Below are 57671 nucleotides of genomic sequence, written 5' to 3'. Positions count from 1 at the left end.
GCCTTTTTTAGATCCATCATATAATCCAAACAATCTACTAGTACCTTTTAGCTGGTATTCCAGTCCAGATCGGAGTGGTGGCCCGCTTCCGGTTAACGGCACTGCTACCATAGACGGCTCAAATGTTAATGTGCAAATTACAGCAGATGGAACTATTACCATTGAGGGTCTTGAAGCTGATGGATTGAATTCAAAAGATTATACTCTTTACGTAGAGACTACATTCAGTGACAATTCAGGCGAGCCAGGGGATTCAGGGAATTTTTGTCCATTTATAGGTGATGTGATTACAGAGGCAACTATAACCGTATACCCCGCACTTGATATCTCACCGCAAATTACACCGGACTGGTGTAGAGATGCAGTCGGCCAGATCCAGATCGAAGCTTTAGGTGGTAACGGGGACAAGACCTTTATGCTTTTTGACGATCAAAATAATGAGCTCGAAACGCAAATAAATCCAACTATAGCTACTTTCACTGGACTTTTGCCTGGAGATTATTTTATTGAAATTGAGAGCAATAACCCAAACTGTATTGAGTCAGTACCAGCTGCTGTAGATGGTCCTGATGAGGAGTTGACTATTGCAGCTATAGGCCAAACACCGACTTCATGTGATTTAGACAACGGAACCTTTACCTTAGAAATAGCAGGTGGAAATGGTACGCTTAGTGTCACAAATCTCAGTATAGCTGGAGGTACAGCTGGAGGAGTTGTATATAATAGCACTGATGATACTTTTACGTATAGCGGTTTGGCTCCTGGTATAAACTATACCGTTACGGTCACAGATGATCATAACTGTACCGCAACTGTGCCGTTTGTTCTAGATGAAATCCAAACCCCAGTTTTTACCATAGTTGAGCCTGCAGATGTCTGCTTGGATGTAAGCTCCTTAGACTTTTCAGTAAACTATGACTTTTTTGAAATACAGGCCACTGCCGTTCCCGTATTTAACTGGTATGAATCTGAAACTGGCGGGTCAGCCATCACTGATGGATCAGGGCCATTGGGAATGAGTTATTCTGTGGATAATAGCACAGGAGCTCTTTCAATTACTGATTTGGAGGCAGGTATTTATACACTCTGGCTGGAGATGTCTGGCCCAGACGCATGTAACCTCCCTAGGATTTCTGTTGATTTCGAGATTTTCCCACTTCCGGATCCAATAGCTCCAGACATAGCCAATATTAGCTGTTTCGGAGAAACTGACGGGTCTATCCAAGTAAATCTAGCATCGGGGAACGCCTCAGATTTTCTATTTGAACTGATAGGTGATAATGGAGTCAATATCTCTTTCGCGGATAATCACGGATTATTTCAGAACCTTCCAGCAGGAAACTATCAGATTTTCATTCAAAATAAAAATACACGGTGCCAGATTGAAGCAGATCCGGTGACTTTGATTGAACCTGTTGAATTATTGGTTAACCTAGGGACAATCACTGATCCAAACTGTGATGTGGACAATGGTACCATTGAATTTACCGTTGATGGGGGCACTCCAGCAGTGGATGGAACTTACCAAGTGGAAATCAATGGGCAGCCTTTGGGTAGCTATTCCTCAAGTACCAATGTGGAACCAACAGGAGAAACACTGATAGGAGTTACTGGCTTGGCAGCAGGAAGCTATACCGTGCGCGTAATAGATGCAAGTGGATGTGAATCAACTGAAGATTTCACACTCACTGCTCAGATTCTCCCAGAATATGGCTTAACCGATGCCGCCGTATGTTTGAATGAAACAGCTGTTATCCTACCAGAGGTATTAAACCCTGGTGCGCCGGATGCCGCTCCGGTCTATCGCTGGTACAAGGATTCAACTGCTACTGACGAAATAGTAGATGGCAATGATGCAGCACTTGAATTAGACTTTACGGTGAATAGTAGTAATGGAGAACTTACGGTGTCAAACTTCACCAATGCTGGGACATACACCTTTTACCTGAAACCTGAAATATTAAATGCTTGTGACTTTACACCTGTACCTGTAGAGGTAGTAGTGAACCCATTGCCTGGGCCAGTATTTGAACCTGTACCTACATCATGTTTTATGGGTTCGGATGGAGCAATAGAATTGGTGTCTGGTGGAAACGGTGACTTCAGCTATACTCTCCAAAGTGGAGCCACTTCATTTAATACAAGCAGCAACCGTTTTGAGGGATTGCCTGCGGGTAATTATGTAGTACAGGTGGTGAATGATGTCACTGGTTGTAGGAATGAATTTACAATAGAGGTATCTGAACCTGTTGAATTATTGGTTAACCTAGGGACAATCACTGATCCAAACTGTGATGTGGACAATGGTACCATTGAATTTACCGTTGATGGGGGCACTCCAGCAGTGGATGGAACTTACCAAGTGGAAATCAATGGGCAGCCTTTGGGTAGCTATTCCTCAAGTACCAATGTGGAACCAACAGGAGAAACACTGATAGGAGTTACTGGCTTGGCAGCAGGAAGCTATACCGTGCGCGTAATAGATGCAAGTGGATGTGAATCAACTGAAGATTTCACACTCACTGCTCAGATTCTCCCAGAATATGGCTTAACCGATGCCGCCGTATGTTTGAATGAAACAGCTGTTATCCTACCAGAGGTATTAAACCCTGGTGCGCCGGATGCCGCTCCGGTCTATCGCTGGTACAAGGATTCAACTGCTACTGACGAAATAGTAGATGGCAATGATGCAGCACTTGAATTAGACTTTACGGTGAATAGTAGTAATGGAGAACTTACGGTGTCAAACTTCACCAATGCTGGGACATACACCTTTTACCTGAAACCTGAAATATTAAATGCTTGTGATCTTACACCGGTACCTGTAGAGGTAGTGGTCAACCCTTTACCTGAAGTGGTTTTCGAAGCAATTCCAGCGACCTGCTTTGGTAACAACGATGGGGTGATTAAGTTGGTGTCGGGTGGAGATCCTACATATACCTATACTTTGAATACTGGTGAACAAAACACCAATGGAAGTTTCAACGGACTGACAGCAGGGTTATATCCAATTGAAATCCAGGATGCCATAGGTTGTGTGACCATTGTGGAAGTGGAAGTGTTGGAGCCCGACCCACTTCAGATCATTGCTGTCGAATTTACTGACCCTACCTGTGGTGATTTCAATGGGGAGGTAGTTTTTGAAATAACTGGAGGTACTCCAGGTTATTTGCTGAATGTAAATTCATCCCCGCTAAATGATTTTAATTATCAGGTAAATGGCAATCGATATACCATACAGGGATTGGAACCTGGATCTTATAGTGTTGATGTAGTGGATGTTAACTCCTGCAATGTATCTGCACCAAATCTCTTTGACCTCACTAACAATGAAGGGCTTGATGTAGTCTCTGATCCTATGCAGGATGAAATCTGCCAAGGAGGTATTGCAACTTTGATACCTCAATTAACTGTGCCATTAGGAGCTAGCCCTATATTGAGATGGTATTTTGATGCTAATGCTACGCAGGAAATTATTTCTAGTAATTCTCCAGATTCTGAAGGGATAATTTACCAGATTGGAACAAACTCTACGCTGACTATCGAAGGTTTGGAGCCTGGTTCCTTTACTTATTATCTGAGGATTTCTGGCCCGGGGATATGTACTAAAGTCACCGAGGCGAATGTTACTGTTAATGCTCCTGTAGAAGCTGATGTCATCGCGACTGCTATTACCTGCTACGGTGAGGCAGATGGTAGGATTGAAGTAAGTAATCCTTCTGGAGGTAATGGAACCTGGGAATATCGCCTAGATGGGGGGACTTGGCAACCAGATCCAATTTTTGAGAACTTAGCGGCAAAGTCGTACCAGTTGCAAGTTCGTGACACTAGCGGTCTTGATGGTTGTATGTTCCATACTGAAATAGCTGTAGAAGGACCAGACACACCAATAGCGATCAATACTCAAGATATAATCAGGACAAGTTGTGACCTTGCAAATGGGGCTATCCGAAATGTCGAAGTGACAGGAGGCTGGGAAAATTATACTTTCGAATGGAGAAAAGATGATCCAGTTTCGGGAACTATCATGCCTCAAGGTACTATTTCGGGAATTGAGGATTTGGAGCCTGGCAAGTATTATTTAGTAATAAGGGATAGCGGAGGTTGTGAAGAAGTTTTTAGTTTTTCTATTGGGGTAGCATCCGATCCTGTCTATCAAGTAGTTCCACCTATTGACGCATGTTTTGGTTCCCCTATCAGTATTCAACCTATTCATTTGGCACCAGACCCTGCTCTGCCACCTGCTGCTGCTACAGAAGTTCGTTGGTATAAGGAACCAGGTCAGGTTGGGCGGATTAGTACAGGGCCTGACCCTCAAGATCCATCGATAACATATAATGTGGATGACTCAGACTGGCTAAACCCTGTACTAGAGATAGAAAATCTGCCTGTGGGAGATCATGATTTTTATTTCTATGTAGTCTGCACCGGGCAGGAAATCCGAGTAGAGGTTACCGTATTTGATACGCCAGCTATGGTTTTTGAAGCTAGTCCAGTACAGTGTTTTGGGGATACAAATGGGAAGATTTTTGCCGTTTCAGGAGAAAGTTCAGAATATACTTACAGCTTGAATTCCGGACCTAATATGACTTTAGCTGAACTAGAAGCGATGAATCTTCCGGCTGGAATTTATACAATAGAAGTGATCACACCTGCTGGCTGTCCGCAGCGTTTGGATCTTGAAGTACAAGGTCCGCCAGCGTCGTTGAGTTATTCAAACTATTCGCAGGTTGATCCAGGTTGCGGAGCTGCCAACGGAAAAATCGAATTGGATGTAACTGGTGGCTGGTTGCCGTATACAATTGATATTTATAAAAATGGTTCTCTTGTGAGTACCGAGAATTTTTCTCAAAATGAGGTAATAATAAATGACCTAACTACCGGGGATTATTACCTTGAAATAACTGATGCTGAAGGATGTACACTTTCAACTCCTAACCTGAATTTGATTGATGGGCCAACTCAGATTTTGGTGAATGATCAATCCGTATGTGAAGGTGAATTAGTTACGCTTACACCAGTCCTTGACCCGGCGGTTTCAAACGCTGATTTTGTTTGGTCGTTTGATGCCGCAGGAAGTAACGTTATCAATTCAAGTCCAAATCCTGATGCGAGCGGGGTGACTTATCAGATTGATAATGCAGGTACTTTGACTATCGCAGGACTGAGCTCCGCAGCACAACCTTATAAGTATTATGTAACTGCTTCAGGGAATGGAGTTTGTCTTGGGTATTTAGCAGATCCAGCTGTAAGTGTGTCGGATGCACCTTCAGCTACTGTTAATCTCACTCCGGAGCAGTGCTTTGGAGATGGCGGGCGTATAACTGTGAATGCTACTGGGGGAGATGGTACCTATGAGTATAGCCTTGATGGGGGGGCGTTCCAGTCCACCAATATATTCGATGTTCCAGCAGGTGTATATTCACTAAAGGTTAGGTCTGGTACAGGCTGTGAATTTAGTCTAAGTGATGTAGAAGTATTAGGCCCAAGGGCACCTATTTCCGTATCGGATGTCAAAGGACTGAATGCTTCATGTAATCTTGATAATGGTGAAATTAGCTTTTCCATTTCTGGAGGATATGGCGGGTATTCAGTGGAAACATTTAAAGATGGTGGCAGCATTGGCAGCTCTTCTGCCGATGCTAATGACGATTTTGTAATCTCAGGATTAAGCATAGGAACCTATTCTTTTGTTATCAAAGATAGTTCAGGATGTCCGTACGAATTTGATAGTCCTCTTGAACTTACCGAGGAGCCTACTCGAATTGAAGTTGATAATGAACAGATATGTGAAGGGGAAACAGCTGTACTTGAGCCAGAGGTGACCACCAGTAGTCCAGATGCGACTTTTGCTTGGTATTTCGACGCAGCTGGAAACTCCCCTGTCACATCAGGATCTACTGGGGGGGTAACTTACACATTAAGTCCCACTGGAGAATTGACAGTGGTAGGCCTGCCCAGTAAAAGTGATCCCTATGTGTATTATGTTTCAGCAGTAGGAACGGGAATATGTGGACTAGAACCCACTCCGGCATCTATTAGAGTGTCACAAATCCCAGATTTAAGAGTTTCAAATCCTTCTATAGTATGTGACCCGACACAGTCGGTGGATCTGACACAATATATAGAAGGGTATAATCCTAGCGTGTACGACTATAACGTGTTGAGCCCAACCGGTTCTAGTATGCAGCTTGGGGAGTTGAGCAGTGTTTCCGTTTCCGGAGACTATCGGGTTTCAAGCAGTACGAAAGGTACTTCCTGTTGGAATGACCATCAAAGGATCAGGGTGATTATCGCCGAGGAATTATTGGAAGCAGACTTTGAGTACTCAGTAGATTTAGGAGGTGGAAATATAATTGTACTTGGAGAAATCCAAATTTTGGATGATGTTAACTTCACTGATTTGTCTGTAGGGAATGCCATTGCCTGGAACTGGGACTTTGGAGACGGAGGCTCCAGTACAGAACAAAACCCTACTTATCAATATCAATCAAAAGGTCAATATACCATAACCCTTACCACCACCGACCAAATTGGCTGTCAATCCCAATATCAGATGGTAGTCAATGTGTTTGATGATTATTTGATAATGGTCCCGAATGCCTTTACCCCTGATGGACAGAAGAATAGTTATTTCAAGCCGGTCTTTAGAGGAGTCAGCGATATGGACTTCTATATATTTAACACTTGGGGCGAATTGATCTTTGAAGCCAATTCTCTTGAAACCTTAGGATGGGATGGTACTTTGAATGGGAAAGATGTTCCAAACGGTAATTATGTCTATAAGGCTATATTTACAACTCGATCAGGAGAAACAGTCGAAAAAGCAGGAGTTTTTATATTAATACGATAAATGATAATTGCAGAAGTCGGACAGGCTCATGATGGAAGCCTTGGTAATGCCCACGCCTATATAGATGCCCTAGCAGATACTGGAGTGGATGCGATCAAATTCCAAACCCATATTGCAGAAGCAGAAAGCTCAGAATTTGAACCTTTTCGTATCAAATTCTCTAAGCAAGACAAATCCAGGTTTGACTATTGGAAGAGAATGGAATTTACACCATCCCAATGGCAAGAACTCAGAGATCACTGCAAAGAGAAGAAATTGAAATTTATCTCATCACCTTTTAGTATAGCAGCAGTAGAGTTACTTGCTAAGATAGATGTGGATCTTTTTAAAATAGGCTCAGGAGAAGTGAAAAACCACCTCCTCTTAGAAATAATCGGCCAAACCCAAAAACCAATCATACTCAGTTCTGGGATGAGCTCTATGCATGAACTGGCAGATACAATTAGTTTTCTGAAGAAATTTACAAACAAGCTAAGCGTTCTCCAATGTACTACTGCATACCCTACTATTCCGAACCAATGGGGACTCAATGTCATCAAAGAGTTGAAAGAAAGATTTAATCTCCCCACTGGGTTTTCTGATCACAGCGGCGATATATTTGCCTGTCTTGCCGCCGCCGCTCATGGTGCAGAGATCTTCGAGTTCCATGTGGTTTTTGATAAAAGACAGTTTGGGCCGGATTCATCGGCCAGTATTACGATTGACCAGACCAAACAACTCTGCCTTGGTATCAGGCAAATACAAGAGTCCTTATTTAGCCCTGTGCAAAAAGATGATACAGAGAAATATGAAGGTCTGAAATCCATGTTTGGAAAAAGTTTAGCGGTAAATAAAGACCTGCCCAAAGGGCATGAAATTGTATTAAGTGATTTGGAAACCAAAAAGCCGGGAAATCGAGGGATTCCAGCATATGATTATCACTCCGTCCTTGGCAAGACAATTACAGTGGATTTAAAAAAATGGGACTTTTTGACGTCCAAGCATATTAGGTAAGTATCATGAGAAGAAAAATCTGTGTAGTAATCACTGCAAGGCCATCATATTCCAGAATTAAGACAGCTCTATCTGCAATAAAAGCACATCCTAAACTTGAACTACAATTGGTAGTTGCCGCATCAGCATTGTTGGACAGATATGGTATGGCAACCAAATATATAGAGAAAGACGGATTTGAAATCGCAGCAAAGGTTTACAGTGTTTTGGAAGGCGAAAACCTAACCGCTGCAGCCAAAACTACAGGGATAGGCATTCTTGAGCTTTCCACTGTGTTTGATAATTTGAATCCTGATATAGTAGTCACTGTGGCAGATAGGTTTGAAACCATGGCTACTGCTATATCAGCTAGCTATATGAACATTCCGTTGGCTCATATTCAAGGCGGGGAAGTGACAGGGAATATCGATGAAAAGGTGAGGCATGCGATTACCAAGCTATCTGATTATCATTTTGTAGCGTCTAAAGGTGCTTATGATAGGGTTATTAAGTTGGGGGAAATGAAGGATTTTGTTTTCAACACAGGATGCCCCAGTATTGACTTGGCTCATGAGGTAAAAGATTGTGAAACTCTGGACTTTGATCCTGTACAAAAATATGGTGGGGTAGGAGGTAACCCTGATATCTCAAATGGATATTGGGTCGTTATGCAGCATCCTGTAACTACCGAGGTAGAGAGTTCTAGAATACATATTGAAGAATCTTTAAAAGCTCTTCATAGATTGGATGAACCCGTTTTTTGGTTTTGGCCAAACGTAGATGCAGGAGCTGATGGCACGAGTACAGGGATAAGAGCATTTAGAGAAAAGCACGATCTTAAAAGATTTCACTTCTTCAAAAATATGGAGCCAACTGATTTTTTGAAGCTTCTTTACAATAGCAAGGGGTTAATAGGAAATAGTAGTGTGGGAATTAGGGAATGCGCTTATTTAGGTGTTCCTGTTGTAAATATCGGTACAAGACAAAATCAGAGAGAGCGCGGATTTAATGTTATAGATGTGCCATATTCTTCAGATAGTATTTATCAGGCTCTTGTGACTATTAAAAACACCCAGAAACCTGCGTCATCTGACATCTACGGTAATGGCGATGCAGGTGATAAAATTGCAAAGAATTTAGTGGAGGTTCCTCTTGTTTTTCACAAAACCATCACATTTTGACAGTTAGTGCCTAGAGATCTATACTATAGAGTTAGAGTTGAAGAAATGACAGAGCATGAATACAACTTACACCAAAAATTTGCAATTTCATTGAATCTAGAAGTTTGGATTACAGCTGAACCTACGAAGATAGAAACCACCTGTATTTAGGCTTTAACTGTAATTAAATATTCATGAAATAGTTAATGATTTTATCTCAAATTATAGTTTTTTTACTGCTGCTTCTCCTTGCCCTAGTCTATCACCGACTGGCACTGAGGTTCAATATTGTAGATAAGCCAAACCACCGCAGTTCCCATATCCATACCACTGTGAGGGGAGGAGGGATTCTTTTTCCCTTTGCGATCCTGTTTTGGTGGATGGCTTTCGACTTCCAGCATACCTGGATGGTTTTAGGAGTGGTTTGGGTTGCTGCCATCAGCCTGCTGGATGACATATATAGTATATCCAGCAAGATCAGGTTTGCCGTGCAATTCTTGGCTCTGACTATGGCTTTCTATGATCTGGATGTTTTCGTGCAGATTCATTTGTGGGCCCTGCCTGTCTTGTATTTTATTGCCCTGGCCATCATCAATGGGGTCAACTTCATGGACGGTATCAATGGAGTCACTGGACTGTATGGCTTGGTCTTTCTGGGAAGCATGCTTGCGGTGAACGCATACATGGGGATCTTTGACCAGTTTCTGATCCGATATGAGATCCTAGCTATCTGTGTTTTCCTGATCTTCAATCTTCGCAAAAAAGCCCTGATGTTTGCAGGGGATATAGGCAGTATCTCCCTTGCCTATCTGATGATTTACTTCTTGGTACAATGGTATTTGTATACAGACTCTTGGACCGTCATTCTTTTTCTGCTCATTTATGGGCTGGATACAGCTATCACTATTTTTGGACGGATCCTTAAAGGAGAAAAGATTTCCGAACCACACCGAACACATCTTTACCAGATCCTGGCTAATCAAGGAGGCTTTCCTCATGTTAATATAGCACTCTGTTACGCGCTACTTCAACTAGGCGTCAACTTCATACTTTTTATCTATCCCAAATCAACACCAGACCCTTACTTGGGGTTGGGCGTAATGCTGGCAACAGGACTTTTCTATATTGCCCTGAAATCCTTCCTCCTCAAAAAATACGCTAAAGTCCGCCCTTAACCCCATATAAATTGATTATAAATATAGGTTCCGGATGCTGGAGGTAATAGGTAAGTTCCTGCTCCTTTATAATTTGGAAGCTGGGTTGGATTATGTCCTTCATAGTGAGTGGTTGTCTGTTGGTTTAGCCCCAATATAAAAAAATTATGGAAAGAATAGAATTGATTATCAGCTATATAGCCTGAGCTGATGTTTCTATGATGTTGCTTAGCAGTTAATGGTGTTCCTACCATCCATCCTGTTTTTCTTTCAAGTAGTTAATAGCAGTGGTGGCAGTCAGACCATGGATCAGGATGGAGCATCCAATACAAAATGTAACTATCGCCCAAAGTTCATCCTCTGAATCAAAGGCTATTTCGTTTAGCCCAAATGAAAGGTAAAAGAGGGAGCCCATCCCACGGATTCCAAAAAATGAAGAAACCAGTTTCTGCCGGGGTTTGAGAGTGCTACCAGTCAAGCTGATGTAGGCAAAGACAGGACGGATGAGCAAAATAAAGAGGAGAGCAAAAACTACCATCTTCCAATTGAGTGGCTCCAGAATTCCTAAGGCAACTGCGCCTCCTAGCAGTAATAAAAGTACAGCAATAAACATTTGTTCTATTTGGTCCGTAAATGAATGCAATGAATTGTGATATTCATGTTCTTTTTCACTATGTCTGAAGGTGATGGCACAGACAAACACGGCAATGAATCCATAGGCATGAAGTAGTTCTGTTATCCCATAAATCAATAAAGTCAGGGAAATAGCCAGAAAACCTTCTAGATTTTTAAGTATTTCATTTTTCCCAAAAAAGTTAAAAACCAGATACCCAGCTGCCTTGCCAAAAGCATAGCCGATGGCAATCCCCCCGATGATCTGATAAAGAAAATGATAGAAGAACCATTCTTCAAGAGATGCGTCTCCACCGCTGGCAATTATACCTACGGTGACTGCAAGCCAGGTGAAAGGGAAAGCCATGCCATCGTTTAATCCAGCTTCAGAGGTGAGCACGAATTTAGTTGATGATTTATTTTGCTCATTGGGTGGCCCTACTTGTACATCAGATGCTAATACAGGATCAGTAGGGGCGAGACAAGCACCCAGAAGAATAGCAGTTGCTATATCCAGGTCAAGTACAAAATAGCCAAATGCCGCCGCAAATGCGATACAAAGCAGCATGGCAATGAAAACCAATCTTAGGGGAGAAGCCCACTTTTTAAACGAGAAGGGTTGATCTATCCGAATTCCAACTCCCATCAATGATATAATCACCACCAGTTCCGTCAGATGTACTATTTCCTCACCGTTATCATCAGGAAGTGGGATGGGCAGAATGTCTGGAAATAAGCTATACAGCAGAATCCCGGCCAATAAGTAAAAGACAGCATAGGAAATGCCTGCTTTTTTAGCCAATATGGACACCCATGGCAATGCAAAAGTAGCAAGGCCTATGATCACCATCGAAAACATATATTTTTCCATTCGCTAGGTTAAAAGTAAGTAGTTGAATTGTGCTCAGACTTTTATATTATTTCTGCAGTAGCTGGGCAGGATGGAGGTGAACAGTTATTTCATTTCCCAACTTCAGAAAACCTATAGGGTCTAATAGTAGCACTTAGGATGCCTTTTTTCTGCACTTTCACAACATCGCCCCAATAAACTGATTCTTGCTCTCTGAAGCTTAAAGTAAATTACAGGTGGTTTGTCAGTTGTAGAGCCAAAGCTACCCTACAGGATTTTTCTTTAAGATACTGATTGCACTATTTTTCAAATGATTATAATTGTTTTTCTAAGACCAGATAGCCTGTCCCGTCCGCTGTGGCGGATCGGGAGAATCTTTGACGATTAATCCGTCAGTCGGTGGAGCCCTGTGTGTTTAATGATGATTTTAATCGTGTCGATTCCATATCATTAAATGTCAAAGTGTTGAGAGAATTCAACGGTTTGAGAAGATATCTCTCGCCACTCGTACCGAATGGCTATGCCAACTGTTGATTTAAATAGAAAGTTTCCGGAGCTGATCCCAATGCTGCATCAGTAGTAAAAAGCTGTTAAGCTGATTTTTAGTTGTTGTGTAAATCCCCATCAAGCTAGGAGTAAGACCAATACCTATACCGAATAGCTTACATGGCTGGTTTTTTGGTTATTAATGATCACAAATCCTTATGGCAATGTGTAGCTTAATTCCCATGAAAAGCAATTGTTCTCAAGCTCTTGAGCAATGCATTAATGATATCCATGAACTATTGGTCTTTATAAAAGTCGCCCCCGAATTTGAACAATGTTCCAAACTCGCACATCGTTGCAAAGATGCCTGTGTTGAATGTCTGGATGCATGCGAATCCGCCCGATTGGACAGAGGCAAAATGATGTTGGCCTGCGTGGAAGTGTGCGGTGATTTTGCCGCAGAATGCAGGAAGTATGAGGCAAGGGAATTTAGAAACTGTGCCGCCTCCTGCAGGGCATGCATAGAAGAGTTTGAGAATGTCTTGGCTTGATCCGGTACAGGGAGTAGTTCTTGAGAACTGATTGTTATGGAAAATATTATATTTGAAAGTTGGGAAAGTACCGTACGTACGGTAGTCTTGACAGTGTTTGGATACCTGATTATGGTATTCTTGCTCAGGATCTCTGGCAAGAGGACACTCTCCAAAATGAATGCATTTGACTTTGTGGTGACAATAGCCCTTGGGTCTTGTATGGCTTCTATATCACTCAATAAGAACATTACATTAGTTGACGGGATAGTGGCTTTCTCATTATTTATATTTATGCAGTTCCTCTTTACTTTTCTTTCGGTACGGATAAAAGGATTCCGTTCTTTGATAGCCGATAAGCCTGTAGTGGTTTTTTATAAAGGGGAATTTGTGGATGAGGAGATGAAAAAGCAACGCTTGACAAAGGAAGAAGTGTTTAATGTATGCCGGCTGAACGGCTATTCCTCAGTAGATGAAGTTTACCTCATTGTTTTGGAAAGTACAGGAGACTTGTCAATAGTGGACAATTACCATCAGGGAAGAATGAATGCCGCGGATTCTTTACATCAAAATGAACCTGGGGTTGGATAAGGAATTAGTTGTGATTGATTTTATCCGTATCCGCTTAACTGCACGGAAGCGCTTTGAATATCCCATAACAGGTGTGGATGTTAATAAAGAAAATCTGTCTTTTTCTCTTTTGCTGATTTTTCCAAATAACTGGTAAATCGTTCGATTTTTCCGTTAAGAGATCTTGAAAAAACCTTCTTCCACTTTCCTGATTTTAATTTCAGGTTTACCGAGTATAATTTTCCCCACCAGAGAACCCGGACACGTTGGATGTTCCAGCTCTGCAGGTCTGTTTCCAGATTTATAACGTCTTTTTTCAAGGGATGCCAGATGGTTAATATATTCCCTTTTCTATGGATGTTATTGCTGGTTTTGGAATCTGCAAACAGCACAGAGAGCAGAATTATTATTATTAAAAGGGTCAAGAGAAGTATAAAAAGGTAATTCATAGGCTAAAACTTAGGTTAGTCTTCTCTAAAATTCCAATGATAATGCCATAGGATCTTTTCAGGATTGTTGGAAAAGCAAGTCCACCATAGAGAAATCGTGAGTGAAACTTGTTTAGTAAGGATTCCTTACTATATTTGTTCAGGCAATATCGCATTACAACTCTAACTTTATTAAAACATGGGAAAAACAATTTTCTACCACGCAGGATGTCCCATTTGCACCAGTGCAGAACACGACATTGTAAATCTTATTGGGGCAGACAAGGTGGAAACCGTCCACATTGGCCAAGATCATAATCGATTTGTAGAAGCTGAAAAGGCAGGTATAAAATCCGTTCCTACTTTGCTGACTCCCAATGGGAATGCATTGCACATCAATTTCGGAGCATCTATGGCTGATGTGAAAGGCTAAAAAAATTTAGCGATATAAGTTAGGACTCCTAATTTTAATTGGGGCCTAACTTATTTTTAATCATTTTTACTCCGTAAAGTTAGGATTCCTATCTTCATGGAGTTACGCTTTTTCTGAAGACTGATGTAGGCTTTTAGTTGATTTTCCATTGGGTTTATCAGAGGGAGTATTGCTAATGCCCGCACTGCGTATCCCCAAGTATTTGTTATAAAATGAGGGCAAGAAAGTGATTTTATTGAAAGATGTTGTTTTAAATCGCTGGAGCCAAACTAGCTGACACCGATAAATATGGAATAATCCAGTTCCAAAGAACATATGGGTCTTTCTCATCAGGAAAAAATGCTTGCATATAGGTAGCCAAAGGAAATATGTCATGAACTATTCATCATTCAGTCTGAACGAACAGAATCAAAACATTGATAGCAAAATTGTAGTGGCTTTAGAGCGGATTTCAGAAGCCTTCAGAGTACTGCTATGGAATGAAAGTAAAGAAAACTCATTAAGTCCAATACAGAGTCAGATTTTGATTTTCATCTATTTTCACTCTCAGGAAAAATGTAAAGTAGGGTATTTGGCGGATGAGTTCAATATGACTAAAGCCACAATCAGTGATAGTGTCAGGATTTTGCTTTTGAAAGGGTTGGTTTTAAAGGTGACCGATCCGATTGACACAAGAAGCTATTCTCTTTCCCTTACTCCGGAGGGAGAAAAAGTGGCCCAAAAAGCATCGTCCTTTGCTTCTTCCATGGAACGGCCAATTGAAAAACTCAGCCCGGAACAAAAAGCAATAATGCTGAGCGGACTGTTGAAACTGATTCATGAACTGAATAAATCTGGAATAATTACCATTCAGCGAATGTGTTTTACATGCAGTTTCTACAGATCCGAAGGCGATGTTCATTATTGTAGTTTGATGAAAACCAAGCTTTCCGAAGCCGAACTTCGAGTGGACTGTGCCGAGCACCAATTGATCAAGTGAATATTTATTGGAGGATATTAAAGTAGAGCATTCCATATTCATAGCTTCACCGGAAGCTTGGGGCCAATACGGAGTTCTTCAATTTCTATTGGTGTCCCAAATATTTCTCGCCGTTTGAAAATTTTATTTTAGATAATTCTTTGTTAATAAGGGTTAAATGGATTAAGTTTAAATGTTTAAACATATGAACATTAAACCTAAATCAAACCCCATGAAAAAATCTTTATGTTTTATCGAAAAGCATGAGGCGTGGAGGCAGACCAAAATTCTGCAGCTGACACTCATGCTCTTTTTTTTGGTACAACTAGTAGGTGTTGCCCAGACTCAGAGTAAAATCTACACAGGGATTGTTTATGACAATTCCACCAAAGAAACCCTTCCTGGCGTAAATATCCTCGTAAAGGGTACCTCCCAGGGAGCTGTCACAGATATTGATGGCAAATTTTCGATTGCCGTCAATACGCCAGATCCAATATTGGTGTTTAGTTTCATAGGAATGGAGTCCCTGGAATATCCTTTAGGAATTCAGACGGAGTTGGAGATCAATCTGGATCCTACAGAGGACAGTCTAGATGAAGTCATAGTGGTAGGCTATGGTACCCAAAAGAAATCTGATCTTACCGGATCCGTGGGAGTGGTAGGAGGAGAGGAGTTGTTAAGGGCTCCAATTGCGAATGCACTACAGGGGCTGAAAGGTAAAGTAGCCGGAGTTAATGTCTTCCTGAATTCAGGTTCCCCATCATCCAGCCCTAGGGTGTTGATCAGAGGATTGGGGACTATCAATTCTTCCTCACAGCCCTTATATGTTGTGGATGGAGTGGTGATGGAGAACATCGAATTTCTAAACCCAAACGATATCCTGAGCATGGAAGTATTGAAGGATGCTTCTTCCACAGCTATTTATGGTGCCAGAGGTGCGAATGGTGTTGTCATGGTGAGTACTAAAAGAGGGGCACAAAATACTGGTGTCACCGTTGGTTATGATGGTTTTTTCAGTGTGGGGGTTCTGCCAAAAAAAATAGATGTACTGAATGCAGAAGAATTTATGGAAGTATTGGAGCAGGGTTTTGCCAATCACAGTAAGTATCGTCCTGATTCCCCTATTCCCACATTCACCAAAAACGATCCCAATTTGTTTGATGCCAATGGCAATCCTTTATATGATACTGATTGGCAGGAGGAAGCGACCAGAACAGCATTGTCGCAAAACCACCAGTTGTCATTCCAGTCCAAAGCGGAGAAGTCGTCATTTGGCGCTTTTTTGAATTATTCGGATTTGCAGGGAATCATGCTCAATAATTACCTGAAGCGGGTAAACGGAAAGTTTGCTTTTGATGCGAGTCCTAAAAAATGGCTCTCAATAGGATTGAATCTATTGGCAAACAGTACCAATGAAAACGTATTTGAAGAGAGTGGGGGCCATCAGATGCCCAGAAGATCGATGATTGAAATGCCCGCAATTTTCCCGGTCAAATTCCCAGACGGAACCTGGAGCAATTCGGGGATGGTGTCCGATCCGTATGGGCTTGAAGCAATTCCGAATCCTGTACACGTGTTGACTACCCAGGATAGATTGCGAAAAAGAACGAAGTTGTTCGGTAATATTTATACTACATTTCATATTCTTCCCGGTCTGGATCTCCGTACCCAGTTTGGTTTTGATAAGAATGATTACAATGAGCAGATCTATAGCCCAACAGACCTGATCAATATTTCTTCCCCAAATGGATATGCTTATTTGGGGAATCAGAGAAATTTGTACTGGCAACAAGAGAATTACCTGACCTATAACAAGGAATTTGGTGACCATTCCATCAATGCGATGGCAGGTCTAAGCTGGCAAAAAAGGACATCTGAGTCTTTCAGTGTAAGCGCCACCGGGTTTTCTGATGATACATTTAGATTTAACAGAATGCAGTCTGCAAGTCAGCCGGGTACGCCAAATTCGGGATATGACGAATGGAGCATGAATTCCTATTTCCTTCGTGGAAATTATAATTACAAAAGTAAATACCTTGTCACCTTCACCGGTAGGATAGATGGTTCATCCCGATTTGGGGACAATAACAAATACGGTGTATTCCCTTCGGTAGGAGTTGGCTACGTACTATCCAATGAACCATTTATGCAGGATATGTCCGGCATAAGTGAGCTGAAAATCCGATCAAGCTATGGTATCACTGGGAATACCGAGATTCCTACGTACCAATCCCTGGGAACCATATCTACCGGAACCACACTGATCAACGGAACAAGAGCACCTATAAGCTATGTAAACCGTCTTCCGAACCCCGATTTGGAATGGGAGAAAACTCGTCAGTTTGATGTGGGCTTTGACCTGGCTTTGATGGACAGGGCATTGGTGTTCAGTTTGGACTATTACCACAAACTGACCACAGATTTACTGTTGGATAGACCAGTGCCTTCTTCTACGGGATTCTCGGCAGTAAGAGACAACATAGGCTCAGTGTCCAATCAGGGGGTGGAGTTTTTGGTAACTGCCTTTCCGGTAACGACCGCCGATTTCAGCTGGGAGAGTAATCTGAATTTCTCCTACAACCAAAACAAAATAGAACAGCTCGGTGAGAATGACGAAGACATTTTTCCAGGCCCCAACTGGGTGTCTGGTAGCCAGACTATACTTCGTGTCGGAGAATCTTTGAGTTCCTTCTGGGGATATGAACGACTGGGCACATGGGGCACGGACGAAGTTGCGGCCGCGGCAGAAGTGGGAGCTATACCGGGTGAGGCTAAAAGAAGTGCCGAGCGTAAGATTATAGGAAATGGATTGCCGGAATGGACCGGGAGTTTCATCAATAATTTTTACTATAAAAACTTCGACTTGACGCTGGATATCCAATTTGTTGCAGGAGTTGACATATTGCAACAGTATTTCCACTCTACCCAGGATAGGACCGGGTATGCCAGTGGACTGAAAGATGTATTGTATGAAGCATGGACGGAGACTAATCAGAACACGATGGTGCAGCAGATCAGAAATGGCCCTTATTCCGGACAAAACAGTGAAGTGGACAGTCATTGGGTAGCAGATGGATCCTATATCCGTGGTAATCTGATTTCACTTGGCTACTCATTCAACCCAACCATGCTTGAAAGAGGAGGACTAAATAAATTGAGAGTGTATGCAAGTGTGCAAAATGCATTTCTTATCCACTCAGATGACTTCAAAGGATACGATCCTGAGGCATCATCCTGGGAGGGAAACCAATGGGGGCAGAATATTTTCTTCTTCCAGTATCCTCGGCCTAGAACCTTCACCGTCGGCCTGAGTCTGCAATTTTAATCCTAAAAATCTACTCCACTGAAATCTAGCATGACGCAAACGTCCCAATTAGGATTATTACCAACCATGCGAGATTCCACCTGCCGGCAGGCAGATGTGGCCTTTGAAAATCAAATTATAAACACATGAAAAAGTTATCTATACTATACTTAGGGGTGTTGTTACTGGCTTCAGCCTGCGATGGGTTCTTAGAAGAAAAACCCAAAGATGAAGTTGCCTCTACCCAATATTTTGCCCGCCCTGAGCATGCCCGGGATGCTGTGAATGCATTATATAGAACCGGTGCAATGCAGTTTTATGAAGCAAATGGTTCCTATTCAGGAGCGAGGATTATGTTCGGTCCCTACTTGTCAGGTTTTGTGGACAATGAATATAAAGGCCAGGAAGTGCACGTCCAAAGAGGGCAGAATATGACCCATGACGGGCTTAACCTTTCCAGTTATTTTAATTCGATGTGGTCGGATATTTACGCAGGGATTTCCAGAGCCAACAATGCGATAAAATACATACCGGAAACCCCTGGGCTTAGCGAAGACCAGATAAACCAATACATGGCGGAGGCCAGGTTTTTCAGGGCTTTCAACTATTTTTATCTGGTAAGGATGTTTGGGGCGGTGCCTTTGATCACGGAACCTTATGAGAGTCTGGAAAACCTCTTTCTGGAAAGAACACCAGCCAGGCAGGTGTATGCGCTTATCACGGAAGACCTCGAATCCGCTATTGCCAGTGGAGGACTATCTGATGTGAGCATGATCAATAACAGCAGCAGGATTACCAAATCAGTAGCTCAGACCGTGTTGGCGGAAGCTTACCTGACTATGAGCGGTGCGGCAGTAGGCGAGGATAATTATGCAAAATCGGCCGCAGCGGCAAGAGAAATCGTCAATTCAGGAAACTATTCTCTGGTGCAACACAGCAGGGATGGTTCAGGGGAAATTATTGCAAATGGTTCTGCCTACAACAAAATCAAAGATAGGGAGCAGGTACCAGGTGAATTCATATATTTCTATGAATATGAGATCGGGATTGTAAACAATATTTACCCGAGCTGGAGCTATCCTTCCAACATTTCCCCATTACTTGCCTATGCTATTGCCAATAATGCCTATGGCCCTACCCAGTCGTTGATAGCTTCTTATCACCCAGGGGAAGATCTCCGGGTTCAGGAAAAACAATATTTCCATTCCTTTATTGAACTGGACGGTGAAGTCATTGAATTTCAGCGTGCTCCCTATATGTGGGAGGACCAGGAAGCGGCCTATGAAACGGCTCTGTCAGACAAGGATATGCCCATATACACCTTAGCAAATGTACTGCTGATAGGTGCGGAAGCGATTGCAATGTCAGAGGGAGTTACTACAGAGGCAGTTGATTACCTTGCGCAGATACGTGAAAGGGCACTTTGGAAGAAATCCTCCGCCGAGATCAGAAGTGAACTGTCCGGTCTTTCAGTCGATCAGTTTGTAGAAGAGGTCTGGAAAGAGCGGGTAAGAGAGCTAGTCTTTGAATTTCCTATTTGGTTTGACGTGATGAGGACCAGAAAATTCCCTAAACCAACCAATGATGGTACAGGGGAAATCGAATTCGTAGATGCGGTAGGTGCGACCAATTTCTTCAATGGGGCTATCAAAGAACAAAACATGCTATTTCCCCTTCCTGAACAGGAGCTACAGCGAAATCCATCTTTAACTCAAAACCCAGGCTACGCAAACTAATTTAATATTATCTAAATGGCTGTTTCATAACTCATAATTGTCGCATTGAGTACTCGCCTCCTGGGTGACAGGAAGTCGAAATGGACTTAATTAGCTCATAAAGGGATTTGACTTCAATGTCTTCGGTAGACTGTCTGCTCAGCATGACAAGTAAGCCTACTTATGAGGCAGCCACTTAATTTCCCGCAGTCCCTTAAATAAAAAGAGAAGTGCCAGCTACTGCTTTGCACTTTTATTAAAATAAATCATGAATAGATTAAGCAACCAACCTCAGGTTCCGATACAAAAACAAAAGAAAGATTCTGGCTCTTACGATATATTTCCGGCTTTCGAGCTGCAGCCGGGAAAAATAAAAACCGGTTATGAAGATCTTTTCGATATGCTTGGCACGAGCGATAAAATCATTTTGGATGGGTACGTAGGTGTTGACTGGAGCGAAATCTCAGCAGCAATTTCTGAATATCTAGCACAAAGAGGTATGGAATTTAGATTAATCAATTGTGCGGATTATTATAAGTCAGCTGATGAGATCGAGAAACTTACTGCCCCTTTCTTGGGTGGCGACGATCCGGTTTTCGGTAAGAAGACGGATCTGGTACTACAGGATTATTTTCGGTCATCATTCTTTTCTGAAGTTGATCAGTCTGGGCATTTGACTACCATTGTATATGGTTGCGGCGCATCCTTGTGCGGAATCGAAGGAAGATTGGTCTATTTTGATCTTCCCAAAAATGAGCTGCAGTACAGAATGCGAGCAGGATCAATCACCAATTTGGCAATAGATGAAGCAAAAGAACCGAAACAGGCTTACAAGCATTTTTTCTTTGTGGATTGGTTGATCTGCAACAAAGAGAAGAAAAGATTATTGGCCCAGATAGACATCATTGTTGACCAGCAAAGATCAAATAGCCCATCCTGGATGAGCGGAGAGGTACTCAGGGTAGGGCTAGATGCCATGTCTGAGTCTTATTTCCGGGTGAGACCCTGGTTTGAGCCCGGTGTATGGGGAGGGCAGTGGCTATCAAAAAACATCCCGGATCTGCCACAAAACGAACCCAATTACGCTTGGTCTTTTGAGATGATTGTCCCGGAAAACGGACTGATTTTTTCTTCTTCAGGAATGTTGCTGGAAGCCTCTTTTGATTGGCTGATGTATAGAGCGGGGGATAAAGTATTGGGCAAGGCATATAATCGGTTTGGGGATGATTTCCCGATTAGATTTGACTTCCTTGACACCTTTGGTGGGGATAATCTTTCCGTGCAATGTCATCCGACTACGGTCTATGCAAAAGAACATTTTGGAGAAAATTTCACTCAGGATGAAACCTATTACATCCTGGACACCACCCCTGAATCCCATGTTTACCTCGGGTTTCAGGAAAATATCGATCCAAAAGAATTCCGGCAGGAATTGGAAAATTCGGTTGTCTCCCAGTCAACCATTAACGTGGAGAGGTTTGTACAAAAGCTGCCATCTGAAAAGCATGGTCTATACCTGATCCCAAACGGTACCATCCATTGCTCAGGAACCGACAATTTGGTGCTGGAAATCAGTGCGACACCCTATATCTATACTTTTAAAATATACGATTGGCAGCGACTGGATCTGAACGGGGAGCCCCGGCCGCTGAATGTTGACCGTGCGTTTGAGAATCTTGATTTCTCCAGAAAAGGGCAGGTGGTTCAAGACACCTTGATATCAAAGCCCGAGGTGCTTGAGACAGGCGATGATTGGGAGAAAATCCTCCTTCCTACACACTCTGATCATTTTTATGAGGTGGTTCGATATGAGTTTGATTCTGAAGTCATCATTTCTACAACCGGACAATGTCATTTATTGATGCTGGTGGAAGGGGAAAGCCTGGAACTGCATACTTCCGGTGGCGGGAATGTGAAATTTCATTTTGCGGAAACCTTCGCCGTTCCGGCAGCTACAGGGAGTTATAGGCTGAAAAACCTGGGCTCCATGCGGGCACAAGTTGCCATTGCTTATGTCAAAGATTCAGCCTGCTGACCTCAAGGCCATAAAAGAATTAACCATGAAAAATAAAACCAGTATATTAGTTAGACACCTTACAGTAAAAAACATTCCCGTGTTTTTGTTGTTGTTAAGTGTCGGGATTTCAGCTGCATCAGCACAGGAGAATGAGTTGTTTAGTCTCGGAAACAAAACCGATTCAGGAGAAGGTTTTTCACTGTATCCTGATCAGTATTCAGAGTTTATCGCCCATGATTTTGGATTTGAGGATAGGGTATTTTGGATCGGCAGAGACGATATCAAAACAGATTTACCTTATGTGCTCCCGGGGCCGAAAAATGGCTGGGGAGGTACCGGTCCCACAGCGGGCATACGTTCCCACTTTCTGAATTTGGGTTTTGTGTTGGACAAAGCTACAGGAGCAGAGGGCAAACTGAAGATAGACCTTGCGGATACAGATTCTCTGCACGCACCCCATTTGAAAGTATTGGTAAATGGAAAAGACTTTCAGTTTAAACTGAAAAAGGGTGCAGGACTGGCGTTGGAAAAGGGCAAGGGGATCTCCGGTTCCACTCAGTCCATCGAAATTCCGTTAGCTGAAGGAATTCTTCAAAACGGCCTGAATCACATGTCGATTTCAGTGCTGGATGGAGGCTGGATTGCTTTTGACCACATTTCTTTGACAACATCTCTTTCTCCTGATCTGATCAAACCACAGGATGCGGTAGTAGGCCAAGTAATTCCCGCTGAATATCAGTTGGAAGGTTCAGGGGCTCCCGTTCAGCCCTTGTTGGTGGAGATCTTCCATTTGGATGAAGAACCTGAATTGAGGGTTATGCTTGACGGAAAGGAAATTCTAACACAAAAACTGGAAAAAGGAAAATACTTGCTGGAAGCAGCGATGCCTGCTGTAACTCAGTCCACCCAAAGCTCTTATGAAATTTGGGTGGATGGAAAACCGGTGAAACAGGGAGAAATCACTAGGTCTCCCCAGCCCACACAAGGGTTGAGCGGCTATGTGAATACGCTTTTGGGCACTGCGCATTCCCGCTGGATGATCGCTCCTGGGCCATGGATGCCTTTTGGAATGGTAAAGCTGAGCCCTGACAACCAGAATTCCGGCTGGCAGGCGGGCTATGATCCTAATTTCGAATCCATAGGCACTTTCAGTCATATCCATGAATGGACCATGACAGGACTGGGCACATTCCCCACTGTCGGAGAAGGGATCCAAACTACCGTGGGTGATCAAAGTGATGTGACTTCGGGCTATCGATCTGCGATAGACAAAAGTTCAGAATATGCTGGGATTGGATTGTACAAAGTGCATCTGACCGACACGGATATCTGGGCCTCCTTGACTGCCACAGACAGGGCAAGTTTTCAGAAATATGAGTTTGGAAAGGGAGAACGGGGGAGGATTATGATCGATCTGTCGATTCCTACTGAATATCGATATCAGATAGAATCCTGTGAGATCACAAAGGTGTCACCTACAAGAATTGAGGGTAAAAGCCATCAATTGACTCCCAATGCATGGTCTAAAGGAGTAGGCCAGGATTACGTGGTTCATTTTGTGATTGAGTTTGATCAGCCTATAGCTGAGTTTGCCCACTGGGTGGACGGGGAGATTTCCGTAGGGAAGAACCTATCCGTTACAGACCCTACCAGTGCGGGGGCATATGTGGAATTTGATATCCTTCAAAACAAAACCGTGAATATGCGCACAGGCATTTCTTATGTGAGTATAGAGAATGCAGCAAAGAATCTTACTGAAGAAATAACCAAGCCCTTTGGTTGGGACTTTGATGCAGTAGTGTCCAACCAGCAAGCTGTATGGGATGAGCTGTTGGGCAGGGTGAGCGTTGTCAGCAATGATGCTAGGGAAAAGGAGCGCTTTTACACCAATATGTACCGGGCTCTGGCGAGTAGAAACACGTTTTCGGATGTGGACGGAAAATGGAGGGATGCGGATGAAAACATTCAGCAGTTTGAAGATCCCAACGATCTGGCTTTGGGTTGTGACGCTTTCTGGAATACTTTCTGGAACCTGAACCAGTTTTGGAATCTGGTGACGCCCGAATGGTCCAATAAGTGGGTAAGATCCCAGCTTGCCATGTATGACAACGCCGGATGGCTTGCCAAAGGCCCTGCGGGCATGGAGTACATTCCGGTGATGGTGGCCGAACATGAGATCCCATTGATCGTGGGGGCATATCAGATGGGAATCAGGGATTATGATATAGAGAAGGCCTTTGAAGCTGTGGTGAAAATGCAGACCACGGAAGCCACCGAAGTGGGTGGGGGATTTGCCGGCAACAGGGACCTGCTTCCCTATTTGGAGTATCAGTACGTTCCATTTGACCAAGGCCGTTTTTCCAATTCACTAGAGTATAGTTTTGATGATTGGACAGTGGGACAGTTTGCGAAATCTCTTGGTAAATCTGAGGAGTACGAGCAATTCAATGAGAGGGGAACCTGGTGGAAAAATGTAATTGATCCTTCCACCGGCTATGCCAGAATGAAGGATTCGGAAGGAAATTGGTTGGAGGATTTTGATCCCTTTACTTCAGGTGCTAACCACCATTACGTCGAAGGAAACGCTTGGCAACTTACCTTTTTTGTGCCTCAGGATGTACTGGGATTGATGGAAGCTATAGGCAAGGAAAAGTTTCTGGAACGCCTGGAGTGGGGATTTGAAGAAAGTGACCGATGGAGATTCAATGGACCTAATGATCAATATTGGGATTACCCTGTGGTTCAGGGAAACCAGCAGTCCATGCATTTTGCCTTTCTGTTCAATTATGCCGGAAAACCTTGGCTTACCCAGAAGTGGAGCCGAGCCATTGCGGATAGGTATTATGGCTACGAAGTGACCAATGCCTACCTGGGAGACGAAGACCAGGGACAGATGAGTGCCTGGTTTGTGATGGCTTCCTTGGGGTTGTTTCAGGTTGACGGGGGCACTAGAGCGGAACCTATATATGAAATAGCAAGCCCACTGTTTGAGCAGGTGGAAATCAACCTGGGAAGCCAGTTTGGTAGGGGAGAAAAATTCACCATTACCGCCAATAATGCCAGCAGGAAAAATAAGTATATACAGTCGGCAACGCTTAATGGAGAACTCCTTAATCAATTTTGGTTCGAGGCCAAAGAACTCCTGAAGGGAGGGGAGTTGGTTTTGGAAATGGGGCCGGAGCCAAATGAAAATTGGGGCACAGGAAAAATGCCATATTAAAATCAGATTCAAAAAGCTGGAAGTAACAATAAACCAAAATATAAATGAAAAAGTACCTGGTAATAGCCGCACTGGCATTGGTTTGTAATGCAAATGCGCAGGATAAAATAAAGGTTAGTGAGGAGCTTGGTCAACAGATTAAAACTGATGAAAATTTTAAATATGTCAAAGAAAAGGCTCTTGAGATAATCGCGGAAGGTTTCAATGCGGGAGACGGATACCGTGAAGTGTGGATCAGGGATTATAACACCTTTATAAATCTTGCGGCAAAAGTTTATCCCAAAGAAGAATTAAAGGAAAACCTGCTCGTATTTTTTAGAATGCAGGGAGAAGACGGCAATATCATCGATGGATTTACCCCGGCGGAAAGCATAGGGGAAGGAGAGACGGACTTCAGTTATTCGGAACTTGAGCCTCGATACGCAGGGCATAAGAATACCGTGGAGACTGATCAGGAAACTTCGCTGATACAGACGGTTTATAAATACGTCCAAGTAACCGGTGACCGTTCGATTCTGGAAGAAGTAATTGGTGACAAGACTGTCCCTGAGCGCATGGAACAGGCAATGGATTTTCTGATGAATGAAAGATTCAATAAAGAATATGGATTGCTCTGGGGTGCTACTACGGCTGATTGGGGGGATGTACAGCCCGAACACGGATGGGGCGTGGATTTGGATGAAAATACGCATCGGGCGATTGATGTATATGACAATGCCATGATGGTCATTGCTTTGGATAACCTGATGAAAATCCTCCCAGAAACCAAGACTAAGTGGGCGCCTGTCCGACAAAAGATCGCTGAAAACACCAGAAAGCACCTTTGGCATAAAAAGGATCAGAAATTTATCCCACATATTTATCTGGAAGGCTCGCCATTCCCGGAGGATTTTGATGAAGAAGAAATCTACTACTTTGGAGGTACGGCGATAGCTATCGAAGCGGGGCTTTTGTCCAAGAAAGAAATCAAGGCATCGCTAGACGAAATGGTTTCCAGAGTAAAGCAAGCCGGGGCACCTTCCATTGGACTGACTATTTATCCTCCTTACCCTGAGGGGTTTTTTGCCAATAAGATCATGAACCCGGTCTATAGTTACCAAAATGGAGGGGATTGGACTTGGTTTGGAGGCAGAATGGTGTTGGAATTGGTGAAAAATGGGTTTGTAAAAGAAGCCTATGAGCAGATCCAGCCAATGACAGAGCGAGTGGTAAAGAATATGGGATTCTATGAATGGTATTCTATCAACAATGAACCCAGAGGTTCTGGCACCTTCAAGGGAAGCGCCGGAGTATTGATGGATGCTATCGAAGCTTTGGAACGGACTGCAGAGATAAAATGATGGCAGGTATGGAAAAAGTGCTGATTCACATAAAAGGGGGATTGCTATGATACAGGTAGGCGTGGATGTAGGTGGGAGTCATATTGCGGCATGCCTGTATGACAGTATCGGACAGCAATTGATTTTGGATTCCAGAAGTACCTATCATTTGGATCCCAATTGGGAGGCGGGCAGGATACTGGATACCTGGAGCACGGTAATCAGCACCACCATTTCATATGCCCAGAACAAGGTAGCCGGGGTGGGAATAGCCATTCCGGGACCTTTTGATTACTATGAAGGGATCAGCAGGATTACAGGGGTTAATAAGTATGAATGCCTCTACGGCATGAATATCAAAAATGAACTCGCTACCCGGTTGGGAATGCAGGTTTCCCAGTTTAGGTTTATCAATGATGCATCAGCTTTTGCCATCGCTGTTTCTACGATTGGCAAAGCCAAGTCTTTTGAAAGATGCTTGGCGATTACTTTGGGTACCGGACTTGGGGCTTCATTTATAATAAACCGCAAGCCGGTGTTTTCAGATTCCCAAGTCCCAGAAGGCGGTTTTTTATACAATCAACTGGTAGATGGGGTGATGGCCGATGATTTGTTTTCGACCCGGGGATTGCTACATCTTCATCACATCGTCAGCGGGTATCGGGCATCCAATGCGCTGGAAATCTATCAAATGGCTACTACTGATTCCAAAGCCAGGGAAACCTTTCAGTTGTTTGGTCAGGAGCTGGGGAGGTTTTTGTCTCCATTTGTAGAAAAATTTGGTGCAGAGGTGCTGGTATTAGGAGGGAATATTTCCAATGCCTTCGAATATTTCAAAGATCAGTTGATCGCTGAACTTCCGATAGCTGAGGTACATCTGTCAGGATTGATGGATCATGCAGCATTGATTGGAGGAGCGTTATTGATGGATGACGAATATTATGGGGAATTGTCAGATTTACTCAAGGAAATGTGATGCAGCAGATGACACTTCAACATACAGGATATAGGAAGATCGCACCAATTCTTTTGAGCTATATCGTAATGGGTTTCGTGGATATCGTTGGCGTTTCCACGGGATTTGCCCAGAAGGATTTCAACCTGACGCCCACTCTGGCCCAGCTGATTCCCTCGATGGTGTTTGTATGGTTTTTTATTCTTTCTATACCTGTGAGCCTGCTACAGAATAAGATAGGGAAAAAGAACGTCCTGCTTATTGGAATTGCCGCAACAGCTCTGGGCATGTTTACCCCTTTTATCAGCTATTCCTACCCGATATTTCTATTTTCATTTGTATTGCTTGGAATAGGAAACACATTTATTCAGGTATCCTCCAATCCGCTGCTGAGGGAAGTGGTTTCAGAAGGGGAATACCCAAGCCTGTTGAGTATCTCGCAATTTGTGAAGGCAATCAGTTCTTTGCTGGGACCGCTCATCGTCGCATTCATGGTGACCTATACTGGGGATTGGAAGAATGTGTTTTTGGCATATGGGCTGATCTCTATTTTGACTGCCGTATGGCTGAGTAAGACGGTGGTGCATGAGAAATTCACGGCAGATGCCACTAGTTTCAGAAAATGCTTTGCTTTGCTTGGAGATCCCATGATTGCCTTTATGGTGTTTTCTATTTTTCTCATAGTAGGCATTGATGTAGGGATGAATACCAATATTCAGGCCTTGCTTGTTTCTAACTATGGTTTAAGTCTTGAGGGTTCATCTTTGGGGATTAGTCTGTACTTTTTCTCCTTGATGGCGAGCCGGTTTGTAGGAGCAGTTGTCCTCAATAAAGTGAGCCATCTGAAATTTCTGAAATGGTCAAGCTTTCTCACCGTTTTGTTTTTCCTGGGATTGATTTTCTCCTCGGACCTAACTTCCACACTTATTTCAATAGCTTTGGTTGGATTGGCATCCGCCAATCTGTTCCCGTTGATCTTTGCATTGACCATCAATAAAAGACCGACCAGAAGCAATGAGATTTCTGGTCTGATGACCATGGCAATCATTGGAGGAGCAATTATTCCTTTGGTTATGGGATTGGTGCAAAAAAACTTTACGGTAAATCAAGGATTTATCGTATTGCTTGCTTCCTCTGTGATAATTGCCTTTGCATATAGGGTATTGGGAAGATCTGATTCTGGTTTTTAACAAGCTAAGTGTATCAGGTAGTTTCTGATCCACGTGATTGCCCATCCTTTTGATGTGCGTATCTGTAGTGCCTTTTAACTTCCTGATACCCGTAGATTTGGGTTCGGAGCCCTTTTATGTATCCTTTCGGATAATTTTCTGGAATGGGATTGGTTTGGTAGTACGCTTGAAAAAAATCATATTGTGCAAGAATTGGATTATGGATTTGATATCTTCCTGACGATTTTTGATGCTAAAAACGCATCATAATTTACTGTAATATTGTGATTGAAATAATGCTATGCAATCTCAGGCATTAGTCTGGTGATTCTTTTTGAATAATTATAAAGTGAACCATGCAGGTAAAAGATTTTAGAATAGATCTCAAAAGCTCTATTCCTTATCATGTGCAGGTAGAAAAATACCTTAGAGAACTTATTCGAATAAAGGAATATGCATCCGGAGAATCCTTTTTGCCAAAGGAAGAAAGTCTGGCCAAGCGGTTTGGAATATCCAGGAACACCGTTCGGCAAGCCATCGACAAGCTGGTGCAGGAAGGATTGGTGGAAAGGAAAAGAGGAGTGGGCTCCAAAGTCATCAGCCAGAATATCTCCACACGGCTGGATCAATGGATCTCCTTTACCAAAGAAATGAAGAACAAGGGGATTGAGGTGGTGGAATATTCGGTGAAAGTCGGCTTTGAACTTCCCGATGAGAGAATATCAAAAGCCCTGAATATTTCACCTGATTCAGAAGTGTGTTGTATGGAACGGGTAAGGGGGGCCAAAGATGCCAAGTATCTGTACAGTATTTCATTTTTTCATCCCAGGATAGGGCTCACGGGAAAGGAGAACTTCTATCAGCCTCTCTATGAAATGCTGGAGCGGGAGTTTCATATCGTGGTGGCGACATCAAAAGAAAAGCTCAAAGCGGTAGCCGCCTCCGGTACTATTGCCAAGGCGCTGGATATCAAAAAAGGTGACCCGGTGTTGAAGCGGGAGCGGATAGTTCTGGATCAAGGAGAAAAACCCGTCGAGTATAACGTGGTCTATTATGCTACGGATTTTTTCTCCTATGATATCGATTTGAAGCGGGAGTTTTAACATATAATTTGGCTTGATCAAGTAGTTTAATTGTTCGATGGATTCTTCTCAGGTGTATCTTTATTGGGAGGTTGATTCTCTAAATTGGTGAATGGAAATCAGTAGATCCCATGACTTTGGCAGGATAAGTTACTTTCGTTTTGAGCTGCATAAAGATTTGAAAGGCGAAAACACCTTGGTCAATAAGGTCCTACTCATGCCAGAAAGACTTTAGAGCAAATGAAGAATTCTTAAAGACCATGATTCTTTGACCGGATCGACATTGACAACATGGCGTTTGATTTTGGCAGCTCAGTAATCATCCGCTATGCGGAACAGGGATGGAGCGGAAAAGGATACAATCCCAATAAACGGGACACGGATTCCCATGGCTAATCTAGCGAGACCATAATGAACTAACATTCACTGTCGAGAAGAAAAAAGTATCAGGGGTGAACTTCTGATGAGTTTATAGTAATCGGGTTTATTATTGATTTTTAACCCCGTCTGATGTTCAAGCTGGATTTCTTTCTATTGCAATTATAGAACAAGTAGTCTGTTACTCATTTGCTTGGCAATGCTTGTAATTTAGCTGGTAACTTCTGGATATAATTTTACCCATGAATTCTTCCAAAGTTAGTTTTTGAGCTCTGCTCAACGTAGAGCTTCCCTGCGTAAAACATCTGTTCTTTTTATCCCTTTTCCTTCCTGTCCTTGCTGCCTTAGACCCGATGGGGCTTCGTAATTCATTGTTCATTAAAACGAAAATAGCTAGGGGGGGTTCGGGGAAAAATAGTGAGTTGTATTTTCAGTATTATACATAGAATCAAAACAGATCTACTCCAAGGGCGATGAAAATTGGCTTGAATATAAGGAAAACTAATGAAAGTGGATTAAATGGCTTTTACAGAATAGGTAAGATATGAAATTTTATATGGGAAAAGTTGTGAATAGTGGTTTTAAATACCGGTAAATATGCAAATTGTAGTAGATGGTTCTTGTATTTGTTTTCTATTTCTCCTAAGTTGTGATAATTAATGAAAAACCCAAAAAACATATTTTGAAAATCCAAACAAACAGTTTTTCCTCCAGAGAGCCTAACGAACTCTGGAAAATGCTCAGAGATGGGGACAGGAATGGTTTGGAAGGATTGTATAGATATTTTTCTGAAGATTTGTTTAGGTACGGTTGTGCGAGGGGCTACGAGATTAATTTTGTCCAGGATTCTATACAGGAAGTTTTTATCGATTTATGGAAGTATCATAAAAGTCTTCAAAAAGCGGATAATGTAAAGGTCTATCTGTTTAAATCCCTGACTCATAAAATGTATAGGGAAAGTAAACGGGAAATGCGTTTTTTGACCGAAGATATTGATTCAGTGATGGATGAGGTTTTTTTTATTGAGTCCATCGAAATGCAGATTATTGATGCCTACACGGATGAAAACTTAAAAAAGAAATTAGCTGATTCTCTCGATAATCTTCCGGGAAGACAAAAAGAGGTTATCCATTTTCTTTTCTTCGAAAAGCTAACTTATGAGGAGGTGTCCAGTTTGATGGGAATAAACCTAAGTTCTGCGTACACTTTAGCTTGGAAGGCCATTAATTCCCTGAAAAAGGTAGTGCTTGGATTAGGCATTTTGTTTATAAGTTGATTTTCAAGAGCCAGTAGCTGTGGAGTCTGCCGCGGAGGATCGGAACCTGCCTACCGTCCTTTAGGCAAGGAATCTCGGATTAGGTAATCATCATACCCCCGTAAGTCAGTCCCTACATGTTTGCCGGGTAGGCTCGATTTCATTGTGTTGTGATAAATTATCCCAGAATGTTTTTAGTAAGTAGCTGAGAGAGCATTCTGTCCAATTTGTTTGGGGAAAAGGTGAAAATTGGATTTCAGGGACTTCTGTTTCATAATTTCCAGCTCCTGAACCGCATCTTTGAATTGATCGCTCGTCCACTCTTTATATACGTGGATTTTGGTGGCAAACTTATTTTCAGATAAAATAAAAAAAATCTGATTTTGGAAGGATAGGATTCTCTTTGTGTTGTCTCCTTTATATGAATACATATAATATGAGGAACAAGGAGGATTTTAAAGTTGAAGATTTTGTTTTGGATTCTGATTTTCGGAATTGGATACTATATCCTGAACACTCGAATAAGATGTATTGGACAAAATACCTCAAAGAAAACCCTTCAAAATATCCTGATATAATCAAAGCTAAGAAGATTGTTTTAAACCTATCGAGAAAAACCCAAGAGGTGAGCCCGGAACGTCTGGAGACGACTTGGGGCAATATATTAGATGCAACTATTCGTCAACACATTGAAGATGACCAGGACAATACAGTTCCATTGAACGCTGAAAGCACCATTAAGAACTTTGAACCTGAATACAACCGGTTCTTGAAGGTAAACCAATTCATTAAAATAGCTGCAGTTTTACTCCTCGGTGTGTTGTTGGCCTATCTGGGAAGAGTTGCTTTTGATGAAGGTGAATTAATCGAGGAAGCTCCACTGATAGTTGAGGATTATAGTTCTCCACCTGGTGTAAAATCAAGTCTAACATTAAGTGATGGGTCCAAAGTAATTCTTAATTCAGGGAGCAGGTTGAACTATGTCAAAAATTTCGAATCTGATCAGCGGGTAGTTGAATTGGAAGGGGAAGCATTTTTTGAAGTGGCAAAAGACAGCTCGCGTCCGTTTCGGGTAAAAACCGGGCCAGTTGTGACCACGGCTATCGGAACTTCCTTTAATATCAAAGCTTACAGTGGATCATCAATAGATGTTTCGCTAACGACAGGTAAGGTAGAGGTAGAGGTCAATTTTGAAGAAAAAACAACCATAGATCTGAGCCCGGGAGAAGCTGTTAATATCAACAGGGAAACCCAGAGATCGAATAAAGTTTCCTTCAATGAGGAACAGGTAATTGCCTGGACGAAAAAGACAATTTATTTCAGGGAAACTCCTTTTTCCGAAATTAAAAGGGTGCTGGAAAACTGGTATGGTGTGGAAATACACCTTTATAATGAAAGCAATAAAGAGATAGAAGTCTCTGGAGCATTCATTGATCAAAGCTTGGATAATGTACTGGAAGGCTTGAGCTATTCAGCAAGATTTGATTTTGAAATAAATAAAGATCAGGTAAAAATATACTTTAAATAAGCATGCCTATGGGAAACTGACTTCGAAAAAGAAATGGCCACAGGTGCTGTAACACCCATGACCATTAGAGTGGAATGGAGCTGATTCTGTAAAATGACTCCATTCCCAGTTCATTTATTCAATAACAATAGCCTAAATAAACGACCCTAAAGATATGAAAAAATGTCTATTAATGCATGTGCTATACATGACTAAATTATTCTTCATCGCCTTTGTTTTCCAGTGCCTAACTATGAGTCTTCTTTTGGCTTGGAATGGCAATGCCCAGGTGAAAAGCATCGATGAAGTCCAGGTTCATCTTTCCGTCCAAAACAAAACGGCTGTTGAAGCTTTTCAGATCCTGGGAGAAAGCACTGACTTTAATTTTGTTTTTGCGACCAGGGAAATAAAAGATCTTCCTCCTATTACATTTAAGAGTGAGGGTAAAAGCCTCTATAACCTACTGTTGGAAATAGCTAATCAATACCAGCTTAATTTTAAACAAGTTGACCAAAATATACACGTAAAAAAGTCTGATGATACCAATCGAGCCTTAATAACCAGAGCCCCGCCTAAAGAATTAATTAATGGATTGGTATTGGATCCAGAGGGAGAGCCGTTGCCGGGAGTGAGTGTATTGGTTAAAGGAACTACTCAAGGAACAGCAACAGATGTGGATGGCTTGTTTAGCATTAATGTTCCCGAGAACGGTGTGCTTAGGTTTTCTTTTATAGGATTTGTCACCCAAGAGATTTTGGTTGGAAACCAGACCAATTTGAAGATAGTGTTAGAATATGATGATGAGACGCTGGATGAGGTGGTAGTGACTGGATATGGTACTCAGCAGAAGATTCAGATGACGGGTGCAATAAGTGCTGTTACCTCTAAGGATATTGAGAAGACTACCGCCACCACTTCAGCGGAAGCTTTGGTAGGAAGAATACCAGGTTTGACGGCTAGGACGACCAATTCTTATGAAGGGGATTCCAGGCCTGGTTCTAATACGCAATTACAAATACGGAATATGGGAAATCCCCTTTTTGTAATTGATGGAATCCCCCAATCTGTCGGTCAATTCAATAACCTGAACATCAATGATATTGATAAAATTTCTATTCTTAAGGATGCCTCAGCAGCAATCTATGGTATCCGTGCTGCCAACGGCGTAGTACTGGTTACCACTAAGCGGGGAAAGGCTAACCAGCCGCCCGTGATAAGGCTTAATGGTTATTACGGGGTTCAGAACAATACCCGTTTTCCATTTGATCCTCCTGCCGATGCCTATACGTTCAAGCGATCCCAAGCCGAAATCGAACAAAATAGAGGACAGACTCCGACTATTTCACCTGAAGAGTTGGAAAAATGGAGATTGGGCACCGAGCCTGGGTATGAGTCCTATAATCATTATAAAAATGTTTTCAACAACCCGAATGCTGCTCAGTATTCTTTTAACGCGAGTGCCTCAGGAGGTTCGGATGATATCACCTATTTCTTTTCTGCCGGACATGTGAAGCAGGATTATTTGATGAAAGGGCATACGTTTGACAGGACCAATATCCAATCAAACCTGAGGGCAAGACTTCACAAGGGACTGTCAGTAGGCACTCAGCTCAGTGCGAGAATAGAAAATAGGGATAATGTAGCCATTCCGGGAAGGGATGATCCGATCTGGAATGCACTTTTGGGAACTAACAGTTCCTGGCCAATGGAAAATATCTATGCAAATGGAAATCCAGATTATGTCAACGGTGACGTAAGGTTTCTTACACGCTTACCCTCTACATTCACTAGAGAAATAGCAGGTTTCCAAGAAGATCAATGGTCAAACTTTACAGGCAATTTCTTTGCAGAATATGAGTTTGATTTTGGACTAACCGCCAGGGCTACCTATTCCTATTCCAGAAAACTGAACACCTTCGAAAGACAACGGTTCAGCTATGATGCGTATATCTACGATCCTGAAACAGATGAGTATCGTGTCACGGATGGATTTGCAAGCCCATTGCGGACTAAAAACCGAACCATTCTAGTGGAACGGTTTTCCCAGATTCAGTTGTCTTATTCCAAAGATTTTTCCAATCATAGCATAGCTGGTGTTTTAGCCTTTGAAATGGCCGATACGGAAAACGATTATGTAGGAATAGATGCGGTTCCTTCAAATAATTATACACCATTGATCAATTTTATCGAACTCAATGATTTCAGCAATACCTGGGCTACCTCTGCCCGGACTTCCTATGTAGGAAAGTTGTCATATGATTACAAAAAGAAATATCTCCTGGATCTGTTGGGCCGGTATGATGGCTCTTACTTATATGATCCGGATAAGCGCTGGGGATTGTTCCCTGGGGTGTCTGTGGGTTGGAGAGTGATAGCAGAAGAGTTTATGGAAGGGAAATTAGGTTTCATGACTGAACTTAAGCTCAGAGGATCCTGGGGTCAGGCAGGCCAGGAAGTCAACATCACCCCTTGGGGTTATCTTGCCGGAGCGGATTTTAGAACCAGCCAGTATCTTTTAGACGGAAATGTGGTGACAGGAGCCAGGCCGAGGGGGATTCCTGTGACAAACCTTAGCTGGGCTAAAAGTACTACAACAAATATAGGCTTAGATTTCGCTCTTTTTGAAAATAAGCTTTCTGGAGAATTTGATGTATTTGAAAGGCGCCTGACTGGGCTACCCGCAGCCAAATATGATGTGCTGCTGCCTAGCGAGGTAGGTTATACTCTTCCTTTGGAGAATTTGGAATCTGAAGCTCTTAGAGGCGTAGAGGGCATGCTTGCTTTTAGAGAAGATAAGGGGCCTGTGACTTATTCTTTCGGTGTTAATGCCACCTTAGCACGACGCAGAATATTGGATCCATACCTCCCAAGATTCGGAAATTCATGGGATGAATACCGCAACGGCACCCAGGACAGATGGGCAGGAGTTTCATTCGGTTATGAGGTAATAGGCAGATTTCAGACTCAGGAGGAAATTGACAACTATGTAATCAACAATGACTCGCAGGGGAATTCAACACTATTACCTGGGGATTTCATTTATAATGATGTAAATGGTGATGGGATAATCAATCAGATGGATATGCGTCCCATAGGATATAATCTCTATGACAACCCTATTCTCTCTTATGGCATTAATGGTTCCATGGAATACAAAGGATTTGATTTTTCCTTTGGTTTTTCAGGAGGCAGTTTTTACTCTTTCAGCCAAAATCTGGAGCTTAAATTTCCTTTCCAGGGAGGGCACAATTCTCCTGAGTGGTTATTAAATGACCGCTGGCACCGGGAAGATCTCTATGATCCAAATAGCGAGTGGATACCGGGAAAATATCCGGTTCACCGCCAGAATTCGGGCCATGCCAATTACCGCCAAAGTGATTTTTGGAGACGGAATGTCAATTACCTACGACTTAAAAGGGTGGAACTGGGATACTCTATACCACCGACTATTCTTACATCGATCGGGATAAATGCCGCACGGTTGTATGTGAATGGATCCAATCTATTCAGTATTGATAATATGAAAGATATCCATCTGGATCCGGAGTTGGCAATAGATTCTGGTTTACGATACCCTACACAACGGGTGATCTCAGTTGGCTTTGATATTACACTTTAACCCAAAATGACTATACAAATGAAAAGTATATACAATTACATTTTAATGACAATTGCTGTTGTTGGACTGGCCTCGTGCGATGACTGGTTGGAACGAGAACCTCAGACTATTTTGACCGATGAGCAGGTTTGGAGTGACCCGGAATTGATCACAAGTGTTATTTCTGATGTTTATAGCAGATTGCCAAAGCATACTGATTTTACGGAAACGGGCAATTGTGGCGCAACGGATGTTTATTGTGGTTGGAAGGACTATGCTGCCTATGACGAAGCGATCTGGTCTGGCGTAAGTAATTTCGATTATGAAGTCAGGAATAACATCATAAACTATCCATTTCTCAGGTGGAGCCTATGGAACTTTACGCTAATCAGGGATATAAACCTTGCCATTGAAAATATAGGCAAAACTGAGTCGGCAAAAGTTAGTACTACCCAAAAAGAGCAGTTTATAGCAGAATTGAGGTTTCTAAGAGCTTTGAATTATTTTGAATTAGTGAAGCGAATGGGAGGGGTGCCTCTCATCACTACACAGTTGATTTATGATTTTAGTGGCGATCCGTCTCCTCTTCGCCAACCGAGAGATTCGGAAGAGGCTGTTTATGATTTTATCAGGGACGAATTGGATGATATTAAGGATAAGCTGGGCAATGAAGGAAGCCAGACGAGAGCCAATAGCTTCACCGCACTTGCACTCAAGAGCAGGGCAATGCTTTATGCAGGATCACTGGCAAAATATAATTCCTTAAACCCGATTTCATTGCCAGGTGGAGAAGTAGGGATACCGTCCAGCCGGGCGGAGGATTACTATGCAAGCTCACTGGAAGCTGCAAAAGAGATCATAGATAGCAATGTTTACAGTTTATATCAGAACAACCCGGATTTAGGGGAGAACTTTTACGAAGCCGTTACGCAAAAATCCAATAACAATGAAGCGATATTGGTCATAGACTATAGTGCTTCCCAAGGTCTTAGGCATCCGTTTACTTTGAATAATATTCCAAGATCAATGCGTTTGGATGTTGCGAATGTATCCGGATCATCTGCCATATCCCCATCATTGAATCTGGTGGAGGATACGAATATCTGGATGGAACTGAAGGCAGCCTGAAAGGTGTAGGAACTGGCAGCAACACTGCTGGAGGCCAGCAAAACTGGTTTTTTTACGATGAGCCCCAGGATATATTCGCCAATAAGGATCCTAGACTATATGGTACCATCATCTATCCGGGAACCACATTTGCAGGTCAAGCTATCAACCTGCAGGCTGGGGTTTATGTATGGAATGAAGGGGCAAATAAATATGACAGGGTGGAAGGAACTCTGAATTCCACCTATTCGGATGACGGAACTCTTGTGGGGGCTGATGGGCCTATGAGAAATGAGAATTATGTCTCTGCAACAGGTTTTTACCTCAGAAAATACATCGACTCATCTCCGAGTGGCGCAACCAGTTCTATTCAAAGTGATGTGTGGTGGGTCTGGTTTAGACTGGCTGAGGTTTATCTCAATGCAGGGGAAGCAGCATTCGAATTGGGTCTTACATCAGAAGCAGTTTCTTTTTATAATACGCTTAGGGAGAGAGCTGGCTTTAATCCGGAAACCATGACAGTTGCCTCGCTTACACTAGAACGGGTAAGAAATGAGCGAAGGGTGGAACTGGCTTTCGAGGACCACAGAGTATGGGACCTGAAGCGCTGGAGAATAGCCCATGAGTATTGGGATGGTAATACCGAAAGTAAAGAAGCCATGAACTATGCGTTGTTTGGCTATAGGATTGTCCGTCCAGGTCACCCAAACCATGGGAAATATGTTTATGATAAATTTCCCGCTCCCAGACAGGTTGCACCCCGGTTTTTTAGGCTAGGCAATTACTACTCCCAAATCCCTCAGGATGTACTGAACAACAATCCTGAAATAGTTAGAAATCCATTTCATTAACCTTAACCCAAGAAACAATGAACTCTAAACTATATTTGTTTTTATCGATTAACTTACTAGTTTTTCTTACTGGTTGTGAACTAGATAACTATGAAGAGCCAAAATCGACTTTAATCGGCCAGGTGATTTTTGAAGATCTTCCCATCAATGTCAGATCCAACGGAGTAGAATTAGAATTATGGCAGCCGGGGTACGACCTCTTTACCAAAATCCCTGTCTATGTGAATCAGGATGGTTCATTTTCTACGAAGGTTTTTGATGGGGATTATAAACTCACTATGCTTCGTGGAGCTCCCTGGGTATATACCTCAGATACAATCAATGTTACTGTAAGGGGAAATGCTGAGGTAGATGTGCAAGTGAGTCCTTATTACATCTTTGAAAATGTTGGTTTTTCTAGACAAGGGGCCTCTGAAATCACAGCAGATTTCAATTTGCGACAAGTGACTGATCAGGAAAATCTGGAATTCGTCAGAGTTTACCTTGGAAGAACGACCATATTGGATCAGAATATCAATATAGCAAATGCCACTTTGAACGCAGCCGATATTGATGATGTATCTATGCCATTTTCGATGGGAGTAACAATACCCGCGTCTTTGGCGGGAAGAAACTACGTATTCGCACGATTAGGGGTTAAGGTACGTGATGTTCCTGAATTGCTCTATTCATCTCCCCAGAAAATAATGCTTGACTAAGCCCCACTGATTATTAAATAAATCTGTCTCTTATATGATGATTGACCTCTTTGAAAAACAAGAGGGGTGGGACACCACGCTTTATGTTTTCATAGCATGGCTACATCAATACTATTTCCAACAAAAATTATTAACCAATGTACAACTTGACTTATCCATTTCTCACAAGTATGCGGAAATGCACACTTTCACTAGGCCTTAGCATAACATTGATAGGTACCACTTTTGGGCAGAATGTACTTCCCGAAAGTCAAGAGAATGTGCATATTAAAATTGACTTATCTGATGAAAAAGGCCCATTGCAACCTGCATGGGCTTGGTGGGGCTATGATGAGCCAAATTACACCTATATGAAGGATGGCAAGAAACTTCTTTCAGAAATTGCAGATCTCAGCCCTGTTCCTGTGTATGTGAGAGCGCACAGCTTGCTTGTCACGGATGAAGGGCCACGGGCAGCCTTAAAATGGGGTTCTACTAATGCCTACACGGAAGACAGTGAGGGGAATCCTATCTATGATTGGACAGTAATTGACCAAATATTCGATACATACATCGAACGGGGCATGAAGCCTTTTGCACAAATTGGATTTATGCCGAAAGCACTGTCGTCACAGCCGGAACCTTATCGACATTATTGGAAACCTGGGGCAGATTACAATGATATTTATACCGGTTGGTCATATCCTCCTAATGATTACGATAAGTGGGCTGAGTTGGTATTCCAGTGGGTCACACACAGCGTGGAGCGGTATGGAAAAGAAGAAGTAGAATCTTGGTATTGGGAACTCTGGAATGAACCGAACATCGGCTACTGGAGAGGTACTACAGAAGAGTACATCAAGCTGTATGACTATACTGCTGATGCTGTAAAAAGAGCTTTGCCTACCGCGAGGATAGGAGGGCCTGAATCTACCGGTCCGGGCTGGGACAAAGCAGCGGAGTTTTTGACCACGTTTTTGGACCATGTGACGAAAGGGAAAAATTATGTGACAGGCAAAACAGGTTCTCCACTCGACTTTATCACCTTCCATGCCAAAGGAAGCCCTAAGCTGGCTGATGGCATTGTACAAATGGGCATTAGAAGTCAGCTGAATGATATAAATAAAGGGTTTGAAATAGTAGCCTCCTACCCAGAACTGAAGCATTTGCCAATAGTAATCGGCGAATCTGACCCAGAGGGGTGCGCTGCCTGCTCGGAAGAAGATTACCCGCATTATGCTTATAGAAACGGCACGGTGTATTCCAGTTATACAGCGGCTTCCTTCGCCAGAAAATACGAACTCGCCGACCGTCACGGGGTTAATTTTTTAGGTGCAGTGACATGGGCATTTGAATTTGAAGATCAAAAATGGTTTGCCGGATTCCGGGATATGGCTACCAATGGAGTAGATAAACCCGTACTCAACGTGTTCAGGATGTTTGGTATGATGGGCGGACAACGGGTGTCAGTTTCTAGTGGGGAGAATGAGGAGGGATTAGCCTATAACCTAGATAATATCCTAAACTCAAGTGTACGTGGGGAGGAGCAGGATATCAATGCTTTTGCCTCGATAGATAAAAACACTGCGGCGGCTATGGTCTGGAACTACCATGATGACGATAAGGAAGTGGCTGAGGCTCCCGTTACCTTAAATTTTGAAAGCATACCGGCTGACAAGGTTTTGATGCACCATTACCGGGTAGATAAGAACCACAGCAATTCCTATCAGGCATGGCAGGACATGGGCTCGCCCCAAAATCCGACCCAGGAGCAGAGTAAGCAACTGGAGGAGGCAGGACAACTTCAGCTTTTCACTTCACCCAAATGGATTAAGATAGAGAATGGGGAAGCTCAAATTGAATTTGAGTTGCCTAGCCAGGGAGTCTCTTTAGTTAGATTGACATGGTGATCTTTTCTAGCACTGATCAGAGAAAGCAAGGTGTTTCTGAACGTATTACATGCGCTGAAAACCGATATGCTGCTTTCAATAAATCAATACTTAGAGAATTTAAAATGGTAATTGAAAATAAAGTTTTAACAATCGCACTTTCTATAGCATGTGCTCTCGCATCAAGTGCAGGTTGCGCACAAGGTCAGCGAGCCGTGACTATTTCTGTGGATCTCGACAAGGAGGTGGGGGAAATGGAGCCTGTTTGGTCCTTCTTTGGGTATGATGAACCCAATTACACCTATATGAAAGATGGGAAAAAGTTGATCGCTGAGATAGGTGAGTTCAGTCCTGTGCCCGTCTATTATCGTGCGCACAATCTTCTGACGACAGGAGATGGCACCGCTAGATTTAAATGGGGTTCTACCAATGCTTACACGGAAGATGAGAATGGTAATCCGGTGTACGATTGGACCATTATTGATAAGATTTTTGATACTTATATAGAGAATGGGGCAAAGCCATTGGTTGAAATTGGATTTATGCCCAAAGCGCTCTCCACCCAGCCCGAACCATATGAACATTTTTGGAAGCCGGGAGATCCCTATGGTGACATCCATACGGGATGGAGATATCCACCAAATGATTATGACAAGTGGGCGGAGCTTATCTTCCAATGGGTGAAACATAGTGTGGACAGGTATGGTCAGGAAGAAGTGGAAAGCTGGTATTGGCAGCTATGGAATGAGCCGGATGCTCCTTATTGGGGTGGGACGATAGACGAATTTTTAAAATTATATGATTATACAGCCGATGCAGTCAAGCGTGCCCTTCCCACCGCTATAATTGGTGGGGCAAATGACACAGGGCCAGGAAGTGTCAGAGGAGCTAGGTTCTTATATGCTTTCTTGCAGCATTGCCTCACCGGGATCAACTATGTGACAGGCGAGATAGGATCTCCACTGGATGCAATTCTTTTCCATGCAAAGGGGGCACCAAGACTTATTGAAGGAGATGTGGTTCAAATGGATATGGGCCGGCATCTCCGCAATCTGGATGAGGGGTTTAAAATTGTTGCTTCTTATCCCAAGTTTAAAGACCTGCCTATCATCATTGGGGAGTCTGACCCGGAAGGCTGTGCGGCTTGTGGAGAAACTACCAATCCCTCCAATGCCTACAGGAATGGCACGATGTATTCAAGCTATACCGCAGCATCTTTTGCCAGAAAATATGAATTGGCAGATAAGTACGGGATCAATTACAAAGGAGCAGTGACCTGGTCATTCGAGTTTGAAGACCAGCCTTGGTTTCATGGTTTTCGTGATTTGGCTACCAATGGGGTCGATAAACCTGTCCTGAATGTCTTTAGAATGTTTGCCATGATGGAAGGTAAGCGTGTACTGGTAGATTCCGACCAAATGTATGGATTGGACTCGGTGGTTAATTCCAGTATTCGAAATCAAGAGGATGTAGGAGCTCTGGCATCAATTTCCAAGTCAGCCAAAACTGCAGCGGTTATGATATGGAATTACCATGATGTAGACACCAAGGGAGATATAGCTTCGATAAACCTAAAGGTCAATGGTGTACCCTCGGACAAGGTGATTTTTACACATTATAGGATCGATGATGAAAATAGCAATTCCTATCAGGTATGGAAGGAAATGGGATCGCCCCAGAATCCATCTCAGGCTCAGGTAGCTGAACTCGAAAAGTCAGGCAAGCTGGAGATAATGGGTGACCCACTGTCCATGACGATAGATGGAGGTGAAATCAACATGGGATTTTCGCTTCCCCGTCAAGGTGTCTCTTTGCTGAAAATAGACTGGTAAGCTGAGACAGCTGTCGTCTAATTAATACTTCCAAACTCAAAATCTATACTTAAATAAAGTGAAAATAACTAACATAAAATCAAAATTGTATCAATGGAAAGGATCTGTGAAAACTAGTGATACCATTTTTGCAACACCCCTAAGCATGCTGCCTTTTCAAAAAGACTCTCAGGCTCCTTTCCGCTTTTTCAGCTGGCTTGTAGTAGAAATACACACAGATGAAGGCCATGTGGGGTACGGAAATGCAGGACTGTGTCCGGACGTTTGCAAATTCATTATTGATTCCAAATTAAAGCAGCTGCTAATAGGAGAAAATCCGCTTAATACAGAATACTTATTCGAGAAAATGTACAGGTCTTCTGTTGCTTATGGAAGAAAGGGAGCTGCATTGGCTGCAATAAGTGCTTTGGATATAGCACTTTGGGACATCAAAGGAAAGCATATGAATCAGCCGGTATTTATGCTGCTGGGAGGAAGGACTAAAGAAGTTATTCCCGCTTACTACAGCAGGCTATATACCAGGGATCTTGACAGTCTCCAGCAAGAGGCGTTGCACTACAAGTCCGAAGGATTCTTGGGTATGAAATTGAGATGCGGGTATCCCCTTACCGAAGGCGCTGCGGGTATGCGGAAAAATGTGGAAATGGTGAAGGTAGTGCGTGAAGCTGTAGGTGATGAAGTGGAAATAATGCTGGAAGCCTATATGGGATTTAATTATTCCTATGCCAGGCAATTTCTGAAAGCTTTGGAGCCTTATCGATTGAGGTGGGCAGAAGAACTTTTGCTTCCGGATGAGATCCACAATTTCTCAAAGCTTAGAAAAAACACCGAAATACCACTTTCCGGAGGAGAGCACGAATATACCCGCTATGGATTTCATGACCTCATTCAGGCAGAAGCACTGGACATATTCCAGTTTGATACCAATAGGGTGGGAGGGTTCACAGAAGCCCAAAAGATATGCACCCTAGCCCATGCGCATGGAATAGATGTGATTCCACATGGAGGGCAGATGCACAATCTGCATGTAGTAATGAGCTCGTTTGCGAGTCCTATGGCTGAGTATTTTCCCCAGACAGAAATCGAAGTTGGGAATGAGTTGTTTTGGTACATTTTCGATGGAGAAGCTATAGCCGAAAATGGTTGTCTTCAGCTTGATGATTCATTACCAGGCGTGGGTCTCACCCTTAAAGAAGAATTTATTGACCAGTTTGAAATCACAGAATAAACATGACTACAGCTAAAAACAACAACAAAAGTGTTCTGGAGCTTTTTAAGCTAACAGGGCAGACCGCACTCATCATTGGAGGTAACCGTGGACTGGGAAGGGCTATGGCCAATGCTTTGGCGGAAGCAGGAGCCTCTATCTGTGTGGCAGCAAGAGATATAAAGGAAAATGAAGCGGCAGCTGCCTCTATCCGGGAAGCATATAGCGTAGAGACAATGAGTGAGGCCTGTGATGTTACTGACGAGGAAAGCGTGGCACAAGCGGTATCGCAAACTGTTAAGAGATTTGGTAAAATAGATATTCTCATTAATTCGGCCGGGATAAATATACGGGGTTCGATAGAGAAGATTTCCCTGAAAGACTTTAACAAAGTGCAGGAAGTGAATGTCTCGGGAGCTTGGCTGGCTTGTAGAGCTGTAGTTCCCATAATGAAGGAGCATGGCTATGGCCGTATCATCAACATTGGATCCATGCTTTCTCTGACTGCTTTTCCGGAGCGGACTCCTTATGCTACCAGCAAAGGTGCCATACTCCAATTGACCAGATCACTGGGCATGGAACTGGCCAAAGAAGCAATTACAGTCAACGCCATTTTACCCGGACCCTTTGCTACAGAACTCAACCTCCCACTGGTAAATGATAAAGAGAAGTTTGATGCATTTATATCCAAAATCCCCATGGGAAGATGGGCACAACCCCATGAGATCGGGGGGATGGCTCTGTATCTGGCAAGTCCCGCTTCCGGTTATGTCACCGGGGCAGGATTTTCTATCGATGGTGGCTGGGTTGCACAATAGTACCCATAGTCCTTAACTCTCATCAAAATCCTAATTATGGAAAACCAAATAAGACTTGTACAAGTAATTCACTCCTCTCATGGCAGGAGGATCGCATTGGTTCAAGAGCCAGAATTGGTGTTTTTGGCAGGTTATAATTCTGTGTATGAACTTGCCTTAAGTGCCTCAGACAATAGGCAGAATTTAAAGAAGCTTATCCTTGAAAGCTTGTCAAATGAGTCCATTGATTATTCTTCAGTATATCATGGAGAAGGTGATTGGAAACTTCTTCCATCATTTGATCATCCTGATTCACCTTTTTACTGTATGGTTTCAGGCACCGGTCTGACCCATCACAACAGTGCTCTGAACCGGCAGATGATGCACGGTGATTTGGAGGAAAAGCCTACAGATAGTTTGCTGATGTATGAAATGGGTGTAAAAGGTGGTTCACCTGCTCCTGGTGACACCGGGGTACAGCCGGAATGGTTCTATAAAGGTAACGGGTCTGTGTTAAGAGCTCATGGCCAAACTTTGTCAGTGCCGTATTATGCCAATGATGGAGGAGAAGAGCCTGAAATTGTCGGGCTCTATATTATTGATAGAGCTGGTAAACCATGGAGGATAGGTTTCAGTACAGGAAATGAATTTTCGGATCATGTGATGGAAAAAACCAATTACCTCTACTTGGCACCGTCTAAAATCAGAGAATGCTCTATCGGTCCTGAGGCGGTGATTGATGCGGATTTTGAAAGTTATTCCGGTGATGTGTCTATTATAAGGGATGGTGAGAGTATTTGGCGTTCGACCATTAATTCTGGTCAAAAGAATATGTGCCATAACCTCGCAAATCTTGAATTCCATCATTTCAAGTACGATTCACATCGGATCCCTTTACAGGCACATGTTCACTTTTTCGGAGCAGACGCCTTTAGCTTTGGCAATAAAATCAAGCTGGAAAATGGTGACAGGATGTCGATCAACTGGAATGGCCTCGGGAGAGCCTTACAGAATTCGGTAAAGATTATAAATCCTGATAAACAGGATCCACCGGAGATTTCCGCTTTGTAGCAAAGGAAGTGCTTGTACGATGCGCCTTTATCAACAAACTCTAGCTCATTGAATATCACAAAAAAACTAACAGTCTATGGAAATAAAACCAAAACAATAACAACACCATGATTCTAAGTATAAACCATCAAGGATATGTTAAAAAAAGAATCCCTTTCCGGTAATCCATGAAAACCTTGTGTAGAATATTTTATCTGGCTGTGCTGATGACGATTTTGGGTGGAGGTTGTAGCCCAAAGGAAAAAGAAGCGAGCCATGATACTGTCCGGCTGAAGTTTAGACTAGGTCTAGAACTGAATGCGGATACCAAAATATGGGAAGTGTCCAATTTATTTAAAACTGAACTGGAGAAGGCAAGTCCAAAAGATAACATTAAAGAAGGTGAGATAGAGGTGGAGTTTTATGATCAGGGTTCTATAGGATCAGAAAGACAATTATTGGAGGCAGGATATTTTGGGGTTGTGGAAATGATGCAGGTGAACACCGCTGTCGTCACTGCGATAGAACCTGAATTTGGGTTACTCAATCTTCCGTATTTATTTAAGGATGAAGCCCACCATCAGCGTGTTTTAAACGGTGAGCCGGGTAGGCAAATTTTGCTGAAATTGGCTAAACATAATCTTCAGGGTCTGGGGTTTTATAGTGCTGGCTTTCGCAATATGTTTTATAAGTATTCCACTGACATTCCTTGCCCAAATTCCCCAGCGCATCTAAGGGGGTTAAAAATCAGGGTAATGGAAAGCCCTACTATGATCAGTACGATCAATGCCATGGGAGCAAGTGCAGCACCTCTTCCTTTTTCAGAATTATATCAGGGGATAAAGACGGGAGTGGTGGATGGTGCGGAAAACAGTGCCAAGGTATTTATTTCCTCAAGATACCATGAAGCAGGAATCAGTTGCTTCACACTTACCGAACATACGACAGATCAGCATGTCTTGATAGCAAACAGCGATTGGTTGGAATCCTTGGACCCTAAATATAAACGCAGAATAGAAGAGATTTCCCATGAAATTATTCCTGTATTCAATTCCATATGGGAGGAGACAACCCTGGACGCACTAAGCCAAATCAAAGAGGTAGGCGTACGAATCAATGAGGTGGAAGATAAATCTGTTTTCTTAGAAGCTGTTGACCCTGTGTATGCAAATTTTTTCAAGAGTTACCCGGAAGTTTCTTATTCTCTCTACGAAACGATAAAAAACTATTGATAATATGGTTCTATTAGATAGACTTGTCCGGAAACTTGTAATACTGATCCTTGCGGCCATGGTTGTTATAGTCGCAGCTAATGTGTTCTGCAGGTTTGCACTCCAGTTTTCATTGTATTGGGCTGATGAATTGGCTCAGATTCTATTGGTGTGGCTGACTTTCATCGGAGCAGCATTGGCTGTGAAAGATAAATCCCATTACGTCCTTAATTTTTTGACGGATAGGATTAGCGGTGCTGCGCAAAGGTACTTTAAGTTAATGCAGCAACTAATTTCAATACTTTCCATCTTAATCCTGCTCTATTTCAGCACTATTGTTACCTGGAACGTGCGCTATTGGACTATGCCTGCTACGGAGATTTCCCGCGCATTCGTGTATGTGATATGTCCTGTCGGCTGTTTGCTGATGCTATTCTATGCAGTCCGCCTAACCATGAAAGAATTTAATGAGGATAGGTCACAAGGGAAAAACTCATGAAAAGACTTGTCTCCTCTCCATTCAATTGCATATCTGATCAGTAGCACGAATCTTACTAAACTTACCTAACAAAAGCTATTATAACTATGGGAACTGTTTTGATTATCGTTTTTTTGATACTGATATTTCTGGATGTTCCTGTATCGTTTTCTATGCTGATATCTTCATTGGCAGCACTGCTTTTTGAAGGGGTAAATCCTATTATGGTTGGATTGGAAACTACCCGATCTTTATCTACTTTTTATTCTTTTTTGGCTGTCCCATTTTTCATATTGGCGGGTGAACTGATGAATTTCGGAGGGCTGTCTGAGCGTTTAATCCGTTTGGTCAAAGCATTTATCGGGCATCATAGAATTGGCTTGCCTGCCGTTACCACTGTATCTTCCCAGATGTTTGGTGCTGTATCCGGTGCCTCTGCAGCCACAGTGGCTGCAATTGGAGGTATTATGATTCCCACATTGGAGAAGAATGGATATTCCAGGGCATTTGCGACTGCGCTAACGGCCTGCTCAGGAACTACAGGAGCATTGATACCTCCCAGTATTTTATTGCTGATCTATGGTACGCTGGCAAATGTATCCATCGAGAAACTGTTTATTGCAGGAATTGTCCCCGGCATACTTGTGGGGCTAGGTCTGATACTGATATCAGTTCTTATGACCAAGAAAATGGATATAGTGAAGGAGAAAAAGGCTGATTTTGAAGAGATCCGAAAAAGTGTGATAGGATCTTTCTTCCCGATCTTATTAGTGCTTATAATATTTGTCGGGATTATGGGAGGAGTATTCACAGCGACCGAAGCTTCGGCTGTAGCTGTGGTATATGCTGGAGTAGTAGGCTTCTTTGTTTTCAGAAAACTGCGGATAAAAGACTTGCCGGAAATCCTGGTTTCATCTGCGAAGACCACCGCCGCTTTAAGTTTCTTGATAGCCTGTGCAAGTTTGTTTGCATGGACCTTGGCTATCGGCAAAGTTCCCGAAACACTGACAGAAGGACTGCTGGGACTCAGTGACCAGGTGGTTAGCCTCTTTGGTTCTGATTTAAGTCCTGAGACGGCACTTAAAGCACGTAAAATTGTAATCCTTGTTTTTCTGAACATCACGCTGTTGCTTTTGGGGATGTTCATTGATGCAGGCCCTGGCTTGTTGATAGTTGTCCCAGTGGTAATACCGATCAGCCACGCTATGGGGATGGATACAGGACTAGATGCTGTCCATTTTGGGATTTTGGTTGTATCCAATATGATTATAGGATTGGTCACTCCGCCTGTAGGTTCTACACTTTTTGTCGCAAGTGCCGTAGGAAAGACCTCCATAGCGAAAATCACTCCCTTTATTTTAAAGTTTTTGGTGGTGATGCTGTTCATACAGTTACTGATCACCTATTATCCGCCAGTTTCTACTTTTCTTCCATCCTTGATGAACTAATGTGTATTAGCTGGTTATAAATCTATCGAGATACTAGGTCTAATTTTCTTTTAATCGGGTTTATTATTGATTTTTAACCCCTTCTGATGTTCAGGCTGGATTTCTATCTAGTGCAATTATGGAACAAGTAGTCTGTTACTCATTTGCTTGGCAAGCATACCCAAGACTTTCAAAGATTCATCAATCCGCTCGTCCCATACTAATCCATAGCTTAGACGGATGCAGTTGCTGTATTGATTTTGTAAGGTGAACATCCTGCCTGGTGCGATGGAGATTTTGAATTTGAGGGCCTGCTGAAATAGGATTGCAGTATCCACGTTGGGATCTAGCTGAATCCAGATCAGAAAACCTCCCGTAGGCCTGCTTACTTTGGTCCCCTCGGGAAAATAGTTTCCTATTGCCTTGAGGTATTGGATGGAATTGGCATGTAGGGTGTGCCGCAATTTCCTTAAATGGTTTTCATACCTGCCCGTTTCGAGGAAGTTCCCTACTGCTTCCTGAACAATGGCAGTAGAGGAAACCGACTGGTAGAGTTTGGTGCTGATGATTTTTTCTTTGAATCTTCCGGGAGCTATCCAGCCAACTCTATAACCCGGTACCAGCGTTTTGGACACTGATCCGCACCAGAGCACATTCCCGCTTTTATCGAAGCTTTTGCAGGATTTCGGGCGTTTGTTTCCAAAATATACGTCTCCGTACAAATCATCTTCTATCAAGGGAACGTGATGATCTTCCAATAGCCTTACCACTGCTTCCTTATGTGAATCAGGCATACAACTTCCTGTGGGATTGTTGAAGTTGCTGACCAACAGACAGGCTGCTGCATTTTGCTTTTTCAGTGTTTCTTCCAATATATCTATATCAATTCCCGTATCAGGATGAGTAGGGAGTTCCACCACTTGCAGGCCAAGGCTTTGCGCCAGCTGCAAAACACCAAAATATACCGGGCTTTCTGTCAGCAGTACATCTCCTTTCTTTGTGATGGACATCAGGCTGTAGGATAATGCCCCCATGCATCCAGGAGTGGTGACCAGGTCGTCCTCAGTCAAGGTTCCCTCCCATGAGATAGAACCTTTAGCTATCTGGTTCCTTAATTTTTGATTTCCCTGGATACTATCGTACATTATTCCGCTATGGGGCATTTCGCGGATAGCCCGGGTCAGCGACTTGTTGATTTTTGCAACAGGCAGAAGTTTTGGATCAGGTACTCCAAGTGAAAAGTTCACATTCGTTTCCGTTCCCAATACAGAGAAAACATCGGCAATCAATTGCTCTGTTTTGTCCGCCCCTTCATCCTGAACGGGCTGGCTGATTTCGGGTATTTCTGGAAACTTATGATGGGAATACACAACATAATATCCACTTTGAGGGCGTGAGGCTATCAGGCCTTTTGATTCCAGCTGATAATAGGCGTTCAGGGCCGTATTCATGCTCACTCCCTGTTCCCTGCAGATTTTACGGACAGAAGGGAGTTTGTCCCCGATCTTAAAGACCTGTTTTTTGATTTGATGCTCTATGGTCTGCGCTATGTTCTGATAGATGAATTGCTGTGACATACGTTTGAAATTTAAACTGTACCTATCAAAAATAGTAAAATTGTATCTGTATTCATTCCTGATCTTTTTTCAGATTTGTTATACATCAAAACCTATTGGACAATGATTGATTTTACTTCTTTACCGGTAACCGAAAATCCTAATTCAGGACTTGGCGCAGTTGACTTTGACCACATCGTGTTTGGCCAAAATCCCACTGACCATATGCTTCAGGCGATTTACGGCAATTCGGAATGGATCCACGCTGAAATTGTGCCCTTTTCCATGATTTCCCTAAGTCCCTTGGCCCTCTGCCTGCATTATGGGCAGACAGTTTTTGAAGGATTCAAAGCCTATCGCCAGCCAAGTGGAGACATTAGTATTTTCCGAATGGACAAGCACTATCAACGGATCAACCGCTCGCTGAGCCGCATGGGGATGCCTGAGCTTCCCGAATCCCTCTTCATGCAAGGCATTCGGCAACTTGTTGATTTGGAGAGAGACTGGATTCCTTCCGCAAAAGATTCTTCTCTCTATATTCGCCCCTTTGTATTTGCATCTGAGCCCAGACTGGGTGTGAAAGCGGCCAGAGAATACCGCTTTATGGTGGTATGTATGCCTATGGGCAAATACTATGAGGGAAATGTCAGTGTAAAGGTAGAGACGGAATTTGTGCGGGCAGTAGAAGGAGGAACAGGAGATGCCAAGTGCGGAGGGAATTATGCGGCGGCGATTCTTCCCACCCAACTTGCCATCCAACAGGGATATGACCAGTTGATCTGGACAGATGGAATTCATCATGAATACATGGAGGAATCCGGCACGATGAACCTTATGTTTGTGATCGATAGAACACTGGTCACGCCGCCATTGACGGGAAGTATTCTGGAAGGGATTACCCGGGATTCCATCTTGACCATAGCACTGGATTTGGGTATTCCGATAGAAGAGCGGAAAATAAGTTACAGGGAGTTGGTTGCCGCTTTTGAAGAGGGAAAGAAAATCGAAGCATTCGGGGTAGGGACTGCGGCAGTAATTTCTCCCATAGAGAGGATTGGGATTAACGGTCATGATTATTTCCCTTCGGTTCAGGATTCCAGTCTTTTTATTACCTTGAAAGAACAACTGCAAGACATCAGGGCAGGACTTGCTCCAGATCGCCACGGTTGGAATGAAATTATATAGCGGATACGATGAGGACAATAGTAATAACCGGAGCCAGCCGCGGAATCGGAGCGGCAACCGCCTTGCTTGCAGCTAAATCCGGTTATTCGGTGGTTGTGAATTACCTCAACTATAAGGAGGGAGCTGAAGTAGTCGCAAATGAGATTGAACGTCTGGGGTCAAAAGCATTCGTGATACAGGGAGATATTTCCAAACCGGATGAGATAGTTAACATGTTTAGTAGGATCGATCGGGAATGCGGACCCATTTATGGATTAGTAAACAACGCCGGAATACTTGAGCCACAGATGAGCGTAGAGAGTATGGATCGTGAACGTCTTATGCGGGTAATGCAAACCAATGTCATAGGAACGATATTATGTGCAAAAGAAGCGGTAACCCGTATGTCTATAAAATATGGAGGTATGGGGGGAGCAATCGTCAATGTATCTTCAATTGCGGCTAAAACCGGCTCCCCTTTTGAATATGTCGATTATGCCGCTTCCAAGGGAGCTATTGACACTTTTACCGTTGGGTTGGCCAAAGAAGTTGCGGCAGAAGGTATTAGGGTGAATGCTGTCCGTCCCGGTTTGGTTTACACCGATATCCATACTTCGGGAGGAGAGTCTGACCGGGTGGAACGTTTGAAATCAAAGATTCCGCTCAAAAGAGGCGGTAAAGCGAATGAAGTAGCGGAGGCTATTCTTTGGCTGCTTTCAAGCAAGGCATCATTTACTACGGGAAGTTTTATTGATGTAAGTGGAGGATTATAATTGGTCATAGTTATGAAAGAATTTATAAGGGAGTTTTTCGATTACAATTATCAAATAAATAAGGAGCTGGGTAAGCGTTTTCAGTCCTATAATCACCAGCTGGATACTGAGATTTGCAGACTTGCCAATCATATCCTGAATGCCCAGAAAGTCTGGATAGACAGGATCAAGCAAAACAAACCGAATATAAAACCCTGGGATGATTTCCCTATTGAATCCTTTTCCGAAAGAAATGAGCAGCTCAATCAAGAAATCCAAAGCGTGCTGGACAGCAGGGAAGTAGAGGAAATGATTTCATATCGGAATTTCTCCGGAGCCAGATTTGAAAGCAGGATCTTGGATGTCCTCATGCATCTGGTCAACCATTCCACCTATCACCGGGGGCAGATTGCCATGCTGATGCGTAAAAAGGGATTGGAACCTATTAGCTCCGATTACATTCATTTTAAAAAGTGAATTCGAAGTTAGCTAGATTAATACACCGTAGCATATTGATCTTTTACGCTCAGCACTACCGGATATTTTATTAGGGCTTGCTGAAAAAGTCTCAGCTATACCAGCCCTGCCTGCCCTCCGGGAGGCGGGCCTACCGGCAAGGCAGGTTCAAGGCGGCCGAGTGAAGATGTATGCTTACACTTCGAATGAGGCCAACGTAGAAGATGGCATGGCTGGGGCTAGCATGAAAATCCCGGTTTTGGGATTTTTTGATACCAGGATAAAGACCTCTTTTCGTCAAAAACATTGCACTTGCTGAAAAACCGCTCGCATGAAAAATAGGCTAATCATTGAACATGATAGCTTTTGATCTATTACTGGCGTTTTTAAGCATGCCCTTATTAACGCTTAATCCCCCATTAAGTCAAGGAAAAAGGACGGATAAAAAACACCTCAAAGTTATCGGAAGGAATTAAAAAGGTGCAGAGAACATAATAATCCTTAAAGTTATCCTGATAAGGGACAACCATTACTCCTCAATTACGATCAAAAACTACAAGACAAACTAATCTGCTCATTACCTTAACGCGTTGAAAAACACCCCTTACATAAGACCCAAGACAGCAGTACCGCGGTTTTGCGAGGAGAACGGCTTCTACACCACCAAAGCCCATTCCCTCAATATGTCCAGGATCAAGGGCAAAAACACCAAACCTGAAAAACTCCTTAAGAAAGCGCTGTGGCATGCAGGCATCCGATACAAATCCCCAAAGAAAGCACTCCCCGGCAAACCCGATATCAGCCTGAAGAAATACAAGCTCGTAATTTTTGTCGATGGGTCGTTCTGGCATGGGTACGACTGGGAACACAGAAAACAAACCATCAAATCCAACCGGGAATTCTGGATCGCAAAGATTGAGCGGAACATGGAACGGGATCTGGAGGTCAATGCTTATTACCGTTCGAAAGGCTGGACGGTATTGAGGTTTTGGGATTTTGAGGTGAAAAAAGAACTCGGTACTATACTCGGAAATGTGTTGCCTTATCTCGACCAATACACTGAATAAACATGCAAACATGGTATCATCGATCGGAGTGTGGCTTTAGTCTATTCCTCTAGAGAATTGAATTTGCAAAGGTACTGGGCGAGGTGAGACCCTTGATCTGTGTAGGAGAGAATGTCCGTGGCCTACTGAACCATGACGAGGTAGAACTCTTGCTGGCATGAAATCCACTCTGGACGAGATCGGTTACAAGCCTTTGGACTAAAGAATGCTGAAAGCGATTTTTTATAACGTATCCCAAAAACGGGAACAGTTGATCCTGGTAGGCATCTGAAAGGATATCGACATTGATTCCCTATATCCTAAGCCTCATTGGTGAGATTCCTGAATGAGACATATTAGGCCTATGGTCTAGAAGAAAAGTCCTTTGATCCGGATCAGGTGCCGATGGAATCTTCCGTTTAACTATCAAATTCGCATTTTTTTTGAATATCGATTCGAAATAGTTTCATAGTTCTTGAAGATCGCTCGTCCCATCTGTTTCATGTAAATATTCCAGTCATCGAAATGGCTGGCAGTGACCAGTATCATAATCCAGCGACTCCTGCTAAATACGGCTTATCCTGACTTTAACCCAAACAGAGGTCTGATAACAGGTATCCGGCGGATCAGTTCAAATGTGCCAAAACTGCCCACAAACGTCGCCAAAACTACCAATACAAATTGTAGCTGGACGGGAATAGCCATAGGAAACACCCACGTGGACCCCAGATACAGGAATATCATATGCAGAATATAGATAGGATAAGCTGCCTGACTCAAATAGGATAGGGTCTTGCCAGAGCCTTTGAGGTAAAGACTGCCAAAAGCGAACACAGTCAAAATCCAGGAATAGGATTCAATGGCAAGTACGTAGGAAGGAGGAAAGCTTGAATACTGAATTAACCTATAGGCAAACAACAAAACTCCTACAATGGGGAATATCCATCGATAGGTTTGGATCATTTTCCAGAATGGATCTCCGCTGAGTACGAAGCAAAAACCGAAAAAGAAAGCCAATAATCCGAGAACAAATCCATGCCAGGTCATTGCATACAGCTCGAAAGGCAGGGGATTAATCAAAATTGCCTCGGCTACCAAAGCGGCCAACACGATTAACAGTCCCCAGGGCTTTCCCAGAACATGTTTCATCCAGGTCACAAACTTTCCTGATTCATTTTTCCTGATCAGATAAAAGAGCGGACTCAAAAGGACAACATAACAAAAGATGTTTCCCAAAAACCACAGATGGCCCGGAGCCCAGGAATACTTCAGTTCCATACCATAGTACCAACGCCAAATCAGGAGATGTAGTGGAACTATTGTGAACATACCAAAGACGAAGGGCACCAAAATTCTTCTCGTCCTTTCCCTTATCAACTGCTTCCAAGTACGGGACTGCATGGCGAAATAAACCCCCATGCCGGAGACAAAAAAGAGGAGGGGGATTCTCCAGATATTCAGAAGTGCCATGGGCCACCACAAGGTAGCCCATGGTTCATCTGATGTGATAAAACCGATCATTCTGCCCCAGGACTGAAACCCTATGGCAACATGATAGATCAGGAGTAGGCCTATGGCGATCACTCTCAGCCAATCGATATCATGTCGTCTGCTGATACTCTTTCTTGGGTTTTCCATGGGGTCAGTTCAGCATTTTTGCGATTTCCGGTCTGATTTTCTCCAGATAGGCATAATCCAGTTTGAGTCCCATGGGTTCCAGCATCCCACCCATGATGTCATAGACTTCTTTGACTTCTGAAAATGGCGCTGATACATTGTCATAAGCTGTAGTGCCGTATTTGTTTTTAATGGTTTTGTCCGCCTTTCTTTCCAGCAAAAGCTGGACTATCTCCGGACGTCCAAAAAACGCCGCGGAAATCAGTGCTGTGGAACCGTCATTGTTTTGGAAGTTGATATCGGCTCCTGCATCCAAGAGCAAAATGCTCATGTCTTTTTTTCCGAAGATGGCCGCAGTGATCAATGGACTTGACCCGCCAAAAGGATCTTTCTCATTCAGGTTGCTTCCGACCTCGATATGCTGTTTTACGGCATTTATATTGTCGGTGACTACTGCTGTGTGTAGGTCTATGTCAGGAGCACCTTCTTTTTTGGAAGAAGATGTACTGCATGAGACTAGTGTGAGCATCGTCATAATAAACGCGGCGAAAATGTGGGATTGAAATACAGTTTTTTTCATTGGAATTTTGATTTGTTTGAATGTCACAAAGTAAAATCACCGACTTTGGCCACACTAAACAGACATGCTTCCAAAAGCATAAGCTTTTATCATTTGGATAGCAATTATGACGCAGGCCTATAAAAAATGACGCAAAAAGCCTACATTCAATACTTAAACAGACTTTTTGGAAGCTTGGGCAAACCCCAATAGAAAATTTATAATTGATAGACAATATGCCCGAATTGACTACTCAGGACAAAGAGTTTTTGGATCAGTTGATAGCAAAGATCACCTTGCATATCGCTGAGGAGGAGTTTGGGGTGGCTGAGTTGGCAGATGAGATGCACATGAGTAGATCCAATCTGCTTAGGAAAGTCAAGAAGACTACCAGTTTTTCAGTGAGTCAATTCATCAACCAGGTTCGTCTTGAGCGGGCAATGGAACTCCTGCGCAGCAGTTCTGGGAACGTCTCCGAAGTCTCCCATCAAGTTGGCTTCAACAGTCCTTCTTATTTTATCAAATGCTTCCGGGAGTATTATGGTTATCCTCCAGGAGAAGTGGGCAAGCGCACCGAATCTGTGACGGAGGAAGACTCAGTGCAGCCCGTTGCCAAACTGTCTAACCGGAAATGGATACTGGCATCGGTGGGGGTTTTCTTGTTGGTAGTGCTGGGATTGATCTGGATGAGCCGGGATTATTTTGCCGAAAAACTCACCAGAGAAAAGTCCATCGTAGTGCTGCCTTTCAAAAACGACAGCGCCGATTCTTCCAATGTTTACCTCATCAATGGGTTGATGGAGGCCACGCTGAACAATCTCCAGAAGATCAAAGACCTGAGAGTGCTGAGCAGGACTTCCGCTGAAAAATACAGAGGCATCAATAAATCCATTCCAGAAATGGCAGATGAGCTGAATGTGAATTATTTGGTAGAGGGAAGCGGACAGAAAGTGGGAGATAAAATAGTCTTGAACATCCAACTTATTGATGGAGCAAAGGATCGCCATCTGTGGAGTAAACAGTATAGAAGAGAGGTGAGTGATATTTTTGCCCTGCAACAGGAAATATCCCAGGACATAGCTAAGGAAATCCAGGCGGTCATCACTCCTGAAGAGAAATCCAGGATTGAAAAAGAGCCCACAGAGAACCTAAAAGCCTACGACTCCTTTATGAAGGGATTGGATCTGCTGAATAAAGGTGGGGATGATAATCTGCTTGAATCCGTTCGGTTTTTTGAAGAAGCCATTCAAGAAGATAAAAGGTTTGCCTTAGCCTATGCCTGTGCCGGAATGGCATTTTATTACTATGATATGTTCAGGGCAGAAAAAGTCCATTTAGAACAGTTGGGTGTATATGCTGATAAAGCTATGCTTTACGATCCTTCCTTAGGCGAAAGCCTCATTGCTAAAGCCATGTATTACCTGCTTAAAAAGGAATATGGCCAAGCTTTACCGTTTCTGGAAAGAGGAT

The 57671-nt window shown here is 43.0% G+C and carries 41 protein-coding genes (2 of these 41 cut by a window edge); 35 read left to right on the top strand and 6 right to left on the bottom strand.

Annotated features, from left to right (window positions below; translation table 11 throughout):
* The 4 genes from LZF95_RS11320 to LZF95_RS11305 all read left to right on the top strand — a co-directional run.
* A protein-coding gene (locus LZF95_RS11320; protein ID WP_233755108.1) for a PKD domain-containing protein crosses the window boundary here: on the top strand, positions 1 to 6853 show its 3' portion. 1805 nt of this gene lie to the left of the window's left edge; only the last 6853 of its 8658 coding nucleotides appear in the window; its start codon lies beyond the left edge, outside the window; the stop codon is at positions 6851 to 6853.
* Positions 6854 to 7846, top strand: coding sequence for an N-acetylneuraminate synthase family protein (locus LZF95_RS11315; RefSeq protein WP_233755107.1), 993 nt, complete (start codon positions 6854 to 6856; stop codon positions 7844 to 7846).
* A gap of 5 nt (positions 7847 to 7851) precedes the next feature.
* Complete coding sequence (neuC, locus tag LZF95_RS11310) at positions 7852 to 9006, top strand: UDP-N-acetylglucosamine 2-epimerase (protein ID WP_233755106.1); 1155 nt, start codon at positions 7852 to 7854, stop codon at positions 9004 to 9006.
* Between the two features lie 185 nt (positions 9007 to 9191).
* Positions 9192 to 10160 (top strand): glycosyltransferase family 4 protein, encoded by a 969-nt coding sequence (locus tag LZF95_RS11305; protein ID WP_233755105.1) that lies wholly within the window; start codon positions 9192 to 9194, stop codon positions 10158 to 10160.
* Here the strand turns inward: LZF95_RS11305 and LZF95_RS11300 are convergent.
* Both LZF95_RS11300 and LZF95_RS11295 read right to left on the bottom strand, forming a co-directional pair.
* Positions 10157 to 10393: a hypothetical protein gene (locus LZF95_RS11300; RefSeq protein ID WP_233755104.1), complete on the bottom strand. Its 237-nt coding sequence runs from the start codon at positions 10391 to 10393 to the stop codon at positions 10157 to 10159. The two genes, LZF95_RS11305 and LZF95_RS11300, sit on opposite strands and share 4 nt — an antisense overlap.
* The gene (locus LZF95_RS11295) at positions 10387 to 11622 is read right to left on the bottom strand and encodes a sodium:proton antiporter (protein ID WP_233755103.1); all 1236 of its coding nucleotides are present in this window, start codon (positions 11620 to 11622) and stop codon (positions 10387 to 10389) included. Before LZF95_RS11295 ends, LZF95_RS11300 begins: the two co-directional genes overlap by 7 nt.
* Before the next feature lie 707 nt (positions 11623 to 12329).
* On the opposite strand from LZF95_RS11295, the gene LZF95_RS11290 reads away from it, so the two are divergent.
* Complete coding sequence (locus LZF95_RS11290; RefSeq protein ID WP_233755102.1) at positions 12330 to 12638, top strand: hypothetical protein; 309 nt, start codon at positions 12330 to 12332, stop codon at positions 12636 to 12638.
* Between the two features lie 36 nt (positions 12639 to 12674).
* Positions 12675 to 13208: a DUF421 domain-containing protein gene (locus LZF95_RS11285; RefSeq protein WP_233755101.1), complete on the top strand. Its 534-nt coding sequence runs from the start codon at positions 12675 to 12677 to the stop codon at positions 13206 to 13208.
* Between the two features lie 80 nt (positions 13209 to 13288).
* On the opposite strand, the gene LZF95_RS11280 is transcribed toward LZF95_RS11285, so the two are convergent.
* Positions 13289 to 13636, bottom strand: a complete 348-nt coding sequence (locus LZF95_RS11280; RefSeq protein WP_233755100.1) for a hypothetical protein — start codon at positions 13634 to 13636, stop codon at positions 13289 to 13291.
* A gap of 178 nt (positions 13637 to 13814) precedes the next feature.
* Between LZF95_RS11280 and LZF95_RS11275 the strand changes: the two genes are divergently transcribed.
* From LZF95_RS11275 to LZF95_RS11165, 24 genes are all read left to right on the top strand, one after another.
* On the top strand, positions 13815 to 14048 hold the full coding sequence (locus LZF95_RS11275; RefSeq protein ID WP_233755099.1) for a thioredoxin family protein: 234 nt from the start codon (positions 13815 to 13817) through the stop codon (positions 14046 to 14048).
* A 373-nt stretch (positions 14049 to 14421) separates the two neighbouring features.
* The gene (locus LZF95_RS11270) at positions 14422 to 15027 is read left to right on the top strand and encodes a MarR family winged helix-turn-helix transcriptional regulator (RefSeq protein ID WP_233755098.1); all 606 of its coding nucleotides are present in this window, start codon (positions 14422 to 14424) and stop codon (positions 15025 to 15027) included.
* Positions 15028 to 15238: 211 nt separating this feature from the next.
* Positions 15239 to 18331 (top strand): TonB-dependent receptor, encoded by a 3093-nt coding sequence (locus LZF95_RS11265; protein ID WP_233755097.1) that lies wholly within the window; start codon positions 15239 to 15241, stop codon positions 18329 to 18331.
* Positions 18332 to 18456: 125 nt separating this feature from the next.
* Positions 18457 to 20046 (top strand): RagB/SusD family nutrient uptake outer membrane protein, encoded by a 1590-nt coding sequence (locus LZF95_RS11260; RefSeq protein ID WP_233755096.1) that lies wholly within the window; start codon positions 18457 to 18459, stop codon positions 20044 to 20046.
* 247 nt (positions 20047 to 20293) lie between these two features.
* Complete coding sequence (locus LZF95_RS11255; protein WP_233755095.1) at positions 20294 to 22060, top strand: class I mannose-6-phosphate isomerase; 1767 nt, start codon at positions 20294 to 20296, stop codon at positions 22058 to 22060.
* A 25-nt stretch (positions 22061 to 22085) separates the two neighbouring features.
* Entirely contained in the window at positions 22086 to 25262 is a 3177-nt protein-coding gene (locus LZF95_RS11250) for a GH92 family glycosyl hydrolase (RefSeq protein ID WP_233755094.1), read from the top strand.
* Between the two features lie 44 nt (positions 25263 to 25306).
* A complete protein-coding gene (locus LZF95_RS11245) occupies positions 25307 to 26602 on the top strand; it encodes a hypothetical protein (protein ID WP_233755093.1) in 1296 nt (431 codons plus the stop codon).
* 46 nt (positions 26603 to 26648) lie between these two features.
* A complete protein-coding gene (locus tag LZF95_RS11240) occupies positions 26649 to 27557 on the top strand; it encodes an ROK family protein (protein ID WP_233755092.1) in 909 nt (302 codons plus the stop codon).
* Complete coding sequence (locus LZF95_RS11235; RefSeq protein ID WP_233755164.1) at positions 27557 to 28726, top strand: sugar MFS transporter; 1170 nt, start codon at positions 27557 to 27559, stop codon at positions 28724 to 28726. The genes LZF95_RS11240 and LZF95_RS11235 overlap by 1 nt, the downstream gene beginning before the upstream one ends.
* 335 nt (positions 28727 to 29061) lie before the next feature.
* The gene (locus LZF95_RS11230; protein ID WP_233755091.1) at positions 29062 to 29808 is read left to right on the top strand and encodes a GntR family transcriptional regulator; all 747 of its coding nucleotides are present in this window, start codon (positions 29062 to 29064) and stop codon (positions 29806 to 29808) included.
* A 1039-nt stretch (positions 29809 to 30847) separates the two neighbouring features.
* Positions 30848 to 31441, top strand: a complete 594-nt coding sequence (locus LZF95_RS11225; RefSeq protein WP_233755090.1) for an RNA polymerase sigma factor — start codon at positions 30848 to 30850, stop codon at positions 31439 to 31441.
* A 400-nt stretch (positions 31442 to 31841) separates the two neighbouring features.
* Positions 31842 to 32948, top strand: a complete 1107-nt coding sequence (locus LZF95_RS11220; RefSeq protein ID WP_233755089.1) for a FecR family protein — start codon at positions 31842 to 31844, stop codon at positions 32946 to 32948.
* A gap of 232 nt (positions 32949 to 33180) precedes the next feature.
* The gene (locus LZF95_RS11215; protein WP_233755088.1) at positions 33181 to 36546 is read left to right on the top strand and encodes a TonB-dependent receptor; all 3366 of its coding nucleotides are present in this window, start codon (positions 33181 to 33183) and stop codon (positions 36544 to 36546) included.
* An 18-nt stretch (positions 36547 to 36564) separates the two neighbouring features.
* Entirely contained in the window at positions 36565 to 37653 is a 1089-nt protein-coding gene (locus LZF95_RS27680; RefSeq protein ID WP_306422320.1) for a RagB/SusD family nutrient uptake outer membrane protein, read from the top strand.
* Positions 37548 to 38483 carry a RagB/SusD family nutrient uptake outer membrane protein gene (locus LZF95_RS27675; RefSeq protein ID WP_368670776.1) on the top strand — a complete coding sequence of 312 codons (936 nt, stop codon included), beginning with the start codon at positions 37548 to 37550 and terminating at the stop codon, positions 38481 to 38483. The genes LZF95_RS27680 and LZF95_RS27675 overlap by 106 nt, the downstream gene beginning before the upstream one ends.
* Positions 38484 to 38500: 17 nt before the next feature.
* On the top strand, positions 38501 to 39181 hold the full coding sequence (locus tag LZF95_RS11205; protein ID WP_233755087.1) for a DUF3823 domain-containing protein: 681 nt from the start codon (positions 38501 to 38503) through the stop codon (positions 39179 to 39181).
* Positions 39182 to 39318: 137 nt separating this feature from the next.
* A complete protein-coding gene (locus LZF95_RS11200) occupies positions 39319 to 41070 on the top strand; it encodes a beta-xylosidase (protein ID WP_233755086.1) in 1752 nt (583 codons plus the stop codon).
* Between the two features lie 233 nt (positions 41071 to 41303).
* Positions 41304 to 42881, top strand: coding sequence for a beta-xylosidase (locus tag LZF95_RS11195; RefSeq protein WP_233755163.1), 1578 nt, complete (start codon positions 41304 to 41306; stop codon positions 42879 to 42881).
* 145 nt (positions 42882 to 43026) lie between these two features.
* A complete protein-coding gene (locus LZF95_RS11190) occupies positions 43027 to 44109 on the top strand; it encodes an enolase C-terminal domain-like protein (protein ID WP_233755085.1) in 1083 nt (360 codons plus the stop codon).
* Positions 44110 to 44111: 2 nt separating this feature from the next.
* Positions 44112 to 44906, top strand: a complete 795-nt coding sequence (locus LZF95_RS11185) for an SDR family NAD(P)-dependent oxidoreductase (RefSeq protein WP_233755084.1) — start codon at positions 44112 to 44114, stop codon at positions 44904 to 44906.
* Between the two features lie 36 nt (positions 44907 to 44942).
* Entirely contained in the window at positions 44943 to 45956 is a 1014-nt protein-coding gene (gene araD1 / locus LZF95_RS11180) for an AraD1 family protein (RefSeq protein WP_233755083.1), read from the top strand.
* A 167-nt stretch (positions 45957 to 46123) separates the two neighbouring features.
* The gene (locus LZF95_RS11175) at positions 46124 to 47167 is read left to right on the top strand and encodes a TRAP transporter substrate-binding protein (RefSeq protein ID WP_233755082.1); all 1044 of its coding nucleotides are present in this window, start codon (positions 46124 to 46126) and stop codon (positions 47165 to 47167) included.
* Between the two features lie 4 nt (positions 47168 to 47171).
* Positions 47172 to 47645, top strand: coding sequence for a TRAP transporter small permease (locus LZF95_RS11170; RefSeq protein WP_233755081.1), 474 nt, complete (start codon positions 47172 to 47174; stop codon positions 47643 to 47645).
* 86 nt (positions 47646 to 47731) lie between these two features.
* Positions 47732 to 49072 (top strand): TRAP transporter large permease, encoded by a 1341-nt coding sequence (locus LZF95_RS11165; RefSeq protein WP_233755080.1) that lies wholly within the window; start codon positions 47732 to 47734, stop codon positions 49070 to 49072.
* A 116-nt stretch (positions 49073 to 49188) separates the two neighbouring features.
* On the opposite strand, the gene LZF95_RS11160 is transcribed toward LZF95_RS11165, so the two are convergent.
* On the bottom strand, positions 49189 to 50628 hold the full coding sequence (locus LZF95_RS11160) for a PLP-dependent aminotransferase family protein (protein ID WP_233755079.1): 1440 nt from the start codon (positions 50626 to 50628) through the stop codon (positions 49189 to 49191).
* A gap of 102 nt (positions 50629 to 50730) precedes the next feature.
* Here LZF95_RS11160 and LZF95_RS11155 point away from each other — a divergent pair, with 102 nt between their 5' ends.
* From LZF95_RS11155 to LZF95_RS11140, 4 genes are all read left to right on the top strand, one after another.
* Complete coding sequence (locus tag LZF95_RS11155; RefSeq protein WP_233755078.1) at positions 50731 to 51792, top strand: branched-chain amino acid aminotransferase; 1062 nt, start codon at positions 50731 to 50733, stop codon at positions 51790 to 51792.
* A gap of 8 nt (positions 51793 to 51800) precedes the next feature.
* On the top strand, positions 51801 to 52544 hold the full coding sequence (locus LZF95_RS11150) for an SDR family oxidoreductase (protein WP_233755077.1): 744 nt from the start codon (positions 51801 to 51803) through the stop codon (positions 52542 to 52544).
* 12 nt (positions 52545 to 52556) lie between these two features.
* Positions 52557 to 53000: a DinB family protein gene (locus LZF95_RS11145; protein ID WP_233755076.1), complete on the top strand. Its 444-nt coding sequence runs from the start codon at positions 52557 to 52559 to the stop codon at positions 52998 to 53000.
* 569 nt (positions 53001 to 53569) lie between these two features.
* Positions 53570 to 54046, top strand: coding sequence for a very short patch repair endonuclease (locus tag LZF95_RS11140; protein WP_233755075.1), 477 nt, complete (start codon positions 53570 to 53572; stop codon positions 54044 to 54046).
* A 555-nt stretch (positions 54047 to 54601) separates the two neighbouring features.
* On the opposite strand, the gene LZF95_RS11135 is transcribed toward LZF95_RS11140, so the two are convergent.
* Positions 54602 to 55663 (bottom strand): acyltransferase family protein, encoded by a 1062-nt coding sequence (locus LZF95_RS11135; protein WP_233755074.1) that lies wholly within the window; start codon positions 55661 to 55663, stop codon positions 54602 to 54604.
* Positions 55664 to 55667: 4 nt separating this feature from the next.
* On the bottom strand, positions 55668 to 56222 hold the full coding sequence (locus LZF95_RS11130) for an ankyrin repeat domain-containing protein (protein WP_233755073.1): 555 nt from the start codon (positions 56220 to 56222) through the stop codon (positions 55668 to 55670).
* A 215-nt stretch (positions 56223 to 56437) separates the two neighbouring features.
* Here LZF95_RS11130 and LZF95_RS11125 point away from each other — a divergent pair, with 215 nt between their 5' ends.
* On the top strand, positions 56438 to 57671 hold the 5' portion of the coding sequence (locus LZF95_RS11125) for a helix-turn-helix domain-containing protein (protein WP_233755072.1). 830 nt of this gene lie beyond the right edge of the window; 1234 of the gene's 2064 nt are visible here — the first part of the coding sequence; it begins with the start codon at positions 56438 to 56440; its stop codon lies off the right edge, out of view.

Origin of the sequence: Algoriphagus sp. AGSA1 (genome assembly GCF_021390545.1) — a bacterium.
GTDB lineage: Bacteria > Bacteroidota > Bacteroidia > Cytophagales > Cyclobacteriaceae > Algoriphagus.
This window is presented reverse-complemented; position numbering and strand designations above follow the sequence as displayed.

Excerpts from the sequence above, each read along its gene's own strand:
- LZF95_RS11185 (WP_233755084.1), top strand. The coding sequence starts at position 44,112 with ATGACTACAGCTAAAAACAACAACAAAAGTGTTCTGGAGCTTTTTAAG.
- LZF95_RS11260 (WP_233755096.1), top strand. The coding sequence starts at position 18,457 with ATGAAAAAGTTATCTATACTATACTTAGGGGTGTTGTTACTGGCTTCA.
- LZF95_RS11315 (WP_233755107.1), top strand. The coding sequence starts at position 6,854 with ATGATAATTGCAGAAGTCGGACAGGCTCATGATGGAAGCCTTGGTAAT.
- LZF95_RS11200 (WP_233755086.1), top strand. The coding sequence starts at position 39,319 with ATGTACAACTTGACTTATCCATTTCTCACAAGTATGCGGAAATGCACA.
- LZF95_RS11255 (WP_233755095.1), top strand. The coding sequence starts at position 20,294 with ATGAATAGATTAAGCAACCAACCTCAGGTTCCGATACAAAAACAAAAG.
- LZF95_RS11295 (WP_233755103.1), bottom strand. The coding sequence starts at position 11,622 with ATGGAAAAATATATGTTTTCGATGGTGATCATAGGCCTTGCTACTTTT.
- LZF95_RS11170 (WP_233755081.1), top strand. The coding sequence starts at position 47,172 with ATGGTTCTATTAGATAGACTTGTCCGGAAACTTGTAATACTGATCCTT.
- LZF95_RS11305 (WP_233755105.1), top strand. The coding sequence starts at position 9,192 with ATGATTTTATCTCAAATTATAGTTTTTTTACTGCTGCTTCTCCTTGCC.
- LZF95_RS11240 (WP_233755092.1), top strand. The coding sequence starts at position 26,649 with ATGATACAGGTAGGCGTGGATGTAGGTGGGAGTCATATTGCGGCATGC.
- LZF95_RS11135 (WP_233755074.1), bottom strand. The coding sequence starts at position 55,663 with ATGGAAAACCCAAGAAAGAGTATCAGCAGACGACATGATATCGATTGG.
- LZF95_RS11290 (WP_233755102.1), top strand. The coding sequence starts at position 12,330 with ATGAAAAGCAATTGTTCTCAAGCTCTTGAGCAATGCATTAATGATATC.
- LZF95_RS11165 (WP_233755080.1), top strand. The coding sequence starts at position 47,732 with ATGGGAACTGTTTTGATTATCGTTTTTTTGATACTGATATTTCTGGAT.
- LZF95_RS11220 (WP_233755089.1), top strand. The coding sequence starts at position 31,842 with ATGAATACATATAATATGAGGAACAAGGAGGATTTTAAAGTTGAAGAT.
- LZF95_RS11265 (WP_233755097.1), top strand. The coding sequence starts at position 15,239 with ATGAAAAAATCTTTATGTTTTATCGAAAAGCATGAGGCGTGGAGGCAG.
- LZF95_RS11190 (WP_233755085.1), top strand. The coding sequence starts at position 43,027 with ATGCTGCCTTTTCAAAAAGACTCTCAGGCTCCTTTCCGCTTTTTCAGC.
- LZF95_RS11245 (WP_233755093.1), top strand. The coding sequence starts at position 25,307 with ATGAAAAAGTACCTGGTAATAGCCGCACTGGCATTGGTTTGTAATGCA.
- LZF95_RS11250 (WP_233755094.1), top strand. The coding sequence starts at position 22,086 with ATGAAAAATAAAACCAGTATATTAGTTAGACACCTTACAGTAAAAAAC.
- LZF95_RS11300 (WP_233755104.1), bottom strand. The coding sequence starts at position 10,393 with ATGGTAGGAACACCATTAACTGCTAAGCAACATCATAGAAACATCAGC.
- LZF95_RS11160 (WP_233755079.1), bottom strand. The coding sequence starts at position 50,628 with ATGTCACAGCAATTCATCTATCAGAACATAGCGCAGACCATAGAGCAT.
- LZF95_RS11270 (WP_233755098.1), top strand. The coding sequence starts at position 14,422 with ATGAACTATTCATCATTCAGTCTGAACGAACAGAATCAAAACATTGAT.
- LZF95_RS11285 (WP_233755101.1), top strand. The coding sequence starts at position 12,675 with ATGGAAAATATTATATTTGAAAGTTGGGAAAGTACCGTACGTACGGTA.
- LZF95_RS11145 (WP_233755076.1), top strand. The coding sequence starts at position 52,557 with ATGAAAGAATTTATAAGGGAGTTTTTCGATTACAATTATCAAATAAAT.
- LZF95_RS27680 (WP_306422320.1), top strand. The coding sequence starts at position 36,565 with ATGAAAAGTATATACAATTACATTTTAATGACAATTGCTGTTGTTGGA.
- LZF95_RS11275 (WP_233755099.1), top strand. The coding sequence starts at position 13,815 with ATGGGAAAAACAATTTTCTACCACGCAGGATGTCCCATTTGCACCAGT.
- neuC (WP_233755106.1), top strand. The coding sequence starts at position 7,852 with ATGAGAAGAAAAATCTGTGTAGTAATCACTGCAAGGCCATCATATTCC.
- LZF95_RS11205 (WP_233755087.1), top strand. The coding sequence starts at position 38,501 with ATGAACTCTAAACTATATTTGTTTTTATCGATTAACTTACTAGTTTTT.
- LZF95_RS11150 (WP_233755077.1), top strand. The coding sequence starts at position 51,801 with ATGAGGACAATAGTAATAACCGGAGCCAGCCGCGGAATCGGAGCGGCA.
- araD1 (WP_233755083.1), top strand. The coding sequence starts at position 44,943 with ATGGAAAACCAAATAAGACTTGTACAAGTAATTCACTCCTCTCATGGC.
- LZF95_RS11280 (WP_233755100.1), bottom strand. The coding sequence starts at position 13,636 with ATGAATTACCTTTTTATACTTCTCTTGACCCTTTTAATAATAATAATT.
- LZF95_RS11155 (WP_233755078.1), top strand. The coding sequence starts at position 50,731 with ATGATTGATTTTACTTCTTTACCGGTAACCGAAAATCCTAATTCAGGA.
- LZF95_RS11215 (WP_233755088.1), top strand. The coding sequence starts at position 33,181 with ATGAGTCTTCTTTTGGCTTGGAATGGCAATGCCCAGGTGAAAAGCATC.
- LZF95_RS11195 (WP_233755163.1), top strand. The coding sequence starts at position 41,304 with ATGGAGCCTGTTTGGTCCTTCTTTGGGTATGATGAACCCAATTACACC.
- LZF95_RS11230 (WP_233755091.1), top strand. The coding sequence starts at position 29,062 with ATGCAGGTAAAAGATTTTAGAATAGATCTCAAAAGCTCTATTCCTTAT.
- LZF95_RS11175 (WP_233755082.1), top strand. The coding sequence starts at position 46,124 with ATGAAAACCTTGTGTAGAATATTTTATCTGGCTGTGCTGATGACGATT.
- LZF95_RS11235 (WP_233755164.1), top strand. The coding sequence starts at position 27,557 with ATGCAGCAGATGACACTTCAACATACAGGATATAGGAAGATCGCACCA.
- LZF95_RS11130 (WP_233755073.1), bottom strand. The coding sequence starts at position 56,222 with ATGAAAAAAACTGTATTTCAATCCCACATTTTCGCCGCGTTTATTATG.